The 50,482-nt window shown below is 71.8% G+C and carries 45 protein-coding genes and 1 pseudogene; 18 read left to right on the top strand and 28 right to left on the bottom strand.

The features are described from left to right. Nucleotides 1-199: 199 nt before the first annotated feature. Entirely contained in the window at nucleotides 200-1,084 is an 885-nt protein-coding gene (locus tag ACFE8Y_RS06315; RefSeq protein WP_375463541.1) for a YihY/virulence factor BrkB family protein, read from the bottom strand. 205 nt (nucleotides 1,085-1,289) lie between these two features. Between ACFE8Y_RS06315 and ACFE8Y_RS06320 the strand changes: the two genes are divergently transcribed. From ACFE8Y_RS06320 to ACFE8Y_RS06330, 3 genes are all read left to right on the top strand, one after another. Beyond that, a complete protein-coding gene (locus ACFE8Y_RS06320; protein WP_375463542.1) occupies nucleotides 1,290-2,168 on the top strand; it encodes a DMT family transporter in 879 nt (292 codons plus the stop codon). Between the two features lie 107 nt (nucleotides 2,169-2,275). Continuing rightward, complete coding sequence (locus tag ACFE8Y_RS06325) at nucleotides 2,276-3,958, top strand: acyl-CoA dehydrogenase family protein (RefSeq protein WP_375463543.1); 1,683 nt, start codon at nucleotides 2,276-2,278, stop codon at nucleotides 3,956-3,958. Nucleotides 3,959-4,557: 599 nt separating this feature from the next. Then, the gene (locus tag ACFE8Y_RS06330; protein ID WP_375463544.1) at nucleotides 4,558-5,106 is read left to right on the top strand and encodes an HNH endonuclease; all 549 of its coding nucleotides are present in this window, start codon (nucleotides 4,558-4,560) and stop codon (nucleotides 5,104-5,106) included. 295 nt (nucleotides 5,107-5,401) lie between these two features. Here the strand turns inward: ACFE8Y_RS06330 and atzF are convergent, their stop codons facing one another. The 6 genes from atzF to ACFE8Y_RS06360 all read right to left on the bottom strand — a co-directional run bounded on the left by atzF (nucleotide 5,402) and on the right by ACFE8Y_RS06360 (nucleotide 11,797). After that, nucleotides 5,402-7,201 carry an allophanate hydrolase gene (gene atzF / locus ACFE8Y_RS06335; protein ID WP_375463545.1) on the bottom strand — a complete coding sequence of 600 codons (1,800 nt, stop codon included), beginning with the start codon at nucleotides 7,199-7,201 and terminating at the stop codon, nucleotides 5,402-5,404. Between the two features lie 132 nt (nucleotides 7,202-7,333). Next, nucleotides 7,334-8,149: an alpha/beta hydrolase gene (locus ACFE8Y_RS06340; RefSeq protein WP_375463546.1), complete on the bottom strand. Its 816-nt coding sequence runs from the start codon at nucleotides 8,147-8,149 to the stop codon at nucleotides 7,334-7,336. Continuing rightward, nucleotides 8,142-9,059 (bottom strand): polysaccharide deacetylase family protein, encoded by a 918-nt coding sequence (locus tag ACFE8Y_RS06345; RefSeq protein ID WP_375463547.1) that lies wholly within the window; start codon nucleotides 9,057-9,059, stop codon nucleotides 8,142-8,144. Before ACFE8Y_RS06345 ends, ACFE8Y_RS06340 begins: the two co-directional genes overlap by 8 nt. Beyond that, entirely contained in the window at nucleotides 9,056-9,835 is a 780-nt protein-coding gene (locus tag ACFE8Y_RS06350) for an ABC transporter ATP-binding protein (RefSeq protein WP_375463548.1), read from the bottom strand. The genes ACFE8Y_RS06345 and ACFE8Y_RS06350 overlap by 4 nt, the downstream gene beginning before the upstream one ends. A gap of 5 nt (nucleotides 9,836-9,840) precedes the next feature. Beyond that, entirely contained in the window at nucleotides 9,841-10,824 is a 984-nt protein-coding gene (locus tag ACFE8Y_RS06355; protein ID WP_375463549.1) for an ABC transporter permease, read from the bottom strand. 28 nt (nucleotides 10,825-10,852) lie between these two features. Next, nucleotides 10,853-11,797: an ABC transporter substrate-binding protein gene (locus ACFE8Y_RS06360; protein ID WP_375463550.1), complete on the bottom strand. Its 945-nt coding sequence runs from the start codon at nucleotides 11,795-11,797 to the stop codon at nucleotides 10,853-10,855. 257 nt (nucleotides 11,798-12,054) lie between these two features. On the opposite strand from ACFE8Y_RS06360, the pseudogene ACFE8Y_RS06365 reads away from it, so the two are divergent. After that, nucleotides 12,055-12,465: pseudogene (locus ACFE8Y_RS06365) on the top strand (LysR substrate-binding domain-containing protein); the annotation flags it as partial. Between the two features lie 1,332 nt (nucleotides 12,466-13,797). On the opposite strand, the gene ACFE8Y_RS06370 reads toward ACFE8Y_RS06365, so the two are convergent. The 4 genes from ACFE8Y_RS06370 to ACFE8Y_RS06385 form a co-directional block, all read right to left on the bottom strand. Next, nucleotides 13,798-14,094 (bottom strand): hypothetical protein, encoded by a 297-nt coding sequence (locus ACFE8Y_RS06370; protein WP_375463551.1) that lies wholly within the window; start codon nucleotides 14,092-14,094, stop codon nucleotides 13,798-13,800. A gap of 82 nt (nucleotides 14,095-14,176) precedes the next feature. Beyond that, nucleotides 14,177-15,529, bottom strand: coding sequence for an acetyl-CoA carboxylase biotin carboxylase subunit (gene accC, locus ACFE8Y_RS06375; protein WP_375463552.1), 1,353 nt, complete (start codon nucleotides 15,527-15,529; stop codon nucleotides 14,177-14,179). Nucleotides 15,530-15,631: 102 nt separating this feature from the next. Further along, nucleotides 15,632-16,099 (bottom strand): acetyl-CoA carboxylase biotin carboxyl carrier protein, encoded by a 468-nt coding sequence (gene accB / locus ACFE8Y_RS06380; protein WP_375463553.1) that lies wholly within the window; start codon nucleotides 16,097-16,099, stop codon nucleotides 15,632-15,634. A gap of 104 nt (nucleotides 16,100-16,203) precedes the next feature. Then, nucleotides 16,204-16,977, bottom strand: a complete 774-nt coding sequence (locus ACFE8Y_RS06385) for a DsbA family protein (protein WP_375463554.1) — start codon at nucleotides 16,975-16,977, stop codon at nucleotides 16,204-16,206. Between the two features lie 130 nt (nucleotides 16,978-17,107). Between ACFE8Y_RS06385 and ACFE8Y_RS06390 the strand changes: the two genes are divergently transcribed. The 3 genes from ACFE8Y_RS06390 (at nucleotide 17,108) to ACFE8Y_RS06400 (ending at nucleotide 20,106) form a co-directional block, all read left to right on the top strand. Then, the gene (locus ACFE8Y_RS06390; protein WP_375463555.1) at nucleotides 17,108-17,764 is read left to right on the top strand and encodes a DUF1345 domain-containing protein; all 657 of its coding nucleotides are present in this window, start codon (nucleotides 17,108-17,110) and stop codon (nucleotides 17,762-17,764) included. Nucleotides 17,765-18,070: 306 nt separating this feature from the next. Then, nucleotides 18,071-18,652, top strand: coding sequence for a PH domain-containing protein (locus ACFE8Y_RS06395; protein WP_375463556.1), 582 nt, complete (start codon nucleotides 18,071-18,073; stop codon nucleotides 18,650-18,652). 296 nt (nucleotides 18,653-18,948) lie between these two features. Continuing rightward, nucleotides 18,949-20,106 (top strand): pyridoxal phosphate-dependent aminotransferase, encoded by a 1,158-nt coding sequence (locus ACFE8Y_RS06400; RefSeq protein ID WP_375463557.1) that lies wholly within the window; start codon nucleotides 18,949-18,951, stop codon nucleotides 20,104-20,106. A 965-nt stretch (nucleotides 20,107-21,071) separates the two neighbouring features. Here ACFE8Y_RS06400 and ACFE8Y_RS06405 read toward each other — a convergent pair. The 3 genes from ACFE8Y_RS06405 to ACFE8Y_RS06415 all read right to left on the bottom strand — a co-directional run bounded on the left by ACFE8Y_RS06405 (nucleotide 21,072) and on the right by ACFE8Y_RS06415 (nucleotide 25,799). After that, nucleotides 21,072-21,281: a DUF2314 domain-containing protein gene (locus tag ACFE8Y_RS06405; protein WP_375463558.1), complete on the bottom strand. Its 210-nt coding sequence runs from the start codon at nucleotides 21,279-21,281 to the stop codon at nucleotides 21,072-21,074. 63 nt (nucleotides 21,282-21,344) lie between these two features. Beyond that, the gene (locus ACFE8Y_RS06410) at nucleotides 21,345-22,589 is read right to left on the bottom strand and encodes a methyl-accepting chemotaxis protein (protein ID WP_375463559.1); all 1,245 of its coding nucleotides are present in this window, start codon (nucleotides 22,587-22,589) and stop codon (nucleotides 21,345-21,347) included. A gap of 336 nt (nucleotides 22,590-22,925) precedes the next feature. After that, nucleotides 22,926-25,799, bottom strand: a complete 2,874-nt coding sequence (locus tag ACFE8Y_RS06415) for an Rne/Rng family ribonuclease (RefSeq protein ID WP_375463560.1) — start codon at nucleotides 25,797-25,799, stop codon at nucleotides 22,926-22,928. A 708-nt stretch (nucleotides 25,800-26,507) separates the two neighbouring features. Between ACFE8Y_RS06415 and ACFE8Y_RS06420 the strand changes: the two genes are divergently transcribed. The 3 genes from ACFE8Y_RS06420 to ACFE8Y_RS06430 all read left to right on the top strand — a co-directional run bounded on the left by ACFE8Y_RS06420 (nucleotide 26,508) and on the right by ACFE8Y_RS06430 (nucleotide 29,731). Next, nucleotides 26,508-27,125, top strand: coding sequence for a ParB-like protein (locus tag ACFE8Y_RS06420; protein ID WP_375463561.1), 618 nt, complete (start codon nucleotides 26,508-26,510; stop codon nucleotides 27,123-27,125). A gap of 475 nt (nucleotides 27,126-27,600) precedes the next feature. Further along, nucleotides 27,601-28,542, top strand: coding sequence for a penicillin-insensitive murein endopeptidase (mepA, locus tag ACFE8Y_RS06425; RefSeq protein ID WP_375463562.1), 942 nt, complete (start codon nucleotides 27,601-27,603; stop codon nucleotides 28,540-28,542). A gap of 88 nt (nucleotides 28,543-28,630) precedes the next feature. Further along, nucleotides 28,631-29,731, top strand: coding sequence for a methyltransferase domain-containing protein (locus tag ACFE8Y_RS06430; protein ID WP_375463563.1), 1,101 nt, complete (start codon nucleotides 28,631-28,633; stop codon nucleotides 29,729-29,731). 27 nt (nucleotides 29,732-29,758) lie between these two features. On the opposite strand, the gene msrA is transcribed toward ACFE8Y_RS06430, so the two are convergent. Both msrA and ACFE8Y_RS06440 read right to left on the bottom strand, forming a co-directional pair. Continuing rightward, a complete protein-coding gene (gene msrA / locus ACFE8Y_RS06435; RefSeq protein WP_375463564.1) occupies nucleotides 29,759-30,415 on the bottom strand; it encodes a peptide-methionine (S)-S-oxide reductase MsrA in 657 nt (218 codons plus the stop codon). A gap of 96 nt (nucleotides 30,416-30,511) precedes the next feature. Then, complete coding sequence (locus ACFE8Y_RS06440; protein ID WP_375463565.1) at nucleotides 30,512-30,832, bottom strand: PetM family of cytochrome b6f complex subunit 7; 321 nt, start codon at nucleotides 30,830-30,832, stop codon at nucleotides 30,512-30,514. Nucleotides 30,833-30,964: 132 nt separating this feature from the next. On the opposite strand from ACFE8Y_RS06440, the gene ACFE8Y_RS06445 reads away from it, so the two are divergent. Together ACFE8Y_RS06445 and ACFE8Y_RS06450 are read left to right on the top strand one after the other, a co-directional pair. Further along, entirely contained in the window at nucleotides 30,965-31,645 is a 681-nt protein-coding gene (locus ACFE8Y_RS06445; protein ID WP_375463566.1) for an HAD family hydrolase, read from the top strand. 384 nt (nucleotides 31,646-32,029) lie between these two features. Beyond that, the gene (locus tag ACFE8Y_RS06450) at nucleotides 32,030-32,353 is read left to right on the top strand and encodes a hypothetical protein (RefSeq protein WP_375463567.1); all 324 of its coding nucleotides are present in this window, start codon (nucleotides 32,030-32,032) and stop codon (nucleotides 32,351-32,353) included. 369 nt (nucleotides 32,354-32,722) lie between these two features. Here the strand turns inward: ACFE8Y_RS06450 and ACFE8Y_RS06455 are convergent, their stop codons facing one another. From ACFE8Y_RS06455 to argH, 3 genes are all read right to left on the bottom strand, one after another. Next, on the bottom strand, nucleotides 32,723-33,400 hold the full coding sequence (locus ACFE8Y_RS06455) for an invasion associated locus b family protein (RefSeq protein WP_375463568.1): 678 nt from the start codon (nucleotides 33,398-33,400) through the stop codon (nucleotides 32,723-32,725). Nucleotides 33,401-33,540: 140 nt separating this feature from the next. Then, complete coding sequence (locus tag ACFE8Y_RS06460; RefSeq protein ID WP_375463569.1) at nucleotides 33,541-33,834, bottom strand: hypothetical protein; 294 nt, start codon at nucleotides 33,832-33,834, stop codon at nucleotides 33,541-33,543. A gap of 124 nt (nucleotides 33,835-33,958) precedes the next feature. Then, complete coding sequence (argH, locus tag ACFE8Y_RS06465; RefSeq protein WP_375463570.1) at nucleotides 33,959-35,350, bottom strand: argininosuccinate lyase; 1,392 nt, start codon at nucleotides 35,348-35,350, stop codon at nucleotides 33,959-33,961. Nucleotides 35,351-35,404: 54 nt separating this feature from the next. On the opposite strand from argH, the gene ACFE8Y_RS06470 reads away from it, so the two are divergent. Next, nucleotides 35,405-36,046, top strand: coding sequence for a TlpA family protein disulfide reductase (locus ACFE8Y_RS06470; protein WP_375463571.1), 642 nt, complete (start codon nucleotides 35,405-35,407; stop codon nucleotides 36,044-36,046). 67 nt (nucleotides 36,047-36,113) lie between these two features. Here ACFE8Y_RS06470 and ACFE8Y_RS06475 read toward each other — a convergent pair whose 3' ends face one another. Further along, on the bottom strand, nucleotides 36,114-37,439 hold the full coding sequence (locus ACFE8Y_RS06475) for an MFS transporter (RefSeq protein ID WP_375463572.1): 1,326 nt from the start codon (nucleotides 37,437-37,439) through the stop codon (nucleotides 36,114-36,116). Between the two features lie 152 nt (nucleotides 37,440-37,591). On the opposite strand from ACFE8Y_RS06475, the gene nhaA reads away from it, so the two are divergent. After that, entirely contained in the window at nucleotides 37,592-38,770 is a 1,179-nt protein-coding gene (nhaA, locus tag ACFE8Y_RS06480; RefSeq protein ID WP_375463584.1) for a Na+/H+ antiporter NhaA, read from the top strand. Between the two features lie 258 nt (nucleotides 38,771-39,028). Next, complete coding sequence (locus ACFE8Y_RS06485; RefSeq protein ID WP_375463573.1) at nucleotides 39,029-39,187, top strand: hypothetical protein; 159 nt, start codon at nucleotides 39,029-39,031, stop codon at nucleotides 39,185-39,187. Between the two features lie 24 nt (nucleotides 39,188-39,211). On the opposite strand, the gene ACFE8Y_RS06490 is transcribed toward ACFE8Y_RS06485, so the two are convergent. The 5 genes from ACFE8Y_RS06490 to ACFE8Y_RS06510 all read right to left on the bottom strand — a co-directional run bounded on the left by ACFE8Y_RS06490 (nucleotide 39,212) and on the right by ACFE8Y_RS06510 (nucleotide 45,785). Then, a complete protein-coding gene (locus ACFE8Y_RS06490; RefSeq protein WP_375463574.1) occupies nucleotides 39,212-40,138 on the bottom strand; it encodes a metallophosphoesterase family protein in 927 nt (308 codons plus the stop codon). Nucleotides 40,139-40,339: 201 nt separating this feature from the next. Further along, nucleotides 40,340-41,968 carry an ABC transporter ATP-binding protein gene (locus ACFE8Y_RS06495; RefSeq protein WP_375463575.1) on the bottom strand — a complete coding sequence of 543 codons (1,629 nt, stop codon included), beginning with the start codon at nucleotides 41,966-41,968 and terminating at the stop codon, nucleotides 40,340-40,342. Next, a complete protein-coding gene (locus ACFE8Y_RS06500) occupies nucleotides 41,965-42,852 on the bottom strand; it encodes an ABC transporter permease (protein ID WP_375463576.1) in 888 nt (295 codons plus the stop codon). The genes ACFE8Y_RS06495 and ACFE8Y_RS06500 overlap by 4 nt, the downstream gene beginning before the upstream one ends. A gap of 250 nt (nucleotides 42,853-43,102) precedes the next feature. Further along, on the bottom strand, nucleotides 43,103-44,044 hold the full coding sequence (locus tag ACFE8Y_RS06505) for an ABC transporter permease (RefSeq protein WP_375463577.1): 942 nt from the start codon (nucleotides 44,042-44,044) through the stop codon (nucleotides 43,103-43,105). Between the two features lie 160 nt (nucleotides 44,045-44,204). After that, nucleotides 44,205-45,785, bottom strand: coding sequence for an ABC transporter substrate-binding protein (locus ACFE8Y_RS06510; protein WP_375463578.1), 1,581 nt, complete (start codon nucleotides 45,783-45,785; stop codon nucleotides 44,205-44,207). A gap of 188 nt (nucleotides 45,786-45,973) precedes the next feature. Between ACFE8Y_RS06510 and ACFE8Y_RS06515 the strand changes: the two genes are divergently transcribed. Continuing rightward, a complete protein-coding gene (locus ACFE8Y_RS06515) occupies nucleotides 45,974-46,663 on the top strand; it encodes a PspA/IM30 family protein (RefSeq protein ID WP_375463579.1) in 690 nt (229 codons plus the stop codon). A 42-nt stretch (nucleotides 46,664-46,705) separates the two neighbouring features. Next, nucleotides 46,706-46,978 (top strand): YiaA/YiaB family inner membrane protein, encoded by a 273-nt coding sequence (locus ACFE8Y_RS06520; RefSeq protein WP_375463580.1) that lies wholly within the window; start codon nucleotides 46,706-46,708, stop codon nucleotides 46,976-46,978. A gap of 376 nt (nucleotides 46,979-47,354) precedes the next feature. On the opposite strand, the gene ACFE8Y_RS06525 is transcribed toward ACFE8Y_RS06520, so the two are convergent. From ACFE8Y_RS06525 to ACFE8Y_RS06535, 3 genes are all read right to left on the bottom strand, one after another. Next, nucleotides 47,355-47,999 carry a pyridoxamine 5'-phosphate oxidase family protein gene (locus ACFE8Y_RS06525; protein WP_375463581.1) on the bottom strand — a complete coding sequence of 215 codons (645 nt, stop codon included), beginning with the start codon at nucleotides 47,997-47,999 and terminating at the stop codon, nucleotides 47,355-47,357. A 113-nt stretch (nucleotides 48,000-48,112) separates the two neighbouring features. After that, nucleotides 48,113-48,739, bottom strand: a complete 627-nt coding sequence (locus ACFE8Y_RS06530; RefSeq protein WP_375463585.1) for an NAD(P)-dependent oxidoreductase — start codon at nucleotides 48,737-48,739, stop codon at nucleotides 48,113-48,115. Beyond that, nucleotides 48,733-49,440 carry a glutathione S-transferase family protein gene (locus tag ACFE8Y_RS06535; RefSeq protein ID WP_375463582.1) on the bottom strand — a complete coding sequence of 236 codons (708 nt, stop codon included), beginning with the start codon at nucleotides 49,438-49,440 and terminating at the stop codon, nucleotides 48,733-48,735. Before ACFE8Y_RS06535 ends, ACFE8Y_RS06530 begins: the two co-directional genes overlap by 7 nt. Before the next feature lie 73 nt (nucleotides 49,441-49,513). Here ACFE8Y_RS06535 and ACFE8Y_RS06540 point away from each other — a divergent pair, with 73 nt between their 5' ends. Next, nucleotides 49,514-50,092, top strand: coding sequence for a TetR/AcrR family transcriptional regulator (locus ACFE8Y_RS06540; RefSeq protein ID WP_375463583.1), 579 nt, complete (start codon nucleotides 49,514-49,516; stop codon nucleotides 50,090-50,092). Nucleotides 50,093-50,482 lie beyond the last annotated feature (390 nt).

The raw sequence follows: 50,482 nt of genomic DNA on the forward strand, positions 1-50,482 counted from the left end.
TGCACACGAGACAGATGGGGGCGGCCAGCGGAGGACCTCAAACAGGCTCTTAGCCCGACACGATCGCCGCGGGTCCTGCTCCGCGAGAAAACGGCCCGACCCCCTGGAGCGGGGAGCGGGCCGGATCAAGCTGCGGATCGCATAGAGTCCCGGGCCGAGCCCGGGACGCGGAACTTGGCTCCCGGCGCCGAGGCCGGCCTCAGGCCGCGCTCGCCCGCGCTTGGCGGGCCTGCATCCGCGCCCTGAGCCGGTGGCGGCGGGCGGCGATCACCGTGCCGTTGACCTCGCCGCCGAACAGGAACATCGCCGCGAGCCAGTACAGGAACACGAGGAACACCATCGCGGTGGCCAAGCCCCCGTAGGTCGAGGCGTAGGCGTTCGAGAAGCGGTCGAGGTAGAACCCGAAGCCTAAGCCCGCGAAGAACCACAGCAGCAGCGTCACGCCGATGCCGGGCAGCACCGCGAGGAACGAGCGCCGGCCGGCCGCCACGAACTTGTGGGCGATGATCAGCACGGCGGCGAGCAGGAACGCGGTGATGCCGATCCGGCCGATCGCCACGGTGAGGCTCAAGGGTTCGAGGCCCGGCGCCACGAGGACGACGTTGCGCCAGATCAGCGGCCCGAGCACCACGAGCAGGGCGAAGGCGAGCATCGCGAAGGCGCCGCAGACGACGTAGCCGATCGATTCGAGCCGCGTCAGCCACCACGGCCGCATCTCGCGCAGGCCGTAGGCGCGGTTGAGCCCGACCCGCAGGCTCTCGACGCCGGACGAGGAGAAGTACAGGGCGAGCACGGCCCCCACCGTCAGCACGCCGCCGCGCTGCTCGGTGAGCACCCGGTGGACCTCGCCGACGATCGGCTTGGCGACCTCCCGCGGCCACGCGTCGAAGATCAGCACGCCGGCCTCGTCGGCCAGCGACTTGGTTCCCAGCAGGCCCGCGAGCGCCGCGAGCAGGATCAGGAACGGGAACAGCGAGGTCAGGGTCGAGAGCGCGATGTGGCTCGCGATCGCCCATCCGTCGTGGGAGACGAAGCGCTGCGCGGCGATGCCGGCGACTTCCAGGCTGGTGCGGAGGCGTCTCACGACCGGTGATGGTTTCCGAAAGCTCGAACTCGATCCGGATACGTGACGGTCCGGGTCCGCCCGTCAACGCGCGCGGGCCGATCGCCCGGCGTTCGCGCGGGCAGTGACGCCTTCGGGCAACGCGGGACACGGCGGATCGACGCATGGGCGCCCTGCCGCTTTCCCGGTTGTCACGGGCGCGTCCGCGTGCTGCCTGCGCGCCACCATGCCCGCCGCCCTCGCCAGACGCCTGATCCCCAGCCTGTTCGTCCTGATCTGGTCGACCGGCTTCATCGCGGCGCGCTACGTGGCGCCCTACGCCGAGCCCCTGCCCTTCGTGGCCGTGCGCGTTCTCGGCGTCGCCCTGGTGCTCGCGGTCATCGCGCTGGGCGTCGGGGTCTCATGGCCGCGGACGCGGGCCGGCTGGCGCGACGCGCTGGTGGCCGGCGTGCTGATGCAGGGGCTCTACATCGTCGGCGTGTTCTGGGCGGTGCATCGCGGCCTGCCCGCGGGGATCGCGGCGCTGGTCGGCAGCCTGCAGCCGCTGCTGACGGCGATGCTGGCGGGCCCGGTGCTCGGCGAGGTCGTGAGCCGGCGGCGCTGGCTCGGCATCGGGCTCGGCTTCCTCGGCGCCGGCCTCGTGCTCGCCCCGAAGATCGGCGCCGCGGGCGCGGCCGGCATCCCGCCGGTGGCGCTGGCCGCGTGCCTTGGCGCCATCGCCGCGATCACGCTGGGCACCCTCTGGCAGAAGCGCACGGGGGCCGAGGCGGACCTGCTCGCCACGGCGACGCTCCAGTTCGTCGGCGCCTGCGGGATCGCGGTGCCGCTGGCGCTCGTCTTCGGCGGCGGGCTGTCCGTGCCGCTGCTGCTGCCGGTCTGGCTCGGGATGGCGTGGTCGGTGCTGGTGAGCTCGGTGGCCGGCATCCTGCTGCTGCTGGTGCTGATCCGCCGCGGCGCGGTGGCGGGCGTGTCCGCGCTGCTGTTCCTGGTGCCGCCGGTCTCGGCGGGGCTCGCCTACCTGATGTTCGGCGAGGCGCTGACGCCGGTGCAGATCGCCGGCATGGCGGTCGCGGCGGTCGGCGTCGCGGTGGCGAGCCGGGGCTGACGGGCTTCACGTTGAATTGCAACCGGCGCGATAAAGAATTTGCTTCGCCGGACCCGACCTGACCTATATTGCCGATCACCGGAACCGTTCAGACGAGAGTGCCCGCCATGTCCGCCTCGCCCGCCTTCCAGTCCGAACCCCAGGACATCGTCGCCCTGACGCAGGCCGCGGCCGAGACCGCCAGGAAGCTCGTCGCCGAGGCGACCCGCCGCGTCCGCACCCGCGTGCTCGGGCCCGACGGCAAGGTCGACGCGGGCAAGTTGGAGGCCGAGCAGCATGCCGCCCACGGGCTCGCTTGGCTCGCGACCTACGGCGAGGCCGTGCGCGAGCTCGGCGCCTACGCCGCGGCCCTGCGCGAAGCGGGCCGCCTCGGCGAGACCGAGACGCTGCTCGTGAAGATCGGCGCGGGCGAGTACCTCGACCAGATGCTCTCGGGGCTCCCGATGAGCCAGGGCGAGATGGTGCGCCCGACGGGGTCGCTCGGGCTGTCGGCCCGCGAGGTGCAGCAGTTCCGCTCCGAGGCCGTCGAGGCGCTGATCGCCGACGGCAACACGCCGGAGAACCGCGCCGCCCTGGTCGGCAAGATCCGCGAGGGCGGCGGCGCGGCCACCATCGGCGATTCCGGCCTCGACGAGGACATGGAGGCGATCCGTTCCGAGATGCGCCGCTTCGGCAAGGCCGAGGTCGTGGCCCAGGCGCACGAATGGCACCTGAACAACGACTACATCCCGATGGAGATCGTCACCAAGATGGCCGAGCTCGGCGTCTTCGGCCTGACCATCCCCGAGGAATACGGCGGCATGGGCCTGCCGAAGATCTCGATGTGCGTGGTCTCCGAGGAGTTGTCGCGGGCCTACATCGGCGTCGGCTCGCTCGGCACCCGCTCGGAGATCGCCGCCGAGCTGATCCTGTGCGGCGGCACCGAAGAGCAGAAGAGCCGCTTCCTGCCCGGCATCGCCTCCGGCGACATCCTGCCGACCGCCGTGTTCACCGAGCCGAACACCGGCTCGGACCTCGCCAGCCTGCGCACCAGGGCGGTGCGGGACGGCGACATGTGGCGGATCTCGGGCAACAAGACCTGGATCACGCACCCCGTGCGCGCCGACATCATGACGGTGCTCGTGCGCACCAAGCCCGAGGAGAAGGGCCACCGCGGCCTGTCGATGCTGATCGCGGAGAAGCCCCGCGGCACCGACGCGGAGCCCTTCCCGGTCGCCGGCCTCAGCGGCGGCGAGATCGAGGTGCTCGGCTACCGCGGCATGAAGGAGTACGAGCTCGCCTTCGAGGATTTTTCCGTCCCCGCCGCCAACCTGCTGGGCGAGATCGAGGGCAAGGGCTTCGCCCAACTGATGCAGACCTTCGAGTCGGCCCGCATCCAGACGGCGGCGCGTGCCGTCGGCGTCGCGCAATCGGCCCTCGACCTGGGGCTGCGCTACGCCGAGGACCGGGTGCAGTTCGGAAAACCCCTGATCAGCTTCCCCCGCGTCGCCGACAAGCTCGCGATGATGGCGGTGGAGATCAACATCGCCCGCCAGCTCACCTACTTCTCGGCCCGCGAGAAGGACGCGGGCAAGCGCTGCGACCTCGAGGCCGGCATGGCCAAGCTCCTCGGCGCCCGCGTCGCGTGGGCGGCGGCCGACAACGCCCTCCAGATCCACGGGGGCAACGGCTTCGCCCTGGAATACGCGATCAGCCGCGTGCTGTGCGACGCCCGCATCCTCTCGATCTTCGAGGGCGCGGCCGAGATCCAGGCCCAGGTGATCGCGCGGCGGCTGCTCGAGGCGGCGTGAGGGATAGGGCGCGGGCGCCCTCTTTCGTTCCAGGCCTTCCGCGCGGAGCCCTCCCCCTTTAGCGGGGGAGGGTGGCCCTCGCGTGAGCGAGGGTCGGGAGAGGGGAACGCCCTTTCCGGAAGCGTCGCCCCCTCACCCGACTTAGCTCGCGGGCCAGCCTCTCCCGCAGAGGGGAGAGGGACGCGCGGACCGGGTTGCCTTCCGCTTCGCGGTATATCTCCAGAGAGGCCTCGTCGCGACAGTGGGAGTCCACACGAACCCGTCCCCGCTCCACCCGCCTGTGGGTGCGGCGCCGGGTGCGGCGGGGTGGAGCTTCACAAGGCTGTCACCCTGCTATTAGACTAAGCCCCGATGGAGAGGGCCTTTTCGTCACCACGCGAAGGGCTGGGACCGACCGGGATGCGTCCCGGCCCCCGCCGCGAGCCGGATGTGTCCGCCCGAGCCGGGCGCCCGATGCGCTTGGCGAGCCGCGCGTTCCGCCAGCCTTCGCCGCACCGCAGCCGCACGGCCGTCCATCGCTCCGTCGATCCTGTGTTCGGAACAGCACGTTCGAGCCCGCTCGCGCGTTGTCCCGCATGGCTTTCCGAAGAGTCGCGCCGATGATGGACCTCCAGACCCTCGTCCTCAACGCCGATTACCGGCCGCTCTCCTACAACCCGCTCTCCCTGTGGTGCTGGAAGGATGCCTTCACCGCCCTGTTCCTCGACCGCGTGACGCTCGTGGCGAATTACGACGTCGAGGCGCGCAGCCCGAGCCGGTCGCTCAAGGTGCCGAGCGTGGTGGCGCTGAAGAACTACGTCACGCTGGCCCGCAGCCCGGCGTTCACCCGCTACAACATCTACCTGCGCGACGGCTTCTCCTGCCAGTATTGCGGCCTGCGCCTGCCGGCGGGGGGCCTGACCTTCGACCACGTCAACCCGCGCTCGCGCGGCGGGCTTTCGACCTGGGAGAACGTCGTGGCCGCCTGCAGCCCGTGCAACCTGCGCAAGGCCAACCGCACCCCGCGCGAGGCCGAGATGCCGCTGCTGAACGAGCCGCGCCGGCCGACCCGCTACGAGCTGCACCACCGCCAGCCGGAGTTCGACCACCGGGATTACCACCACACGTGGCTCGACTACCTGTACTGGGACAGCGAGCTGGAGACCTGATCCGGCGTTTCGTCACGGGCCACGGCCTCCGCGCCGTCAGTCCGGGACCGCGTGGTGAACCCGGAATTCGACATCGTCTCACACGGTCTCCGGCCGATTGGTCCGGGAGATCGCTTCCGCGCTCTTCCCTCTCCCCTCTGCGGGAGAGGGTGGCCCGCGAGCTAAGTCGGGTGAGGGGAGCAACGTTTCCGTAAAGGGCGCTCCCCTCACTCGACCCTCGCGTGAGCCGAGGGCCACCCTCCCCCGCAGAGGGGGAGGGAGAACGCACGACCGACCTGATCGGCCGGAGACCGTATCACTCCGCATCCCGCGCCAGGAACCCGCGCCACCCTCCGAACCGCGAGATCTCCTCGGCCCCCGCGATTCCCGCCGCCTCGACCAGAAAACCCTTCGGGCTCGTGCCGTCGGCGAGCCGCAGCGTGCCGATGCCCAGCGGCGCGGGGATCGCCGCGACGAAGCCGCCGAAGGCGGCCGGCGGCAGCGCCCACACCTCGGTCTCGATCGCCGCGCCGGTGCCGGCCGCGACCCGCAGCAGTCCCGGCCGCTGCAGCGGACCGCCGGGCAGTGCGTAGAGGGCGTAGTCCGGCGCGGTCGGCACGCTGCGCAGGAAGCGGGCGCCGAGGCCGGTCAGCTCGCCGTTCAGCGGCAGTCCCGACAGGTGGGCGCCGACGACGGCGAGCTCGATCTCGCCAGCCGAGGCCCCCGGGGATGCCGCGGGGGGCGCGGGAACCGGCTCCCGGCTCGCCCCGATCGGGACGCCCGCTGCCGCATGGAGGCGCGCGCCGATGGCCGCGAGCACCCCGTCGCGGCCGCGCGGGGCGATCAGCGTGAGGCCGGAGGGAAAGCCGTCGCCGCGGAAGCGGCCGGGGACGGCGAGCGCGCACCAGTCGAGCAGGTTGACGAAGTTGGTGTAGGTGCCGAGCTCGCTGTTCGGACCGATCGGGTCGGCCTCGAGATCGGCAAGGGTGCGCGGGCGCGGATAGGTCGGCACGGCGAGCACGTCGACCGCGTCCCAGATCCCGTCCGCGACCCGGCGCAATTCGGCCAGGCGGTAGAGGCCGGCGAAGGCGTCGGCCGCCGTGAACGCTGCGGCGCCCGCGATGACGGTCCGCGTCGTCGGATGCAGGGCCTCGGGGGTGTCCTCGATCACCCGGCGGATCGCCTGGTAGCGCTCGGCCACCCACGGGCCGGTATAGAGCAGGCCCGCCGTCTCGAACAGCGGCGCGAAGTCGATCGCCGCCGCCGCACCGACGATGCCTTCGAGGTCCGCGAGGCCCGCGTCGAACGCGGCCTCGGCCAAGCCGTCCCCGCCGAAGCGGCGGGCCGCAGCGTCCGGCGCGCCGAGGCGAAGCCCCGGCGGGATCGCGGCGGGCGCGGCGGGCAGCGGCAGGTCGCGCGACCACGGATCGGCGGGGTCGTAATGAGCCATGACGCGGAACGCCGCGTCGGCGTCGGCCACCGTGCCGGCGAAGACCGAGAGGGTGTCGAGCGTCCGGCAGGCCGGCACGAGGCCGTGCGACGAGAGGCTGCCGAGCGAGGGCTTCAGCCCGACGACGTTGTTCAGCGCCGCCGGTACGCGGCCCGAGCCCGCCGTATCGGTGCCGACGGCGAAGGCGACGAGGCCGCGCGCCACGGCGACCGCCGACCCGCTGCTGGAGCCGCCGGGGACGTAGGCCGGATCGATCGCGTTCCGCGGCGCCGGGTAGGGCGTGCGCACGCCGACGAGCCCGGTGGCGAACTGGTCGAGGTTGGTCTTGCCGATCAGGATCGCGCCCGCCGCCAGCAGCCGGGCGACGGCGCGGGCGGTCTCGGTCGCCGTGTAGGCGAAGGCCGGGCAGGCGGCGGTCGTCGGCAGGCCCGCAACGTCGATGTTGTCCTTGACCGCGAACGGCACGCCCCAGAGCGGCTTTTTCGGATCGAAGGCGCCGAGGGCGTCCAGCGCCGCGTGCGCGGCCGCCTCCGGCACGAGGGTGAGGAAGATGCCGGGATCGTCGGCCGCCGCGATCCGGCGGTAGACCTTGGAGATCGTCGCGCGCGGATCGACGCCGGAGGCGTAGGCCGCGTGCAGGGCGGGGATCGTCGGGAACGGCGGCATGGACGGCTCCTCGATGTCACGGCGTTTCGGAGGCGCGCACCGTGCTGGGGCGTCGTCCCCTGTGCATCACCGCGCCGTCCCGGGCTCTGCTGCGCAGCCACGGGATGACGATGGCGGAGTGATGACGGGTGGCTACAGCCCGGCGAGGCGCGCGGCCTCCCGCGCGATCGCGCCGTCGGGGCTGATCAGCGCGTCCAGCACGGTGAAGTGGTTCGTGCCCGGCAGCGCCATCAGCGGGCCGGCGAGCCCGGCCGCCGCGCGGACGGCGTGGTAGGCGGCCGATTGCCGGCAGAGCTCCGGCAACTCGTCGGCGCCGTAGATGATCGCCGCGGGCGGGCCGCCTGCCCCGACGTGGCGGATCGGCGAGAGCGCCGCGATCTCGCCCGCCGTCAGGTGCAGGGCGTCGTTCAGGGCGGTGCCGGCGATCGGCGCGAGGTCGAACACGCCGCTGATCGCCAGGACCGCGTCGGCCTCGTCCTGCGCCAGCGCGGCGAGGTGGCCGCCGGCCGACCAGCCGGAGACGACGAGGCGGCGCTCCCCGGCCTCCGCGCGCAGCAGGCGGAGCGCCGCCCGGGTCTCGTCGGCGATTCCCGTGAGGCTCGCCTCGGGCGCGAGCGTGTAGCCGATCAGCGCCACGTCGAGGCCGAGCGCCAGCGGCCCCTCGGCCATGCAGGAGAAGCCGTCCCGGCCGTTGCGCTGCCAGTAGCCGCCGTGGAGGAAGGCGAAGAGCGGCGCGCTCGGCTGCCCGCTGCGGAACAGGTCGATCCGCTGGCGCTCGCCCGGGCCGTAGGCGAGGTCCAGCGCCTCGGGGTGGCCCTCCCGGAACCGGGCGCTGCGGGCGCGCCACCCGGCAACGATCTCGGCGCTGCCGGCGACCGCGCCGGAATTGTCGTAGGCCCGGCTGAGCGCCGCGCGGTCGAGGGTCCGCCAGTCGTGGGGCTCAGGCATCGTCGCCGGTTCCGAGATACCAATCGAGCAGGTCGCCGCCCTGCATGAAGACGATGCCGGGCCGTGCCAGCAGCGCGTCGAGGAGGCGCTCCAGCATTCCGATGCGGTGGGGCACGCCGGTGATGTAGGGGTGGATGGCAAACCCCATCACCTTGGCGCCGCCGAGCGGGCCGTCGCCCGCCGCCTCCGCCGCGAGCCGGTCGAGGTTGGCCAGCGCCCGCGCCACGAACTCGTCGGCGCGGTGGTGCTGGATGGCCAGCATCGGGATGTCGTTCAACTCGACCGAGTAGGGCAGCGCGACGAGCGGCCCGTGCTGCGTGGCGATCCGGCACGGCCGGTCGTCGACGACGAAGTCGCCGACGTAGTCCAGGCCGGCGGCCCTGAGGTGGTCGGGGGTGTCCAGCGTCTCGGTCAGGCCCGGCCCGAGCCAGCCGCGGGGCGGCGCGCCGGTGAAGCGGGTGATCGCCGCGACCGTCTGCGCGATCATCAGTGGCTGGTCCTCGGTGCGGTGCGTCGGCACCTGCTCGAAGCCGTGGGCCATGAACTCCCAGCCGGCGTCCCGCGCCGCGCCCGCCACCCGCGGATAGGCCGCGCAGACCGAGCCGTTGATCGACAGGGTCGGGCGGATGCCGCGCCGCGCGAACGCGTCGAGGACGCGCCAGAAGCCGACCCGCATCCCGTACTCGTGCCACGCCCAGTTCGGCAGGTCCGGCAGCAGGGAGGCGGCGGTCGGCGGCACCAGGATCTGGCGCGGCATGGGCAGGTCGATCAGCCAGTGCTCGACGTTGACCACCGGCCACACCGCGACGTGCTTGGCCCCGGGCAGCGCGAGCCGGGGCCGGTCGATCGCGGCGCGGTAGGCGAGGCGGTTCTCGGGCCGGCGGGGATCGTCGCGGGAGACGGGATTCATGCGGCCTTCGGGGCGTGGTGGCTGTGGAGCTGGGCCGAGAGCATCCGGCGCACGTCGTTGAAGGCGGGGCTCGACACGTCGCGGCGCCGGGGCAGGTCGATGGTGTGGACCGCCTCGATCCGGCCGGGCCCCGGCGACATCATCACGATGCGGTCGGCGAGGAAGATCGCCTCCTCGATGGCGTGGGTGACGAACAGCACGGTGAGCCCGGTGCGGCTCCAGAGATCCAGGAGCTCGTCCTGCAACCGCTCGCGGGTCATGGCGTCGAGGGCGCCGAACGGCTCGTCCATCAGCACCACCTCGGCGTCGTTGGCCAGCACCCGGGCGATGGCGACGCGCTGCTTCATGCCCCCCGAGAGCTGGTGCGGGTAGGCGTCAGCGAACGTCTGCAAGCCGACGAGGTCGATGTAGCGCTCCGCCGTCGCGCGCGCCTCCGCGGCCGGGCGGCCCCGCGACTTCGGCCCGAAGCCGATGTTGTCGCGCACCGAGAGCCACGGGAACAGGCCGTAATCCTGGAACACCATGCCGCGGCTCGGCCCGGGGCCGGGGATCGGCTTGCCCCACATCAGCGCCTGACCGCCGGTCGCCGCCTCGAAGCCGGCCACGATCCGCAGCAGGGTGGACTTGCCGCAGCCCGAGGCGCCGAGCAGGCAGACGAACTCGCCGCGGGACACGGTGAGGTTGGCGCCGCGCAGGGCCTCGATGGCGCGCCCCTGCGCCGCGTAGGTCTTCGCGACGTTGCGCACGTCGAGGATCGGCAGGCCAGGATCAGCCATCGGATTCAGCCATGGGCGGGACTCCACGCGAGCAGGCGGCGGCCGATCTCCATGACGATCCGGTCGGAGACGAAGCCGGCGACGCCGATCACCACCATGCCGCAGATCACGATCTCGGTGCGCGAGAGCTGGCGCGCCTCCATGATGATCGCGCCGAGCCCCGTCTGCACGCCGGTCATCTCGCCGACGACGATCACCACCCAGGCGAAGCCGAGGCCGAGGCGAAGGCCGGTGAAGATCGAGGGGAGGGCGGCCGGCAGCACCACGCGGGCAAACTGCGCCGTCCCGGTGCAGCCGAGCATGGCGGCGGCCTCGAACAGGCGCGGCTCGACCGAGCGCACGCCGAAGATCGTGTTGACGAGGATCGGGTAGAACGCGCCGAGGAACACGAGGAAGTAGGCCGAGCGCGGCCCTAGGCCGAACAGGATCATGGCGAGCGGCAGCCACGCGGTGACGGGCACCGGGCGCAGGATCTGGAAGGTCGGATCGAGCAGCGCGCGCATCAGCGGCACGCGGCCGATCAGCAGGCCGAGCGGCAGGGCGGCCGCGACGGCCAGCGCGAAGCCGCCGAAGACGCGGGCGAGCGAGGCGGCGAGGTGCGTCCACAGGGTGCCGCTGAAGGCGTCGTCGTTGATCCCGCCGAGGGCGAGGTCGCGCATCTCGGTCCAGACCTCGGCCGGCGGCGGGATCAGGCTGTAGGGTTTTCCGACGGTCGCGAGGTGCCAGATGAGGGCGAGCGCCGCCGGGATGACGAGGGCGAACGCCGGAGCTTGCAGGCGCTTGGCAGCTTGCAGGCGCTTGGCCAGCGCCGAGCCTCCCCCGCGACCGGTCGGGCCGCGGGTTCCCTCTCCCGTGCCGGAGAGGGTGAGGGACGTGCCCTCTGCGGACGGACCTGATCCCTCACCCCGACCCTCTCCCGCACGGGAGAGGGGGAGCGTCGCGTCGCCCGGAGCGATCAGGGCGGTCTTCGTCGCTGCCGTCGCGCTCATGGCCGGCCTCCCGTCCCTCGGAGCGCCGTCAGGCGCCGCGCATCGCGTCGACGAACTTCGTGTCGATGAAGCCCGCCTCCGGCAACCGCTTGATCTGCTTCAGGGCCAGCATGTGCCCGGCATAGGCGTTGGCCTGCCGCACCTCCTCGGCCCCGAGCTTCCACTTCAGCTCGACGTTCGGCGCGGAGACCTCCAGCGCCTCGCGCTTCTGGCCGAGCTTGGACACCGCCATGGCGATCATGGCGTCGCGGTCCCTGGCCGCGAACTCGGTGCCCTTGCGGTGGATCTCCAGCATGGTGCGCACGAGGTCGGGCTTCTCGGCGATGGTGTCGCGGTGGACGCCGAACACCATGTTGAGCGCGCCCATCTCGGTGCCGTAGGGGTACTCGACGAGCTGGCCGACGCCGGTGGAGAGGCTGACGCCGGGACCGGGCTCGGCGCCGACGTAGGCGTCGATGTCGCCGCGCGCGAGCGCGATGTGCATCTCGGAGAACGAGATGCGCACCGGCTCGACGTCGCGCACGCTCATCCCCTCCATGCGCAGGCGCTCGAGAACGAAGACCTCCTGCGTGCTGCCGGGCCAGATCGCGACGCGCTTGCCCCTCAGGTCCTTGATCGCGTGGAGGTCCGAGCCCTTCTTCGAGATGATCGCCATGCCGCCGTTGCAGGTCGAGGCGATGACCACCAGCGGCTCGCCCGCCGCAGCCCCGAGGGTGGCGGCGGCGATGCCGAAGGTGCCGAAATCCACCGACTTGGTGACGACGGCGTTCTTGCACTCGGTCGGGCTCTCGAAGGGCACCACCTCGACCCGGGTGCCGGCCGGGGTGAAGCGCTCGTAGAAGTACGGCGCGATCGAGTGGATCAGCTTGAGCGAGCCCATCCGGATCGTCGTCGGCGTCTCGGCGCGGGCGACGAAGGGGGCGGAGACGAGCCCGGCGCCGAGGCCGGCGAGGAGGGTGCGGCGGGCGATCATCGTGGCGGCTCCGGGAGGGATGTCGGGCGGATCGAAGGCTAGGCCGATCCGGCGTTGCGAACGAGTGCTCTTTCAGGATGCAGGTGTTGCGATTTCGGCAACGGACCGGCTGGAGCTCCGCGGAGCCGTGCAGGACTCGTGCCTTGCCCGGCGCGCGCCTTGTCCGGCGCGCGCCTCGCCGCCGGGGGCCGCCCGTGAAGCACACCCGCACGCCGGCCTGCGTCGCCGAGGTCGCCCGCCGCGGGTCGATCCGGCGGGCGGGCGACCTCCACGTCCTGTATTCCTGCCGCCAGCCGCTCTGCGCGCTGATGCGCGCCGCGCACCCGCTGGCGCGGGAGGCCGGCCCCGTGCGGCTGCGCGACTGCCTCGCCCACCCGCTGGCGCTGCCGGACCGGTCGCTGGCCATCCGCCGCCACCTCGAACGGGCACTGGCGCGGCGCGGCGTGCCGCTCGGGCCGGCGGTCGAGTCGGGCTCGCTCGAGTTCCTGCGCAACCTCGTGCTGCGCGAGGGTATCGTGAGCCTCCAGGTGCCGAGCGGCATCCCGGACGACCCGTGGCTGGCGAGCCGCCCGATCGACCCGCGCGACCTCGATCCGATGGTGATGATCCTGGGTCAGTTGCGCGGGCGGATGCTCCCGGTCGCGGCGGCGAAGGTCGCCGACCAGCTCAGAAGGCCTGCACCGGCGCCACCCGGCCGCCGCGGACGCCCGACGCGATTTGAGCGCGGCGGCGGGAGCGAAACGGCACCGATCCGCATTCTCCTCAAGCGATGCGCGCGGCACGGGATGGGCGGGATGACGACCGATCGACGCCTCATCCATGCCAGCAGCAACGGCGATCGCTGGTGGCTCTGCCGCGGCGACGATCCCGCCGACGTGGCGATCCTCCACGAGCCGAACGCGCCCTCGGGCGGCCGTGCCTCGCGGGTGTCGGTCGGCGCCTTCCTGCGCGCAGGCGCAGGCGGCCCCGAGCATCAGGCGCTCCTGCACCTGATCGGCTCCCTCATCGCGGACGCTTCACCGCCGTCGCCGCCGCCGGCCCCCGAGCCGGGCGCGGCGGCGGCCGAACCCACGCCGGGCGAGGCGCTCGCGTAGCGGATGGTGCGATTTTCACGCATTCGGACGGGTCGATGCTCGCAGCGCGCAACATCGTGAGTTGAGGCGCGGGTCCCCTCTAGCGTTCGGGAGAGGGACAGGGTGAGGGATGAGAAGTGTCCGGATAAGTCGCATCCCTCCCCCCAACCCTCCCTCCTGGGCTAGCGGCTTCACACGTCTACCCGTCTGGCCTGGAGCCTGGCGCCTCGCTGTCCGGACGTCGGGTTCGCCGAGGCGCGGGGCCTCGATGTCGAAGCCCTTGGTCTTCAGGGTGCCGACCCCCTGCTCGATGCACCGGCGCCGACGCCGGAACGCCACCCGGGCGCGGGCATCGGCCAAGCCCTCGACCGCATGGGGGGTGACGCGCCGCCAAGGGACCCCGCCGGCGGCCGGCGGATCGCCCTCGCGCACGGCGACGGCCTGGACCGTCACGGGGGCGGGCAGGCCTTCGCGCGGTCCGGTTCTTCGGGCGGGCGCACACGACCCCCCCACGAAGTTCACGACGGGGAAGCAGAGGCCGCGCCAAAGCGCAAACCGAGATGTGGGAATACGGGAGACCCCTGGGAGAGGCCCGGCTGCACCCCGTCGTGCAGCCGGGAAGCGAGAGGCGAAGCCGAAGCGACGGTGAGGGGGCGCCAACGGAAGGGTCTCGTCCGGGTTGGCCCCCTCACCCTCGGCTGCCGCCTTGGCCCACGGCGATGGGGTCGTCGCGGCCCTCTCCCCGCAAGCGGGGCGAGGGGATGTGCAGCCACCGACGCGGCAAGCGCCGAGATGTGTGAAATCGCGGGGCCGGCATTGGACGGGCGAACCCGTGCCCTCGCCGCGCGCGGCCACGAAAAAGGCCGGCCCCGATCCCGGAGCCGGCCTTGTCGTCCACGGGGACGAGAACGGTGGGACGCGCCGGCCTCAGCGGGCCGGGCCGCCGGCGGTGCCGCCCGCGTTCGGGGCCATCTTGTTGGTCTGATCGGAATTGCCGCCCTTGGCGGAATCGGTCGCGCCGGTGCCCGGTGCGCCGGCCGGACTGCCGACGCTGCCGGTGGTCGCCGCGCCGCCGGCGCCCGGGGGCGTGTCGAGCGGGCCGCCGCTGGTCTGTCCGGACTGGGGCACCGTCCGCGAGGGCTGGCTGGCGTTGCCGGAATCCTGCGCCAGGACGGGGGAGACGGCAAGGAGCGTTCCGGCGAGGGCGAGGGCGGCGTAGCGCATGAGATGACGTTTCCGTATAGCTGAGGATTATGCCGGGGAACGTGCGAATACAGGTTCCGTTCCTCCCCGGCGGGCGCACGGCTCACTCGGCCAGCCCGCCGGCCTCCAGGAAACGCTCGAGCCAGTGGATGTCGTAGAGCCCGTTCTGCACGTCGGCGTTGCGCACCAGGGTGCGGAACAGGGGCAGGGTGGTGTCGAGGCCGTCGATCACGAATTCGTCGAGCGCCCGGCGCAGGCGCATCAGGCACTCGTTGCGGGTGCGGCCGTGGACGATGAGCTTGCCGATCAGCGAGTCGTAGTGCGGCGGCACCCGGTAGCCCTGGAAGGCGGCCGAATCGACGCGGACCCCCAAGCCCCCCGGCGGGTGGTAGTAGGTGATCAGGCCGGGCGAGGGCCGGAAGGTCGCCGGGTGCTCGGCGTTGATCCGGCACTCGATGGCGTGGCCCTCGACCCGGATGTCGCCCTGCGCCACCGACAGGGCGCCGCCGGCCGCCACCCGGATCTGCTCGATCACGAGGTCGATGCCGGTGATCATCTCGGTGACCGGGTGCTCCACCTGGATGCGCGTGTTCATCTCGATGAAGTAGAACCGCCCGTCCTCGTACAGGAACTCGACGGTGCCGGCGCCGAGGTAGCGGAGGTTCTTCATCGCGTCGGCGCAGATGCCGCCGATCTCGGCCCGCATGGCGTCGTTCAGCGCCGGCGAGCCGCCCTCCTCCCAGACCTTCTGGTGGCGGCGCTGGAGCGAGCAGTCGCGCTCGGCCAGGTGCACCGCGTGGCCCTGGCCGTCGCCGAGCACCTGGACCTCGATGTGGCGCGGGTTGGTGAGGTACTTCTCCAGGTAGACCGCGTCGTCGCCGAAGGCGGCCTTGGCCTCGGAGCGGGCCATGCCGAGCGCTTGGCTCAGCTCGGATTCGGAGCGCGCCACCTTCATGCCGCGCCCGCCGCCGCCGGCCGCCGCCTTGACCAGCACCGGATAGCCGATCCCGGCCGCGACGCGCTTGGCCTCCTCCGGCTCCGCGATCCCGCCCTCCGAGCCCGGCACGCAGGGGATGCCGAGGCGCAGCGCCGTGCGCTTGGCCTCGATCTTGTCGCCCATGATCCGGATGTGCTCGGCCTTGGGGCCGATGAAGCCGATCTCGTGGTGGGCCAGCACCTCGGCAAAGTGCGCGTTCTCCGACAGGAAGCCGTAGCCGGGGTGGACCGCGTCGGCCCCGGTGATCTCGCAGGCGGCGATGATCGAGGGGATGTTGAGGTAGCTGTCGCGCGCGGCCGGCGGGCCGATGCAGACGCTCTCGTCGGCCAGCCGCACGTGCATCGCGTCGGCATCGGCCGTGGAGTGCACCGCGACGGTGGCGATCCCGAGTTCCTTGGCCGCCCGCAGGATGCGCAGCGCGATCTCGCCGCGGTTGGCGATCAGGATCTTGTCGAACATCGGCTAGGGCGCTCTTCGACGACGTGGACACCGGTTCGTCGCAAGAGAGCGCGACAAACAAAGATTCAGAGCCGCCGGCCTGATGCGGTCAGGCCGGCGGCTCTAATCGATCGCGAGCAGGGCTTCGCCGTACTCGACCGGCTGCCCGTCCTCGACGAAGATCGCGGCGACGGTGCCGGCGCGCGGCGCGACGATCTCGTTGAAGGTCTTCATCGCCTCGATCAAGAGCAGCTTGTCGCCGGCCTCGACCCGGGCGCCGACCTCGACGAAGGCCTTGGCCTCGGGCGAGGGGCGGAGATACGCGGTGCCGACCATCGGCGAGGGCACGGCGCCGGGATGCGCCTTGCCGCGCTCGGGCGCCGCGCCGGGGCCGGGCGCGGGCGGCGCTGCGGCGACCGCCGGGGCCGCGGCGACCGGGGCAGCCACCTGCACGCTCACCGGCTCGATCCGGCGGACGACGCGGATGCGCAGGTCCCCCTTCTCGACCTCGATCTCGGACAGGCCGGTCTCGGTGACGAGGTTGGCGAGTTCGCGCACGAGCTCGGAATCGATCGGATCGTGCTTGGGCATCGTGGCCTGTCTTCTCGGGACGTTCTTCTCGGGCCGCTCGTCCCGGGGTCTGCCGTGCCGCGGGGACGGCCGTCAGACGAGGGTCCTCGGCCGCGGCGCGCGCCTCAGCAGGCGGCGTGGCCGCACTGGCGCACGTCGGCGATGGTCTTGCGGATCGGATCAACGCCGACGGCGCCGGGGATGATCTCGTCGCCGATGATGAAGGCGGGCGTGCCCGACAGGCCGAGCTTGTCGCCCAAGGACCGGTTCTCGGCAAGCGCGGCCTTCACCTCGGGCCCCTGTGCGTCCTTCTGGAGCCGGCCCACGTCGAGGCCCATCTCCTTGGCGACCTGGAGCGCCTTGGCGCCGTTCACCCGGCCCTTCGAATCGAGCAGCTTCTGGTGGTAGTCGAACAGCCTGTCGCCCTTGAGCTGCTGCTTGACCGCGATGGCGATCTGGCTCGCCTCCAGCGACTCGGGACCGAGCACGGGGAAGTCCTTGATGACGACGCGCAGCTTCGGATCGGCCTTGATCAGCGCCTGGACGTCGCCCAGCGCCTTGCGGCAGTAGCCGCAATTGTAGTCGAAGAACTCGATCATCGTGACGTCGCCCGCCGGGTTGCCCGCGACCACGTCGTGCGGGCTGTCGAGGAGCGCCTTCTGCGACTCCTTCAGCGCCGCCGCCTGGGCGAGGCGCTGGGTCTCCATCTGGCGCTTCTCGCCCTCGGCGATCGCCTCCTGCAGCACCTCGGGGTTCCTGACGAGGTAGTCCTTGACGATCGCCTCGATGCCGGCGCGCTGCGCGTCGGTGAAGGGGGAGGCCGGTGCCGTCTGCGCGAGCGCCGGCGCACCGAGCGCGAGCGTCAGGGCGAGGATCGGGAGGGATCGGGGGAAGGGCATGCGTCCTCGCTGGGCGGGCACGGCGGGCCGGCCGGCGCGTGACCGGTCGGTAGCGGCCGGGTTAGGCGTTTTCGCGGCGCCGGGTCAATCGTCGGCGCGTTCCGCCAGCACGTCCGCGTCGAGCGTTCCCATGATCAATCCCGTCCGCGCCTTCTGGCTGCGCCCGCGCCTCCTCGGCGCGATCGGCGTCGCCCTCGGCCTCGCCCTGATCCTGCCGAGCCCATCGACGGGCATGCGCCTGCTCACGGGCTGGTGCGCCGGCGTCATCGTCTACGCCGTCCTCATCGTGCGCCAGTCCACGGGCCAGTCGCGCGCGTCCTTGCGCCGGCAGGCCGCGCGCCTCGACGACAGCGCCGCGGTGATCTCGCTGTTCGCGCTGCTCGCCGCCGCCGCGAGCTTCGGGGCGGTGGGCGTGCTGGTGCTGGGCGGGCAGGCGACCGGCGCCGGCAAGGCCTACGACCTCGCGCTCGCAGGCGCGACGGTGCTCTGCACCTGGGTGTTCGTGCAACTCGTCTTCACGATCCACTACGCTCACGTCTATTACGGCGCGGGCGACGCGGGCGAGAGCCGCGGCGGCCTCGACTTCCACGGCGACGCGGAGCCCGACTTCTGGGACTTCCTGTACTTCACCGTCACCATCGGCACGGCGGCCGCGACCTCGGACACCAACATCACGAGCAAGCGCATGCGCCGGATCGCGACGGTGCAGACCGTCTACGCCTACCTGTTCAACACCGGCGTGCTGGCGCTCGCGGTGAACATGGCGGCCGGATTCGTGGGGCATTGAGGGGGGCGGGATCCGTTCGGACGAAGAAGATTGCAGCGGCTTCCGCCGGTCTGCCTCCGACCGCCGAGCGTCGCACTCCGCCTCGGCCTGCTCGTGCCGGCTGCACCTCTCGTCCGCGCCGAGCCGCCCTACGCCTGTCCGCGATGTCCCCGGATCGGATGCAGATCTCCTGAGCTTTCATGCGAGGGAGGGGAGAACGTGTCGCGCTGATCGGGCGTGCGCGGTCACGCTGTATAGCGGGTGGTGTTAGGCTGCACCGCGCGCCGCAATAGGACCACGGGACGGCATCACGGCGATGGAGGGTGGATGCGCCATCCAGAAGGTACGTTACCGGACCAGATTGCCACCCGTCTTCTCCGGGACGAGGCCGTAGCATGGTGGGGTCGGCCGGTTCAGGGGCTCAGGCTCACCGCACGTGATGGTTTCCTGATCCCGTTCAGTTGCCTATGGGGAGGCTTCGCGATCTTCTGGGAGGTCTCCGTTCTGCGAGGCGCCGGTCCATCGTTCTTCGCGCTGTTCGGAATCCCCTTCGTCCTGATCGGACTTTTCCTGATCTTTGGTCGCTTCCTCGTTGATGCGTGGTTGCGCCAACACACGATCTACGCGCTCACGGACCGTCGTGTGCTGATCGCGCGGTCGGGGCCTTGGCCAAGCTTCAGGGCAGTCAGCTTGGATCGGCTGCCCGAGGCAAGTCTGACTGAAAGCTCGAACGGCCGGGGAACCATCAGGTTCGGACCATCGGCGTCCGTCTTGGGAAGCATGAACGGCACGAACTTGGGAGGGGCCTGGATCGCGGCACTGGATTCGACGCCTCAGTTCCTGGGCATCGACGATGCCCAGCGTGTCTTTGCCGCTGTTCAGGAACGGTCCGTCGGGGGTACTCGATGAGAGGGCGCGTTCCGGCCACGGCAAGGCGGTTCCGCGATGCTAGCTTCCCAATGAGCCTTGAACGCTACGACTGGTTCCTCGAACCGTTTGCGGGCCGAGGAAGCATTCCTTTGCCGGCTCCGACGACGGCCTCCTGACGCCAGCCGCACGCAAGGCGAGGCCCGCCTTGACGACGGGTTCCTGTGTTACCCACCTGTGTCACCCGCGCGAGGCTCGAAGCTTGACTTCACCCGCGCGGACAGCCCGCTGATCGCGCTCGCTGCGCCCGTTCCCGCCCCAACCCGCGGTTCAATCCCATGATCCCCACCTCCCGCCGCGCCGCCGCGGTCGCGCCCTTCCTCGCCATGGACGTGATGACGGCCGCCGCCGCCAAGGCGCGGCGGGGCGAGGACGTGGTGCGGATGGAGGTCGGCCAGCCCTCCGCGCCCGCGCCGCGGGCGGTGATCGCGGCGGCGCACGCGGCGCTGGAACTCGGCCGCGTGCCCTACACCGAGGCGCTGGGGATGCCCGCTTTGCGCGCGCGCATCGCGCGGGATTACCACGAGCGCCACGGCGTCGCGGTGGCGCCGGAGCGCGTCGTGATCACCACCGGCTCCTCGGCGGGCTTCATCCTGGCGTTCCTGAGCCTGTTCGACGCGGGCGCCCGCGTCGGCGTGCCCCAGCCCGGCTACCCGGCCTACCGCAACATCCTGGCGGCGCTCGACCTCGTGCCCGTGCCGATGCGGCTCCGGGCCGCCGACCGCTTCGCCCCGACCGCCGACCTGCTGCGGGCCACGCACGCGGCGGGGCCGCTCGCGGGCGTGCTGGTGATGAGCCCGGCCAACCCGTCCGGCACGGTGATCGGCCCCGAGCCCCTGCGCGACCTCTGCGCGGCGGCCCGGTTGCTGGGTCTGCCCTTCATCTCGGACGAGATCTACCACGGCCTCAGCTACGGCGTGCCGACGACGACCGCGCTGCGGTTCGAGCCCGAGGCGATCGTGATCAACTCGTTCTCGAAGTACCACTGCATGACCGGCTGGCGGGTCGGCTGGATGGTGGTGCCCGACGCCCTCGTGCGGCCGATCGAGCGGCTGGCGCAGCACCTCTACATCGCGGCGCCCTACCTCTCGCAGGTCGCGGCGCTGGCCGCCCTCGACGCGACGGAAGAGCTCGACGCGGTGCGCGACGGCTACGCGAAAAACCGCGCGATCCTGCTCGACGCGTTCCCCGGCCTCGGGCTGGGGCGCACGCACCCGGTCGACGGCGCGTTCTACCTCTACGCGGATGTCTCCAACCTCACCGACGACGCCTCCGCCTTCTGCCGGCGGATGCTCGACGAGGCGGGCGTGGCGACAACCCCCGGCCTCGACTTCGACCAGGACCAGGGACACCACCACGTGCGGTTCTCGTTCGCCGGCTCCGAGGCCGCGTGCCGCGAGGCCGTGGCGCGGCTGCGCAACTGGCTGGGCTCGTAAACTGCGTCAAGGCAAGCACGGTGGGTAGTGTGTCAGTTTGAAATGTGGCTGGAACATCTGCGATGGGTGGGAAGCCGACTCTAATACACGTGGATCAATCTGGCATCTGATGTTAACTGCTGTAGGAAAGATGCCACGCTTGTATCGCTCGCCTCAGCTTTGCGGCGTCCCGTGTTCCCGGATGAGGCCAAGTTGGCCGTCGCCCTTTCGCGCCGGGGAAGAAGCGCCACCCGGTAATCCTCGGAGCAGTTCCCACGGCTCTGATCTCGCTAGGCTTGATGCTCCTGGGCACGAAAGTCTCATAGCCGAAGGGATCTTGAGCGGAACGGAAGAACTTGTGGGCTTCGGCAGCCGTAACCTTGGTTTTCTCGCCTTGATAATAACCGATGAAAACCGGCTCCTCGTCCGAAAGGACGAAGAAGACCGCGATAGATGCATTGGTATCCCGCCGTTGAAGCTCGCGAGCCCATTGAAACGTATGAGCGTGATCCGGAACAACGGGAACGCAGAACACGCCCCGGCGACCATCCCTGCACCTGGATGCCTTTAGACCACTCCGTCTGATAGCCCCACCGGCGCGGCTATCAGCTATATGTACGAAGCGGGCCATTGCACCCCTTAGGCGAGCATAGAAAAGACATTGTCAGCGGAAGGCCTCGTGCTTGCAACATCTGCTGCGGGTCGAGGCCGTGTGAGAACGCAGAAGCGTTGGAAGGCTCTTCCATCGAACGCTCTAAGCTGCGCCAAGACAGGCACCCGGAATGCGTCAGAACGGCGATCCGGCAGGCGTTCATGTCAGCCGCGTAGAGGATCGTTCTACGATTTCACAGGGTGCTTCCGTTTTCACACAGCGTGGGTCGGAAGCCGCCGGCAGCGCCGGATCGAAATTCAAACGGGGACACTGCCGGGCGGGGTTCCGCGCGCCGACGATGTGAGCCCGCGGGGAGCCGGAGCCGTGCGTCCCGTCACGCGCTGCAATCCATGCCGAGCTTGCGCAGGAACGCGTCCCGCGCGCGCGTGTCCGTCTCCTTGGCCAGCAGGACGCAGGCGGTGAAATTGCCCTTCAGCCTGCCGTCCTGCACGTACATCCAGTCGACGATGTCCGCGCGCGCGAAGTCGACCCTCTGGCCCTTCCGGACGTTGCCGACGAAGCGCGGGGTGTTACCGTGGGACAACGGGACCGGCGGCGTTCGATCCCGACGCGGCCGGTCCGGACCGGGTCCGACGCCGAGCCGCCCTCATGCGGCCTCGCCCTCCGCCGACAGCGCCGCGGCCTGGGCCGTACCGGTCGCGGCCTCGAAGGCCCGGAAGGCGACGGTGGCGGCGTCCCAGTCCTGGGTGCGCACGCCCGCACACAGCGCCTCGGCCTGCCGCCCGGCCTCGCCGAGGCCCGCGCGCACGGCCGTCGGCAGGATCGGGTCGGCGGTGACGGCCATCATCCCGGTCTGGGGCAGCGCGCCCACGAGGATCGAGGCCAGCCGGCGCTTCCAGGCGGCGCAATCGGCGGGCAGGCGGGCCAGCGCGAGGGTGAGGGGATCGCCGTCCTGCCGGTCGAGCAGCGCGCGGCTCATCGCCTCCAGCGCGTCGAGCTGGCCGATTGCGTCCTTGATCTCCCCGCGCGACTTCTCGGTGCCCGCGGCGATCCGGCCGACGCTGGAGGCGATCTCGCCGGTGGCGAGGATCTGCTGGTCCATGACCTCGGCCATGGCGCGCATCTCGGAGGCCGCCGCGGCCACCGCCGCGCTCTCCGCCTCGACTCGGGCGTTGGCCCGCTCCATCGCCTCGGAGCCGGCCGCGACCGCCGCGCGGCTCTGCACGACGACCGCGTGCATGGCCGACAATTCGCCTTGGAGCGCGGCGAGCCGCGCCCGGATCTCGTCGGTGGCCCGCGCCGTCTGGGCCGACAGCGCCTTGACCTCGCCGGCCACGACGGCGAAGCCCCGGCCCGCCTCGCCCGCGCGCGCCGCCTCGATGGTGGCGTTCAAGGCCAGCAGGTTGGTCTGCGCCGAGATCGAGGCGATGGCCGAGGCCATCGCCTCGATCCGCTTGGCGGCGGCCGAGAACCCGTCGAGGCGCCCGCCGATCTCGGCCGTGCCGGCCTGGATCTGCTCCATCCGCTCGCCGGCGCGGCGCATGTCGACGGCGCAGACCGCGATGCCCTCGCGGGCGCGCTCGGCGGTCTCGGCGGAGGTCTGCGACCGGGCGGCGATCTCGCTCGTTGAGGCGGCCAGCTCCTCGCTCGCGGCGGCGATGAGGCGGGCCTGATCCGCGACCTGGGCGGCATCGTGCGTGAGCCAGCCGATCGAGGTTCCCGCCTCGGAGGCTGCCGCCGACACGCGCCCCGGCAGCCGCAGGAACTCGCGGTCGGCGGGCGCGAGGGGGAGATCGGCAAGGGGATCGGGAGGGGGATCGGCGTGAGGCGCGACCGGCGCCGCCGCGACGACGGCGTCCGGGGATCGACGTCTGCGGAACGGGTTCAACATCGACGGCGCTCTCGATTTGAGACCGCACCCTGGCGAAGGAAAGGTCAACCCCCGGTTAAGAACCCGTCCATGGCGGGTCCTGAGCGGGCCTCGAGACCCGCGCGAACCGCTCGCGGCTTCCTCCTGCGAACACGTTCGCGTGAAGGGAAGGCCTTCGCGCCGGCGTCGCCCGCTCCCGTCGAGGCCTCGAACCTTCGCGGCACCGCATCCCCGGTGGATGGCGCGACGCGCTCCGGCGGCACCGCGCCGACCCGCCGCCCGATGCATGCGCACCGTGGTCGCGGGGCGGCCGCCGCACGCGGCCGCTGACGGGGAGGCCCCCCGCGGGGCGCGCGCTCAATCCCCCGTCAGCGCGGCCTTGGTGCGGGACCACCAGCCGGCGCGCTTGGGCCGGTCGGGGTCGGAGGGCTCGCTGAGGATGACGGCCACCGGCTCGGGGGCGCGCATCGGTTCCGATGGGCGGGCCTCAGTCGGCGCCTGGGCAGGCTCGAATGCCTCCACGGCTGCGGGTCCGTCGACCGGCAGCGCGACCGCGGTCTCGACGGGGGCGGAGGCCGCCTCGACCGCCTCGGCCACGGCCTCGGCGCTCACCGGCTCCTCCGGCGGCAGGATGGCGACCGGATCGTCGCCCGCCTCGGCACCCGGAGCCGGCTCGTCGCCCTCGCGGCCGCGCCCCTCGGCGCGGCCCCGGCCACCCCGGCGCCCGCGGCGGCGGCGGCGTCCGCCGGCATCCTCGTCCGCCTCGGGGGACGCCGCGACCACGACGGGCTCGGGGCCGGTCGCCGCATCGGCTTCGTCCGCCGCCGCGGGTTCGCCCTCGGTCCCCGCGTCGGCCTCCGCATCGCCCTCCGCGCCACCCTCGTGCTGGCCGTCCTCGGAGCGTCCGCCGCGGCGGCGACGGCGACGGCGGCGGCGCGGCTGGCCGTCGCCCTCCTCGGTCCGCTCGGTCCCTGCCTCGGCGCCGGGGCCGTCGACGGTCGCCTCGTCCCCGGCCTGCACGGCCTCACCCTCCGCCTCGTCTCCGGCCTCCTCGACGAAATCGTCCTCCTCGATCTCCGAGACCGGCGAGATCGCCGCGGCGCGGATGCCGGTGACCGGGCCTTCCGCCCGCTGGGCCGGCTCGCCGCGGTCGAGCTGGAACGCGGTGGTGGCGCCGAGCCGCTCGTCGGCAGCGATCTGGACGGTCACCCCGAAGCGCATCTCCAGCTCGTGCAGGTGCCCGCGCTTCTGGTTGAGGATGTACAGCGCGACCTCCGTGCGGGTGCGGAGGCACAGGTTGTGGGTCGCCGACTTGAGCAGCGCCTCCTCGATCGAGCGCAGGATGTGCAGCGCGACCGACGCGGTGGCGCGCACGAAGCCTGAGCCGCCGCAGTGGATGCACGGGATCGACGAGGATTCGAGCACGCCGGTGCGGATGCGCTGGCGGCTCATCTCCAGGAGGCCGAAGGGCGAGATCCGGCCGACCTGGATGCGGGCGCGGTCGTTCTTCAGGCAGTCGTTGAGCTTCTTCTCGACGGCGCGGTTGTTGCGCTTCTCTTCCATGTCGATGAAGTCGATCACCACGAGGCCGGCGAGATCGCGCAGGCGCAACTGGCGCGCGACCTCCTCGGCCGCCTCCATGTTGGTGCGCAAAGCCGTGTCCTCGATGTCGTGCTCGCGGGTCGAACGCCCCGAGTTCACGTCGATGGAGACCAGCGCCTCGGTGGGGTTGATGACGAGGTAGCCGCCGGACTTGAGCGTCACGTGGGTGGAGAACATCGCGTCGAGCTGCTGCTCGACCCCGTGGCGGGCGAAGATCGGCGTCGGGTCGCGGTAGGGCTGCACCACCTTGGCCTGCTGCGGCATCAGCATCCGCATGAAGTCGCGGGCCTCGCGGTAGGCGTCCTCGCCGGAGACCAGAACCTCGTCGAGGTCCTTGTTGTAGAGGTCGCGGATGGCGCGCTTGATCAGCGAGCCCTCCTCGTAGACGAGCGCCGGGGCAACCGACGACAGCGTCAGCTCGCGCACGCTCTCCCACAGGCGCATCAGGTACTCGAAGTCGCGCTTGATCTCGGGCATGGTGCGCGAGGCGCCGGCGGTGCGCAGGATCACGCCCATGCCGTCCGGCACCTCCAGCGCCTGCGCCGTTTCCTTCAGCCGCTTGCGGTCGGCGGCCGAGGTGATCTTGCGGGAAATCCCGCCGCCGCGGCCGGTGTTGGGCATCAGCACCGAGTAGCGGCCGGCGAGCGACAGGTAGGTGGTGAGCGCCGCGCCCTTGGTGCCGCGCTCCTCCTTGACCACCTGCACCAGGATGATCTGGCGGCGCTTGATCACCTCCTGGATCTTGTAGTGCCGGCGGTAGGTCCGCGGCCGCTCCGGGATCTCGGCGAGGGCGTCGCCGCTGCCGCCGACCTGGGCGATCCGCGGCTCGGCGTCGGGGTCCTCGTCGCCCTCGTCCGCCTCGTCCTCGTCCTCGTCGTCCGGCTCCGCGTCGTCCTCGTCCGGCTCATCCGCGTCGTCCTCATCGGACTCGGCATCCGCCTCCACGGCCCCGGCGACGGTCGGCGCCTCCGCGGCGGCGACCGCCTCCGGACGCGGCCCGGCCTCGGTTGCCGGCTCGGCGGCCGCCGCGTGCGGGACCGGCGCGGCGTCGGCCTGCGGCGCCTCAGGATCATGCGCCGGCGCGGCGTCGTGCGCGCCGTCCGCCTCGTGCGGCTCGGCGTCGGCGCCCTCGGCCATCGTCTCCGGCAGGGTGGCGGAGACGTCGCTGCCCGGCGCGATCGCCCCCTCCGGCGCGAGGTCCGCCTCCTGCGGCGCATCCTCCGCGCTCACCGTCTCGTCGGGCTTGGCCGCGGCGGTCTCGGCGCGGCGCCCGCGGACGCGGCGCCCGTTCGAGCGCGGCGCGGGACGGCGGCGCTCCTCGCGCTCGCGGTGCTCCTCGGCATCGCGGGCCTCGTCCTCCAGCAGCGCCTGCCGGTCGGCGAGCGGGATCTGGTAGTAGTCGGGGTGGATCTCGCTGAAGGCGAGGAAGCCGTGGCGGTTGCCGCCGTACTCGACGAAGGCGGCCTGGAGCGAGGGCTCCACGCGGATCACCTTGGCGAGGTAGATGTTGCCCCGAAGCTGGCGCCGGTTGGCGGCCTCGAAGTCGAATTCCTCAACCCTGGAACCGTGAACCGTGACGACCCGGGTCTCTTCCGGATGCATCGCGTCGATGAGCATCTTGTTGGCCATGACGAACTTTCGACATGGCGGCGGACGTCGCTCTCCTGGGCCCGTATCCCGGTGGAGCGCCCTCCGGCCTTGAGGCCGTCGGGGAGAGCGCTCGCGTCGGCCTCGAGGAGGCCGCGGGGGCTGAACTGAAGGGATTGCCGCCAACCGCCGCTCGGCGCGCGCGATCCGCGCGCCTGGGGTTGAACCTGGCCGGGACTCCGGATGGACCGGCGCCACGCGAAGCGCGCGCGCTGACGGCACGGGCAACGGCAATCGATGCTGCGCCTCCGTCCATCCTGCTTTCCGACCTCGCGATCTCGACCGACCTTCAAGGCCGGCCGCGAATTCCAAAACCTCGTGCGGCGGAGGACCCGCCGCGCCTGCCGACCCCGAGCGACCTGGAAAAACGTCCGAGGGCTGCCGTGGAGAGGGACCGCGCGCGGGCGACGCGTCCCGGTCCGAGAGGACTTCGACGCGGCCGCCGGTCGTGGGGCGACCTGCGGAGCCGAGCGCGGCTTGGCATCATTACAGATCGTCGCAGGGATTTGGCAAGGGACTTGGCAAGGGACTTGGAAGAACGGGATCTGGAAGAACGGACCCGGGAACGGGATGGGACGCGGCCGCACGCGGCCGGGGCGCGACGCACGACCTCAGGCGCCGGGAACGCTTTGCCCTGCGACAGGTTCGTGACAGATCGGTCAGGGGCGTCTCGACGGGCGAATCAGGACCATGACCAACCGCGAACCCGTGCTGGCACCCGTCCCGATCGCGGATCTGCGCCCGACGCAGATGACGGTGGGCCTGCGCGAGGTCGCGGAGAAGCGGCGGCGCTGGCGCGACGACGATGCCGGCAAGCGCGCGGCCTTCCTCGCGGCGCACATGGTGCCGACGCTGCTCGGGCCGAAGAAGCGCCACTACGTGATCGACCATCACCACCTCTGCCGCGCCCTGCTGGAGGAGGGCGTCGACAGCGTCCTCGTCACCGTGGTCGCCGACCTGCACGACCTCGACAAGGATGCGTTCTGGACGGTGTGCGACCACAGATCGTGGGTGCACCCCTACGATGCGGACGGGGTCCGCGCCGGATTCAAGGACATCCCCAGGACGATGGCCGATCTCGCCGACGATCCGTACCGCAGCTTGGCGGGCGAGCTGCGCCGGGCCGGGGGATTTGCCAAGGACACGACGCCCTTCAGCGAGTTCCTCTGGGCCGACTTCCTGCGGCGCCACGTCAAGGCCAAGCGCATCGAGAACGATTTTTCCGCCGCCCTCGAAGAGGCGTTGGCGCTGGCCAAGGCGCCGGAGGCCGGCTACCTGCCCGGCTGGTGCGGCCCGGTGGACCGGTGAGCGCGTGCCCGGAAGCCTGCGGCCTCCCTCGCGCCGATCCCCTCACGCCCGGAAAGTAGTCGTGCCGCAGGGCGCCGTCGTAGCGGCCGGTGCCGAGGCAGCACGTTCTGAAACCGGCGGCCCGATCCGCAGGGGCAGAGGTCCTCGCGGCCGAGCTTCTCCGCGAGTTCCACGTCGCCGTGGACGAACCGGCGCCCGCGCTTCACCCGCGTCTCGGACGGGAAGGATCTACGGCGCTTGGCCATCACCTCGAAAGGAGGGATGATCGTCGGGTCTGCGTGCCATGGCGGCCTCCTCTCGTCGATCGCGACGCCCGCCTCTCGCACGGGGCGGCCCAGGAGCCAAGACCCGAGCGCAGGATCGGCCGCGCAAGACGGGAGCCGCGTTCGCGAGGCCCGGTGCGCCGTAGTCGCGGTGGAAAGGCGCCGCGGCCTGCCCCTCGACGGGCGCCCGCCCGCCGGGATAGCGTCGCCGGATGCCAAGACACCCGCGCCCCGCCCCCGTCGCTTCCCTGATCGGCCTCCTCGCGGGGCTCCTCGTCGCGTCGGCGGCGCGGGGGCAGGACCGGGGCAGCCTCGACCCGAAACCCCTGCCGCCGCTGGAAAATCCGGACGCGCCCTCGACGCCGGCCAAGGCCCTGTTCGGGCGGGTCACGACGCCCGCGGCGGGGCCGGTCCACGCCTACGGGTCCTACGCCAAGGGCTGCTTCTCCGGCGGCGAGGCGCTGCCGGTCGACGGGGCGACGTGGCAGGTGATGCGGCTGTCGCGCAACCGGAACTGGGGCACGCCCGACCTCGTCGACTTCCTGGAGCGGCTCGCCGCCCAGGCGCCGCGGGCCGGCTGGCCGGGCCTCCTCGTCGGGGACATGTCGCAGCCCCGCGGCGGCCCGATGATCACCGGCCACGCCTCGCACCAGCTCGGCCTCGACGCCGACGTCTGGCTCACCCCGATGCCGGACCGGCGCATGAGCCGCCTGGAGCGGGAGGAGACCTCGGCCACCGACGTGGTGCGGCCCGACCGCCTCGACGTCGATCCCGCGGCCTGGACGCCGGGGCACCTCGGGCTGATCCGGCTGACCGCCGAGCAGCCGGAGGTGGCGCGCCTCTTCGTCAACCCGGCGATCAAGCGGGCGCTCTGCCGGGAGGCCGGGGGCGATCGCGGCTGGCTGCGGAAGGTGCGCCCGATGTACGGGCACAACTACCACTACCACATCCGACTCGGCTGCCCCGACGGCCAAGCGTCCTGCGGCGACCAAGCGCCCCCGCCCCCCGGCGACGGCTGCGGCGAGGAGCTGGCCTACTGGTTCAGCGACGCGATCCTCCACCCCAGGCCGCCGAAGGTGAAGCCGAAGCCGAACCCGCCGATGACGATGGCGGCGCTGCCGGCCGCGTGCCGGACGGTGTTGAGGGCGCGTTGAGGCCAGCCGACAGGCAGCAGGCTCTCATGCCCGGGGATGAGCGTTCGGCCTCCATCCGCGGCGGAGCGCGGTACAGACGTCCATCGTCATGAAGCTCCACACCCTGCTGCGCCTCATACGCCGGAGCGATCCGGAGCAGTTCGTTCCCGGCTTCGACGCGGCGTTCTACAGGAACCGATACGGCGATGTCGCAGCATCCGGGCTGTCGCCGTCGGAGCACTACCTCAAGATCGGTCGGGCCGAGCAACGCGATCCGAACGCGTTCTTCGACGCGAAGGGCTATCTTCGGGCCAATCCCGATGTCGCCGCGGCGGGTTTCGATCCGCTCTCCCACTTCCTCCTCCACGGGCTCGCGCAGAACTACGGCGGGTGGCAGCGGGAGCCGATCGATGCCTGCGTCCCCCATGCCTGCGTCCCCCATGAGGGGCCTGCCGAGCCGCCGGCCGTCGGTGGCCTCTCGCCCTGGATCGCGGACTTCACGCAGGTCGTTCACGACACGGTCACGGGGCTGGAGCAGGCGCTGACGGCCGATCCGCAGAACGAGGAGCTGCGGGCCCTGCTCGACTACTGGTGGTTCCACCGGAGGCGCTGGCTGATGACGTTCAGGATCATGAGCCCCTTCATCGCGCCCGACGCGAGCCTGATCGAGGTCGGCGGGGCGTCCAGCCTCTCGAGCTTCCTGTCCGACCGCGGCCTGCGCGTCGCCTGGACGTCCAACGACCTGCGCAACCCGATGACGGACGTGACGGACGCGAGCCACGACGTGGCGCTCTGCCTGGAGGTGATCGAGCACATCAAGGACCAGGACGGCAGCGGGCCCGTCGACATCTTCAACGGCTCGGGCGTGCGCTGCCTCGTCTCGGAGATGCACCGCATCCTGAAGCCCGGCGGGATCGCCGTCTGCACCACGCCGAACGGCTGCGCCTACAGCAGCATCGCCAAGGCGCTGAAGATGGAGCCGCCGATGTTCTTCCGGAAGCACGTCCGCGAGTTCACCCCCGACGAGCTTCGGGAAGCGTTCGAGGCGGTCGGCTTCGAGACGCTCTACCTGGAGACGCCGCCGGAGCCGTGGGGGCAGCGCGCGGACCTGGACATCGCCGCGGTCGCGGCGATGGTCCGGCGCGCCGGCGGCGCCACGCGGCACCGGGAGGACGACATCGTCGCCCTCTTCCGCAAGACCGCCGCGTGAGGACGCGCGGGCGGTGCCTCGGCTCCGCTACGCGGCGACGCCCGTCCCGATCGGGCACGCGACGCCGGTGCCGCCGAGCCCGCAATAACCGGCCGGGTTCTTGGCCAGGTACTGCTGGTGGTAGCCTTCGGCGAAGTAGAAGGTCTGGCCGGCCACGATCTCGGTGGTGACCTCCGGAAACCCCTTCGCCCGCAGGGCGCCGGCGTAGGCCGCGCGCACGGCCTTGGCGGTCGCCTCCTGGCCCGGATCGGTGAGGTAGATGCCGGAGCGGTACTGCGTGCCGACGTCGTTGCCCTGGCGCATGCCCTGCGTCGGGTCGTGGCTCTCGAAGAACGTCTTCAGCACCGCCTCCAGCGGCAGCGATGCGGGATCGAAGGCCACGAGCACCACCTCGTTGTGGCCGGTGCGGCCCGAGCAGACCTCCTCGTAGGTCGGGTTCGGGGTGTGGCCGCCGGCGTAGCCCACGGCCGTGACGAACACGCCCTCGGGCATCTGCCAGAACTTGCGCTCGGCGCCCCAGAAGCAGCCCAGGCCCAGCACGATCGTCTCGGTGCCTTCAGGGTAGGGGCCCTTGAGCGGGTGGCCGTTGACGAAGTGGGTCTCGGCCGTCGGCAGCGGATCGGGCCGGCCCGGCAGGGCGTCGGCGGCGGCGGGCATCTCGGCGCGCTTGCGGAACGGGAACATCGGGCATCCTTCGCGAGGGGGTGCCGCCTCATATGGGGTGCCCCGGCGCGTTCATGAAGCGGTTCGCCGCCGCGCGACGGGACCGTTGGTGCCGCGTCAGGACCGGGTGAGGAACCCGATCGGCTCGCGGGCGGGCTGGCCGAGCCAGAGCAGGGCCGCGCCGAGGCCGAGGCCGAGCAGCGCGGCGGGCGCGAGCGTCAGCGGCAGCACCAGGGCGCTCCACAGCCACGGCGCGGCGCCCTCGACGGTGCCCTGGAGGGCGCTCGCCCTGTCCTTGAACAGGGTGAAGAGCAACTCGCTCAAGGGCGTGATCCGCAGGCCGTTGTTGGCGACCGAGCGGGCGCCGTCGTAGACCAGCGCCACGAAGCCGGCAGCCAGCAGCAGGAAGCCGAGGAGGCGGGAGAGGAAGCGGAACATCGGGTCTCGAAGGCGCGCACGGCCGATCTTCGGTGAGTAGGAGGCCCGTTCGGGCAGCGCAAGCGGTTGCCGCCCGCGCCCGCCCCGTGCCAGAGGGACCGCGGCGGGCGGGAGCGCACGACGGCGGGCACGATGGACGAACCGGCCCCGGCGGCCCTGAAGCTCGTGATCTTCGATTGCGACGGCGTCCTCATCGACAGCGAGCCGCTGAGTCTGGCCTGCCTCACCGCCGGCCTCAACCGCATCGGCGTGCCGATCGATCAGGAGACGGTGCGGGCGCGCTTTGCCGGCACCTCCATGGCCTCGATCATGGCCCACGTCGCCCAGGACTACGGGGTTGCGGCGCCCGCGGGCTTCGTCGAGGCGGTCAAGACCGAGACGCTGCGCCTGTTCGATGCCGAGCTTCGCCCCATGGCCGGCGTCGCCGAGGCCGTGGCCGCGCTGCGCCTGCCGGCCTGCGTCGCGTCGAGCAGCGACCCGGTGCGGCTGCGCCACTCCCTCGGGCTGACCGGGCTCCTGCCGCTGTTCGACGGCCGGATCTTCTCCTCCGCCGAGGTGGCGCGCGGAAAGCCGTTTCCCGACCTGTTCCTCCACGCCGCCGCGCGGATGGGGGCGGTACCCGAAGCCTGCCTCGTCATCGAGGACAGCGTCCCCGGCGTCACCGCCGCGCGCGCGGCCGGCATGCGCGTCCTCGGCTTCACCGGCGGCGGCCACTGGGGCCACGACCCCTCCGGCGCCGACCTCGTGGCGGCGGGCGCCGGACGGGTGTTCTCGCAGTACCGCGCGCTGACCGCCCTGCTCGCCGGCCGGTAGGGCGAGAACGGTCTGCGTGGGCGGTGCGGCGGGCCGTCTTCCTTCCCGCAACGTCGGCAAGAACGAAAACGCCTTCCGTTGACGCGGCGCGGCAGCGCTCGCATCCTGAGAGCGTCGGGCGAGGACAAGCATCCCCGGCCGCGGTGATTTGAAGAGTGTCGCTTGCGCCGCGTCATCAAACGCTAAAGCACTGCGGGGATGCCAAGCCCCGCGGTCCTTCACGCGCAGGAGGACTGCCCATGACCGTCCGACCGACCCAGCCTCTCCCGAACCGCTGCGCCTCGCCGCGGCGCCGCGACCGCTGTCGACGTTGAGCCCGAGCCCGGCCCGACATCCACGCCGCCACACGGCCGGACCCGCGTCCGGTCACGGGAGAGCCTTGCCATGCCCCATCTTCACGCCGACCCCCTTCCTGCACAGAACGACCTCTTCGCCGACACCCTGGTCGCGCGCGCCCGCAACCGCCTGCACGCCGAGCCGGCGCCGACGCGGATCATCGAGATCGGCGAGGTTGCCGCCGGGATCGCCGTCCCCGAGCCCGGCGGCGTGCGGTTCTTCTCCTCGGCCCGCGACTTCGACAGCCTCGACGGCACCGTCTTCCGCAGCACCGAGCAGGCGGCCAAGGCCGCCCGCGACCGGTTCCGCGACCTCACCCGGCCGGTCGAGCGGCCGGGCCGACATGGGACGCAGAGGCTGCGGGCGGTCTGAGGCCGTCCGAACTTGGCGCGGGTCTCCTCTCCCGTTCGGGCTGGTAGATTCACACATTCTCCGGACGCAGTCGGAGGCGGCGCGGGCCCCCTGCCTGCGGGGCTTGCGGATTCACGCAATCCCGGCGCTTGACGCGTCAGGGGCCGCGCATCCCCTCGCCCCGCCTGCGGGGAGAGAGGACCCGCGCCTCATCCGATCGCGTCGTGAGATGTGTGCATCCGCCAGCCCGTTCGGGAGCGGAACAGGGTGAGGGACGAGAACTTACCGGAGGGTTCACGCCCCTCATCCCAACCTTCTCCCCCTGGGAGAAGGAGCCGCGCAGCGCTTCCCACGCGAAGGTCTTGAGCATCGAGACCGGAGCGATGAACCCTACTTGCACTCCTCGCGGGTGCGCTTGATCGCCTCGCCGAAGCCGGCGAGCGCGTACTCGTCGCTGGTCGGGTTGCCGCGGAGCGACGTGGTCTTGATCAGGAGCTTGGGCACCCGGCCGCTCATCTCGGAGACGACGCGAGCCTCCTCGGCCGGGTTCTGGAGCCACGCGTTGCCGTCCTTGACCACGAGGCCGTAGCGGGTCGGGCCGAGGTTGAGGGTGGGGTCGGTGGCCGCCGCGGCGGCCCCGGGCTTGGCCTGCGCGGCGGCGGGCTTCGAGGGGAAGCCCAGCATCACCGCCACCTCGTTCTGCACGTTCTCGGCCTTGCGCACGGTGACGAACAGGTAGGCGGTGTCGCGCTTGAGCGAACTCGGCGAGCGGGTCTGCGGCTGGGCGATGGCGTAGCACAGGCGGGTCCGGCCCTGGCCGCTGGCGAACACGTTCCAGTCGCCGAAGATCGCCACCGGCGTCGCCTGCTGCATGCCCGGCGGCGTCGCCGTCTTCCGCGTCCGCTCGCGCGGAGCCCTGCGGCGGCGGCTCGGGGCGGCCGGCGCGGCCTCCGGTGTCTCCTGGGCGAGGGCCGCGGTGGGCGCTAGGCCGGCTCCGCCGAGGACCGCGAGGCCCGGCGCGGCGAGGGCGAAGGCTCCGACCGGGAGCAGGCAGAGAAGGCGGCGCATCGTCGGTTCCCGAACGCTTGCCATGGACCCGGCCCGGGAGGCCGACGTGCTGGCTTGAGCTTGGCCGACCACCCTGCGGCGCCCGGCCCGGGAGTCATGAAGCTTGGGCGTCGGTTCGGCAAGCGTCGGCGCCGGGCGCCTCAGCCGGCATGCACCTCGACGGCGGCGGGCACGGCCATCGCCGCGATCGGCAGGGGTGCGGGCGCGTCGGGGGCCTCCGCGAAGACGATCGCGATGGATGCGCCCTGCGTCCTGGCCGCGTCCTCCCGCGCGCGGGGCGGGTCGTTGTAGGGGGTGTTGTAGCCCTTGCGCACCGCGGCCCAGTAGGCCTCGCGGGACAGGCCGCTGCCGACCAGGGCCGCGTCGATCATCGCGGCGGCGGTGGCGGCGAGCGCGGGCGTATCCTGGGATTCGGTCGAACTGTCGACGGGCATGCTGCGATCTCCGATGCGCTCGCGCCGGGTTGTAGCAAACGCCACTTAGCTAGACCGTGAACGCGCAGGCAACGGCTTTGGTTGCTCTGCACCATTTTTATGCGGTCTCCGCGAACGCCGGGCCTTAAGCGGGCGGCCCGCCGAGCCGCGCGATCCAGCCCTGTGCCTGCGCCCGGACGTTGGCGGGCGCGGTGCCGCCGTGGCTGGTGCGGCTCGCCACCGAGTTCTCGACGCCGAGCACCGCGTAGACAGCGTCGGTGATCCGCGGCTCGGCCTCCTGCATCTCGGAGAGCGACAGCGCCTCCAGCCCGACGCCCCTGGCGGACGCCGCGCCGACGAGGCGGCCGGTGACGTGGTGCGCCTGCCGGAACGGCAGGCCGAGTTCGCGCACCAGCCAGTCCGCCAAGTCCGTGGCGGTGCTGTAGCCGGAGCCCGCGGCTTTGCTGAGCACGTCCGTCACCGGTTCGAGGTCGCGGACCATGCCGGTCATCGCGGCGAGGCACAGGGAGAGCGCCTGGAGGGCGTCGAAGGTGCCCTCCTTGTCCTCCTGCATGTCCTTGGAATAGGCCAGCGGCAGGCCCTTCATCACCATCAGCAGGCCCGTCAGCGCGCCGACGATGCGGCCGGACTTGGCCCGCACCAGCTCGGCCGCGTCGGGGTTGCGCTTCTGCGGCATGATCGACGAGCCGGTGGTGTACCCGTCCGACAGTTTTACGAACCCGAACTGCGCCGAGGTCCAGATCACCAGCTCCTCGGCAAAGCGCGAGAGGTGGATCGCGCAGATCGAGGCGGCCGAGAGCGATTCCAGAGCGAAGTCGCGGTCGGCGACGGAATCGAGCGAGTTCGCGGTCGGCCGGTCGAAGCCGAGCGCTTCCGCCGTGGCGTGCCGGTCGATCGGGAACGAGGTGCCGGCGAGCGCCGCGGCGCCCAGCGGGCACTCGTTCAGCCGCGCGCGGGCGTCGCGGAACCGGCCGCGGTCGCGCGCCAGCATCTCGACGTAGGCGAGGCAGTGATGGCCGAAGGTGACGGGCTGGGCCGATTGCAGGTGGGTGAAGCCCGGCATCACGGTGGCGGCGTGCTGGAGCGCCGTCTCGGCCAGCGCCCGCTGCAGGTCGGCGGCCTGGGCGTCCAGCGAATCGAGGGTGTCGCGCACCCACAGCTTCATGTCGGTGGCGACCTGGTCGTTGCGCGAGCGCGCGGTGTGGAGCCGCCCGGCCGCCGGCCCGACGATCTCGGTGAGCCGGCTCTCCACCGCCATGTGAATGTCTTCCAACTCGCGCCGGAAGACGAACGCGCCGGACGCGATCTCGTCTCGCACGGCCTTGAGCCCGGCCTCGATCGCCGCCACGTCCGGCGCGGGCAGGATGCCGGCATCGCCCAGCATCGCCACGTGCGCCAGCGAGCCGCGGATGTCCTGGGGGGCAAGGCGCTTGTCGAATCCGATGGAGGCGTTGATCTCCTCCATGATCTCGGCGGGGCCGCTCGCGAAGCGCCCGCCCCACATCCGGTTGCTCATGCTCGTCCCGATCCTTCCGCCCGCCCCGAGGCACGCAACGATGATGCCCGGGCGATGATGAACCCCAAGCGCTTCGCGGGTGCCGCCGTCGGCGCCGGCCTCGTCACCGCGCTGGCCGCGGGGCTTGCCCTATACGGGACCGGCCTCGGAGGCGGCAACGGGGCCGACCCGTGCGCCGGCTCGGCCGCAGCGCTGGCCCGGGTCGATGCGGCCTCCCGCGGCGACGTCGCGGCGATGCAGGCGCCGGAGCGGGCCCGCCCCGCGCCGGAGCTCGCCTTCAGGGGGCCGGAGGGGGCGGAGGTGCGGCTCTCGGACTTCCGCGGCCGCCTCGTCCTCCTGAACCTGTGGGCGACGTGGTGCGCGCCCTGCAAGGCCGAGATGCCGGCGCTGGACCGCCTCGAAGGGCAACTCGGCGCGAAGGATTTCTCCGTCGTCGCGGTCAACCTCGACACGCGCAACCTCGACCGGCCGACCGCGTGGCTGCGGGACAACGGCATCGCGCGGCTTGCGGCCTACGCCGATCCCGGCGGGCGCGTGCTGCCCCTGGTCCAGCGCGACACCGGCTCGCCCGGCCTGCCGACGACGCTGCTCGTCGATCCGGCCGGCTGCACCATCGGCGTGATGAAGGGGCCGGCCGAATGGTCCGGCCCGGACGGGCTCAGGCTGATCCGCGCGGCGCTCGGACGGGCTTCGTGAGGATCGCGCGCCGACGGCGGCGGGCGCCGCGCCCGCGCCGCGCAGCCCGTCACGCCCAGGGGCCGGCTCACGCCTCGGAATCCGCGTCGAGGTCGTGCCCCCGGGTCTCCGGCATCAGCAGCGCTGCGATCGTGCCGACCACGCTGAAGGCCGCGAGGTAGTAGGCCGGCGCGAGGGTGTCGCCCGAGAGCGCGATCAGCTTGTTGACGACGTAGTTCGTGCTGCCGCCGAAGATCGAGACCGAGAAGGCGTAGACGATCGACAGCCCGGCGCTGCGCACGGTGCGCGGGAGGGATTCGGGGATCGCGACGATGATCGCCGCCGCGTTGACCGAGGAGAGCGCCGACAGCAGGAAGGTCACGGCGTAGACGGCCGGCGCCGTCGGCGCCCGCGCGAGCCACCAGAAGGCGGGTACGGCGAGCACCAGGATGAGCACCCGCGGCCAGATCAGGACCGGGCGCCGCCCGAACCGGTCCGCGAGCCAGCCGCCGAGCAGCGGGAACGCGATCGAGGCGAGCCCCAGCGCGATCGGCACGGCGGTGGAGACGGTCTCGGTGAGCCCGAGCGTCGCGCGGGCGTAGACCGGCATGTTGGTGCCGATCGCGTTCGACACCGTCGAGGCGGCGATGACGAGGAAGGTCAGCAGCAGCAGGCGCCCGTGCTCGCGCACCAGCCGGACGACCACGGCGCCGGTCGAGTGCGAGGCCGCCGGGTCCTGCGCCTCGCCCGCCGTCTCGGGCAGGTGGCTGCGGATGACGAGGCCGACCGGCACGACGCCGATGCCGAGCAGGAACATCACGCGCCAGCCCCATTCCGCCATCGCGGCCTCGCCCACGGCGAGCGTGAGCGCGGAGGCGATGAGGCCGGCAAACAGCGCGGCGCAGCCCTGGCTCGCGATCTGCCAGGAGGCCACGAAGCCGCGGTGCTCGGCGGGCGCCGCCTCCAGCAGGTAGGCGGTCGACGGCCCGACCTCGCCGCCGAGCGCCAAGCCCTGGATCAGGCGGCCGGCGATGACGATCCCTTGGGCCCATCCGCCGAGCGTCGCGGTGCCGGGGGTCAGCGCCAGCATCAGCATGCCGACGGCCATCAGGGCGATGGTGATGAGCATCGCGGGCTTGCGCCCCGCCCGGTCGGCGAAGGCGCCGATCAGCACCCCGCCGACCGGGCGCATGACGTAGCCGATGCCGAACAGCGCCAGCGAGGCGAGCAGGCTGTCGGTGGCGTTGCCGGAGGGAAAGAACGCCGCCCCGATCGGCACGGCGAAGAAGGCGTAGAGCGTGAAGTCGTAGAATTCGAGCGCGTTGCCGAGCACCACCGCCGCCACGGCCTTGCGTTCGAGGGCCGGGTGCGCCGGCGGGCCGATCGTGTCCGAAGTCGTTGCCGTCGCGGTCATCGCGGGTCCTTCCGTCGCGTCCCGCATAACGGGAGCGGGGCCGGATGGCTCCCCGCGGCGCGCCCGTGCGCCGGTTTTTCCAGTGCCTCCCGACCGCCTCGGTCGACCCGCCGGGATTGAACCCCCGCGAAAAGCCGGGCACCCCGCGCGGCATGGGAACCCCGCGCCCGCTCTCGGCCGTCCGCGACCTGCTCACCCGCGAGGCGGCGGGCGGGCTCGTGCTGATGGCGGCGGCCGCCGCCGCGCTGATCGTGGCCAACACCGGGCTCGCCGGAGCCTACGCGGACGCGCTCCACGCGAAGCTCGGGCCGATGAGCCTTCGGCACGCGATCAACGACGGCCTGATGGCGGTGTTCTTCCTGCTGGTCGGCCTGGAGATCAAGCGCGAGGTCCGCGACGGGCGCTTACGCACGTGGCCCGACCGGGCGCTGCCCGGCATCGCTGCGCTCGGCGGCATGGTGGTGCCGGCGCTGGTCTACCTCGCCCTCAACGCCGGCACCGGGACCGCGCGGGGCTGGGCGATCCCGGCCGCCACCGACATCGCCTTCGCGCTCGGCGTGCTGGCGCTGCTCGGCCGGCGCGTGCCGGTGTCCCTGAAGATCTTCCTCAGCGCGGTGGCGATCGTCGATGACCTCGGCGCGGTGATCGTCATCGCCCTGTTCTACACGGGCGGCCTCGACCTGCCGATGCTGGGCTGTGCCGCGCTCACCCTGGCGCTGCTCGCTGGGCTGAACCGCGCGGGCGTCGTGCGGCTCGCGCCCTACCTGCTCCTCGGCCTCGTCCTGTGGGTGTTCGTGCTGCGCTCCGGCATCCACGCCACGGTCGCCGGCGTGCTGCTCGCCCTGACGATCCCGATCCGGACCGGCCGGGCGCGGGCGACCTCGCCGCTCCACCGGCTGGAGCACGCGCTGAACCCCGTCGTCGCCTTCGCGATCGTGCCGGCCTTCGGCTTCGCCAACGCCGGCGTGCGCCTCGTCGGCCACCCGCCCGCCGCCCTCGTCGACCCGGTGACGCTGGGCGTCGCGCTCGGCCTCGTCCTCGGCAAGCCGCTCGGCGTGTTCGCGAGCCTGTGGCTGGCGATCCGGGCCGGGCTGGCGCGCCGCCCGCCCGGGGCGGCCTGGGGGCAGGTCTTCGGCGTCGCGGTGCTCTGCGGCATCGGCTTCACCATGAGCCTGTTCATCGGCGGCCTCGCCTTCGCCGACGCCGCGCACGAGACCGCGGTGAAGCTCGGCGTGCTCGCCGGCTCCCTCCTGTCCGGCCTCCTCGGCGCCGCGATCCTCCTGCGCGCCCGCGGGCCGGAGCGGCGGGCGGGCGCCGCGCCGGAGGGCTGAACGGCCCCGCGCCGGGACGAGCCCCGGCCCGCGCCGCGGCAATCCCGAAATCTCCCGCCGCGACGGCCGAACCCGAGGCCCGGCGCACCGGCATTCCGGTCGCGTCATTGCATTCAAAATACTTAGGTACCCGTCCCCGTCAGCCCCTTGCGCCGTCCGGCCGAAACGATAACGTCGCTGCTCGCCGCACCGTCCGAGAGCCGTATCGGACGAGGATGGACGGCGGACCGCAAGTCAGATCCAGCACAGGAGATTTCCATGTCAGAGATGATTCGCGTCAAGCCGACCCATGACGGCACCTACACTGTCTATCGCGGCTCGGTCGCCCTGATCTCCGGGCTCACGCGCCTCCAGGCCGAGCGCTACGAGGCCGGCATCGCCCGAAGCGAGCGCCCGGCACTCCTCGTCGGTGCCTGACGAAGGCCGCGCCCGGGGCGCCGCCTACCCCAGGGCGAGCGGGCCGAGGTCGGCCATGATCCCGTCCTCATCGAGCCCGCGCTGCGTCGCCGCGACGACGTGGCGGTTTTCGGCCCGCGAGAACGCGTAGAGGATGTAGGCGGCCCGGCGCGCGGGCAGCGGCCCGTGCGCGCCGGGCCGTGCCGAGGCCGAGGCGCCGCCGACGACCGGGATCGCCCGCCCGTCCGGTCCCGCCACGTGGGCGACGCTCGCCACATGGTTGTGGCCGTGCAGGACGAGCTCGGCGCCGACCCGCCCGAGCATCGCCGTGAACGCCGCCGCGTCCCGCAGGTCCCGCCCGGGTGCCGCGGCGCCGGGATGGGGCGGGTGGTGGATCATCACCACGCGGGCCGGCCGCGACGGGTCCGTCGCCAGCGTCCGCAGCAGCGATTCCGCGGCCGCGATCTGCCGCGGCCCGAGCCGGCCGGTGGCGACGAAGGGGATCGTCGGGATCGCGCTCGACAGCCCGACCAGGGCCAGCGGCCCCCGCCGCCGCAGGTAGGGAAACACGCCGCCGCGCCCGGCATCGTCCGCGGTCCAGGCGCCGCAGGCCGCGAGCAGTCCGTCGAGCGAGCCGCGCACGTAGGCGTCGTGGTTGCCCGGCACGAGGCTGACCGCGTCCGGCGGCCCCAGCGCCTCCAGGAAGATCCGGGCGGTGTCCCACTCGCTCGGCAGGCCGATGTTGCACAGATCCCCGGTGCAGGCGACGTGGTCGGGCGCCTGCGCGCGCAGGTCGGCGACCAGCGCGCCGAGCACCGCCATGTCGTGGCTGCGCGAGCGCCCCCGGCGCCAGTTGGCGTAGCCGGTCGCCCGCTTGCCGAGCAGGTGGCGCAGGCGCGGCCGGGGCAGCGGGCCGACATGCGGGTCCGTGAGGTGGGCAAGGCGGAAGGCGGGCGGCGCGGGATCGGACACGGGGTCCGCATCGCGGCTGGAACGCATCGCGTCAAGCGGTGCAGGCGAGGCTCATGGACGCCCCGTCCCGACGGGGCCATCGGCAGCTTCGGGCGCGGGAAGCGCGCTTTCGCCGAACCGGCGTCCACTTCGGCGAAAGAGCGCCCCAGCATGGTTGGCGCGTCTTCGAATCCTGATCGCGGGTGATGGCGGTCGGCCCGTTCAGGACGCCACGTCCAGTGCCTCCGCCCGCTTCAGGTTCGGCGCGGCGGCAAACAGCGCCCGCGTGTAGTCGTGCTTCGGGCTGGCAAACAGCATCGCGGTCGGGCCCTCCTCCACGATCTGCCCGTTCAGCATCACGATCAGCCGGTCGCACAGGCGTGCGGCCACGCGCAGGTCGTGGGTGATGAACAGGATCGCGAGGTTGAGCCGCTCGCGGATCTCTTCCAGCAATTCCAGCACCTGCCGCTGCACCGAGACGTCGAGCGCCGAGACCGCCTCGTCGGCGATGAGCAGGTCCGGCTCCATGGCGAGCGCCCGGGCGATGGCGATGCGCTGGCGCTGGCCGCCGGAGAACTCGTGCGGGTAGCGCACGAGCGCCCCCGCATCGAGGCCGACGAGCGCGATGAGTTTCTTCGCCCGCGCCAGGGCCGCGTCACGCGCCAGCCCGTAGTTCATCGGCCCCTCGACGATCGATTGCCCCACCGTGCGGCGCGGGTTGAGCGAGCGGTAGGGGTCCTGGAAGATCACCTGGATGCGGCGGCGATAGGGGTGCAGCGCGCGGTGCGGCAGGCGCGCGATGTCCTCGCCCGAAAGCCGCACGTGGCCGCTGGTCGGGTCGACGAACCGGGCGATGCAGCGGGCGAGCGTCGATTTGCCCGAGCCCGATTCGCCGACGATCCCCAGCGTCTCGCCGGGCTGGAGCGCGAGGCTGACGCCGTCGAGGGCGTGGACCGAGCGCCCGCCGCCGAACAGCCCGCGCCCGCCGTAGGTCTTCGTCAGGTCGCGCACCGCCAGCACCGGCGCGGTCGAGGGGGGGCGCGCTCGCGGCCGCGCCGGCTCGGCGCGGGGCACGGCGGCGATCAGCATGCGGGTGTAGGGGTCCTGCGGCCGGGTGAGCACGGCGTCGGCCGAGCCCTCCTCGACGACGCGGCCGCGCTGCATCACCACCACCCGGTCGGCGATCTCGGAGACGACGCCGAAATCGTGGGTGATGAACAGGATGCCGGCGTTGCGGCGCGCCTGGAGCTCGCGCATCAGCTTGAGGATCTGAGCCTGGGTGGTGACGTCGAGCGCCGTCGTCGGCTCGTCGGCGATGATGAGCGCGGGATCGTTGGCGAGCGCCATGGCGATCATCACCCGCTGGCGCTGGCCGCCGGAGAGCTGGTGCGGGTAGGCTTTTGCCAGCGTGTCCGGGTTCGGCAGGTGCACGTCGGCGAGCAGCGCCTGCACCCGCTCGCGCCGGGCTTGGCGCGGGAGTTTTTCCGTGTGCGCCTCAAGCATCTCGGCGAGCTGGTCGCCGACGCTGAGCACCGGGTTCAGCGCCGTCATCGGCTCCTGGAACACCATCGCCATGCGGCTGCCGCGCAGGCGCCGGAGGCGCGCCGCGCCGACCTTGAGCAGGTCCTCGCCCTCCAGCAGGATTTTTCCCGCGGACGGCTTGAGGATGGTCGGCAGCAGGCCCATCACGGCCCCGGCCGTCACCGACTTGCCCGAGCCCGACTCGCCGACGACGCAGACGATCTCGCCGGGTTGGACGGTGAGGCTGAGGTTCTCGATCGCGAAGGCGCGGTCGCCCCCGCCGGGCAGCGCCACCGAAAGGTTCTCGATCCGCAGCACCGGCTCGCTCATCGGCCGCCCCCAAAACTGCGGGCGGTGCGCGGGTCGAGGGCGTCGCGAAGCCCGTCGCCGATGATGTTGACCGCGAGGACGGTGGCGGCCACGCACAGGCCGGGGAACAGGATCACCCACGGCGCGATCTGGAAGCTGCTGCGCCCCTCGGCCATGATGTTGCCCCAGCTCGGCACCTCGGTGGGGATACCGGCGCCGAGGAAGCTCAGGATCGCCTCGGTGAGGATCGCGGAGGCCGCGACGTAGGTGCCCTGCACGATCAGCGGCGCGATGGTATTGGGCAGGACGTGCCGCAGCAGGAGCTTGGGCAGCCGTGTGCCGGCGCCGATCGCCGCCTCGACGTAGGGCTCGCTGCGCACCGAGAGCACGACGCCGCGCACCAGCCGCGCCACCCGCGGGATCTCGGGGATGGCGATCGCCACGATCACCGTGCCGATCCCGGCGCCCGACAGTGTGACGAGGGCGATGGCGAGCAGGATCGAGGGGATCGCCATGACCCCGTCCATGATCCGCATCACCACCGCGTCGAGGAGGCGGACGTAGCCGGCGACCAGCCCGATCGTGAGCCCGATCAGCACCGAGATCGCGGCCACCGCGAAGCCTATGCTGAGCGAGACGCGGGCGCCGAAGACCACCCGGCTCCACACGTCGCGGCCGAAGGCGTCGGTGCCGAGCCACGCGGCCTCCGAGGGCGGGCGCAGCCGCAGCCGCGGGCGCAGCAGGATCGGGTCGCCGGTCCAGAGATACGGTGCGGCCAGCGCCGCGAGCCCGACCACGAGCAGCACCGCGAGGCCCACGAGCACGCCGGGATGGCGCAGCATCGGGGGGAGGGCGAGGCGGCGCGCGGCGGGCGCGGCCGGCGGAGCGGTGTCGAGGGTGCTCATGGGAGGGGCCCTCGCTCGGGCCGGCTCGAAGAAAAGCCGGTTCCGCCCGTCCCCCTCTCCCCTCTGCGGGAGAGGGTGGCCCTCGCGTGAGCGAGGGTCGGGAGAGGGGAGCGACGGTGCCTGATACGTCGCTCCCCTCTCCCGACCCGCTGCGCGGGCCACCCTCCCCCGCAGAGGGGGGAGGGAGCGCGCGCAGCCGGAACCCTCCGGTCTTCCGGTCCATGGTCGCGGCAGGGAGCGTGGCGCACCGTCAATACCGGATCCTCGGGTCGAACAGCAGGTAGGACAGGTCGATGGAGAGGTTGATCAAGACGTAGAGGGCGGAGAACAGCAGGATCACGCCCTGGATCACCGGGTAGTCGCGCGCCAGCACCGCATCGACGGTCAACCGCCCGAGGCCGGGCAGGTTGAACACGCTCTCGGTCACCACCACGCCGCTGATGAGGAGCGCGATGCCGAGCCCGATCACCGAGATCACGGGGATCGCGGCGTTGCGAAGCGCATGGCGGCGCAGCACGCGGGCCTCGGTGACGCCCTTGGCCCGCGCCGTGCGGATGTAGTCCTCGCCGAGCACTTCCAGCACGCTCGATCGCGTCGTGCGGGCGATGAGCGCGATGTAGATCACCGACAGCGTCAGCGTCGGCAGGATCAGCCGCGTGAGGAACGGTCCGACGCCGTCCGCGATCGAGGTGTAGCCCTGCACCGGCAGGAGCCGCAGGTTCATCGCGAAGCCGAAGATCAGCAGGTAGCCGAGCACGAAGACCGGCACCGAGAAGCCGGCCACCGACAGCGCCATCACGGCCCGGTCGATCCAGGTGTCGTGCCGCCACGCGGCGAGCACGCCGAGCGGCACCGCCACCAGCACCGCGAACAGGATGGTGGTGCAGGCGAGCGCGAGCGTCGGCTCGACCCGGTCGAGGATCAGCGCGGCCACCGGCTTGTTCGAGATGATCGAGGTGCCGAGGTCGCCGTGCAACAGCCGCCAGATCCAGGTGCCGAACTGCTCCAGCATCGGCTGGTCGAGGCCGAGGCGCGCGCGGATCTGCGCGATCTGCTCCGGGCTCGCGGCGTCGCCCGCCAGGATCGCGGCGGGGTCTCCCGGTGCCAGCCGCAGCAGCAGGAACACGATCACCGCGACGACGCCCATCACGGGGAGCGTGGCGGCGAGCCGGCCGGCGAGGAAGCGTCCCATGCGGGTCTCCGGGGTTTCAGGTCTTCCCTCTCTCCTCTGCGGGAGAGGGTGGGCTTCGCGTCAGCGAAGGTCGGGTGAGGGGAGCGACGGTACCGGATACGGCGCTCCCCTCACCCGACTTAGCTCGCGGGCCACCCTCCCCCGCAGAGGGGGGAGGGAGCTACTTCTTCTCGATGTTCCAGAACACCGGCGCGGGCGCCTCCAGGATGCCCGAGAGCTTGGGGCTGGCCGCCAGCGGCGAGCGGAACTGGCCGGTGGGGTAGTACATCCCGATCTTGTAGGCGCGCTCCTGCACCGCCTTGGCGATCTCGGTCTGCTTGCCCGGGTCGGTCTCGAGGGCGTAGGCGTCGCGCATCCGCTCGATCTCCTCGTCCTTGGCCCAGCCGAACCAGCCGCCGACCTTGCCCTTGCCGTTGACGCCGACATTGGCCACCGGGTTGAGCATGTCGGCGTTGACCCAGGTGGTGTGGAAGATGTTCCAGCCGCCCTGCGCCACCGGATCCTGCTTGGCGCGGCGCCCGACGAGCGTCTGCCAGTCCATCGATTGCAGGTCGATCACCATGCCGATCTTGCGCAAGGCCTGCGCCGCCACGGGGCCGAGCGGCGCGACGATGGCCAGATCCGTCGGCTGCATCATCACGATCGGCTTGCCGTCGTAGCCGCCCTCCTTGAGGAGCTGCTTGGCGCGGGCGAGGTCGAGCTTGGGCGCGCCGGCATCGGTGGCGTTCGGGGTCTTGCACACGAACAGCGCGAGGCACGGCACCTCGTAGTCCGGGTCGCCGATCTGCGCGTCGAGGTAGTCGGTCTGGTTCAGCGCCAGCAGCGCGGCCTCGCGGACCTTCTCGTTGTCGAAGGGCGGGTTGAGCCAGTTCATCCGCAGCATGCCCGACATGCCGAGCGTGTTGTAGTTGATGATCTGGATGCCCGGGCTGCCCTTGAGGACGGTGAGGAAGTCGTGCGGCGGCTGCTCGACGTAGTCGATCTCGCCGTTGATCAGCGCGTTCACCGCGGTCTGGTAGTCGGGGATGTTGATCCACTCGACGCGATCGACCTTCACCACCTTGGCCCCCGAGGTCCAGCTCGGCGGCTCTTTCCGCGGCACGTAGTCGGGGTTCTTCTCGTAGACGACCTTCAGCCCGGGCTGGAACTCGGCCTTGACGAACCGGAACGGCCCGGAGCCGATCTCGTCGGGCACGTTGCGGTCGGCCGGCGTCTCGGCGATGCGCTTGGGCATCATGAACGGCACGTTCGAGGACGGCTTGCCGAGCGAGGTGAGCACGAGGCCGTAGGGCTGCTTCAGCACCAGCTTGAACGTCCTGTCGTCCACCGCGTCCAGCGAGGCGGTGTACTGCATGAGCTTCTGGCCCATGCCGTCGCGCTGGCCCCAGCGCTGGATCGAGGCGATGCAATCCTCCGACTTGACCGGCGCGCCGTCGTGGAACTTCAGGCCGTCGCGCAGCGTGAAGGTGTAGGTGAGCGTGTCGTCGCTGACCTTGTAGTCCTGCACCATCTGCGGCTGGACGTGGAACTCGGCGTCCGTGGCAAACAGCGTGTCGTAGATCATGTAGCCGTGGTTGCGCGCGATGTAGGCGGTGGTGATGATCGGGTCGGTGATGCGCAGGCCCGAATGCATCACCGCGCGGATCGTGACGGGCTTGGCCTGGGCCAACGCCTCCGTGCCGCCAAGCGCCGCCAGCAGGGCGAGCGCCGCCGGCCACCCGTAACCCAGTCCCCTACGCATCGCTTCGCTCCCTGACGCCCGGCCGCCGCGGCCGATGAATGCATGATGCGGGCCGCGCGTCACGCGCGGGCCGCGCTCGTCCGGCCCGTTCCCGCTATTTGTACGGCGTGCAAAAACACACTTGAACGTCGTTCAAACTCGTGAGACCTTCCGGTCGTGGACGACAGACATGCCGTGGGAGACAGCGCATGCTCAACGTGTTTCGCATCCTGGCCCGGGGGGCCGCGGCCCGCGCGGGCGAGGACCTGTTCGATCGCAACGCCCTGCTGATCCTCGACCAGCAGATCCGCGAGACGCGGGCGGCGCTGGAGCGCAGCCGCCGGGCGCTCGCCGTCGCGATCGCCGGCGACCGGGCCGAGGCGCGCCGGATCGACGAGCTCGAAGCCCGGGCCCGCGACCTTGAGGCGCGCGCGATCGCCGCGCTCAAGGGCGGACGGGAGGATCTCGCCGGGGAAGCGGCCGAGGCGATCGCCGAGCTGGAGGCCGAGCGCGACGCCGTGCGCGCCGCCCGCGCGCGCTTTTCAGCCGAAGTCGCACGCATCCGCGGCGCCGTCGCCGACGCGACGCGGCGGCAGGCGGAGCTGGAACGGGGGCGCCGGGTCGCGGCCGCGACGGAGGCCGCGCGCCGCCTCGGCGCCCGCACCGCGCCGTGCGAGGCGGCGACCCTGCGCGAGGCCGAGGCCACCCTGGCGCGCCTGCGCACCCTGCACGCGGAGGCCGCCGACACGGAGGCCGCCCTGGACGAGGCCGCGCCCGGGATCGGCATCGCCGAGCGCCTGGAACGCGAGGGCTTCGGCCCGAGCACGCGCCCGAGCGGCGGGGCGGTGCTCGACCGGCTGCGCCGCGAGGCGGGCCTTGCCCAGCAGCCCTCCGCCTGAGACCCCACGCACCCCATCACCCCGCACCCGAGAGGACCCGTCATGACCAACGAAACCACACAGCATTCCGGCGCCTGGGTCAGCTTCACCTACGCCTCGTTCATCGGCTCGGCCGCGATGGTCGCGCTCGGCATCCTGTTCATGCCGGTCGACATCTGGATGAAGGGCTACTTCGCCATGGGCATGGTCATGCTCGTGCAGTCCTGCATCACCGCGACGAAGACGGTGCGCGACGTGCACGAGGCCCGGCGCATGGTGAACCGCATCGAGGACGCCAAGACCGAGCGCCTGCTCATGTCGGTCGGCAAGGAGTGATACGGTTGCCGGCTGATCGGTTTGGTTGCGCGCGCTCCCTCCCCCCTCCGCGGGGGGAGGGGGGCCTCGGCTCACGCGAGGGTCGGGTGAGGGGAGCGCCGTACCCGGACAACGCGCTCCCCTCTCCCGACTGAGCTCGCGGGCCACCCTCTCCCGCAGAGGGAAGAGGGAAGGGCGCGCGGATGACGGGATGCGATGCCCCAGAGCCGATCGACCGAAGATCGTCTCGGGCGTGGCGTGCGCCATCGCCTCCCGGCCGTGATCGCGTCCGAGCCCTGAGCAGGCTTGCGTCGGCAGGCCAACGCAACTCTGCTCAGCTTCTTGTTTCGTCGCAGGTTTTTGTCGGAAAACCGCGGGGCACTTTTCCGAAACCTGCTTAGGCGCCGTCTTCGCCAGGATACGCCTCGATGGGAATCATCCCGCCGGCCTCGTCGACCCTTCGCGCATCGGGCGCCGGCAGCGCGCCCTCGAAGAGATCCAACCGCTTCCAGGCCGGGAAGGGCTGCCGCCCCCGCGGGTCGGGAACGTGGGGCGACGGTGTAGAGCCGGCGTTCCTGTGGATGTAGCGGCCGCAATTCACGAAGATCTGGCTCGTCGTCACGCGGACGACGTAGTCTGCCCCGGGATACAGGCCGAGAAGGGCGTGATCGTTCGACAGCTCGGCGCGACCCTGGACGCGCAGGCGGTGCGGTCGCTCGAAGTCGATGAAGAGCAGGCCGACCTGGGCGCTCTCGGCGATGTTTCCGAGCGTCAGGAACATGCCGTTGCCGTCGTAGTTCGGGAACACCAGTTCGCTCGGACCGGTGACGCGGACGAACCCGGGCGCCCCCCCTTTGTAGGAGACCGTGGGCCGGCCCTGCCCGTCCACGGTGCTGATGAAGACCATCGATACGCCTTGGATGAAGTCCCGGTCCCGCGCCTCGAAGGCCGGGTGGGCGAGGTCCTCCAGCCGGTCCGCCAGCTTGCGCGTTCCGTGCTCGTCCTGGAAGTGCCTGTGGGTCGACCCGAAGAATGCGCTCATCGCCCCTTGCTCGATTCGTTGACGCCACGCCTTCACCGAACGGCCCGTCCGGCCGCAGAGCCGCTCGACGTTCCATCGCGACCAGGGTTTACCGGGTTGACGAGGACGCCGCTTCAATAAGCGACCGAGAAGCGTTGTCGATGATGCTGCGGGCGTTCGATCTCGTCGAGCATGGCGACCGCGTAGTCTTCGAGCGAGATGCGGCTCTCGCCGTCGCCGTCCGTCAGGAGTTGGTCTGCGCCGACACGATAGGTGCCGGTGCGCTCGCCCGGAGCGAGCATGGCGGCCGGGCTCACGAACGCCCAATCGAGTTCGGTCTCACCGCGCAGTTGATCCAGGAAGTCCGCGGTGCGCAGCGCGCCGTCCTTCCACGCGGCGGGGAAGTCGGGCTGGTCGACCAGACGCTGGCCGGGCGCGATCTCGAGGGTGCCTGCGCCCCCCACGACCAGCAGGCGCTCGACCCCGGACCGCTTGACCGCCGCGATGATCGACCCCGCGCCCGTGCCGCTCGCGTCCGCGCCCGGGTTGAACGCGCTGATCACCGCGTCGTGTCCCGCAACCAGCGCGGCCAGCTCCGCAGGCTTGGTCGCATCGCCCCGCGCCGCCCCGAGCTTCGGATGCGTCGGCAGCTTGTCCGGGTTGCGGACGATCGCCGTGACCGCGTGCCCGCGGTCGAGGCTTTCCGACAGGATCCGGGTTCCGACCAAGCCGGTCGCGCCGATGATGGCGATTCTCACGATAGCATCTCCTCGGTCGATGGCGCGGTGTGCGGGGCACTGTCCGGCCGGGGCACTTGGTCTCTGAGCGATTGGCCGTCGATCCCTTCCGCCGCGAGCGCGGTCGCGACCGAGGCCCGTTGGACAAGCCTTTGCGCGAAGCGCGCGTAGCTCGGGTAGGTTGTCGGCATGTCGAGGCCGACGCCGTTCCCCCAACGGTAGAAGACCAGCAGGAACGGATCGACCGCGGTGAAGCCGTCACCGGTCGCGTGTGGACCTGTGAGCCTGTGCTCGATGACCTCGAAACACTCCGAGATCGTTGTCCTGGCCCTGGCCTTGATGCTCTCGAAGACCCTCGGCTCGTCGGAGAAGCGCTGCGGCCGCCACAATCCTCCGAAACCCTGTCCGTGCAAGGTGCCGGACAGCCAGTTCATCCACTCGCAAACCCGCACGCGGTCGAGGGCGGTCCTGCCCATCAGGTGCCGCTCCGGAGCCAGGTTCGCGATGGCGGTGGCGATCGCCGGAACCTCCGTGATCACCGCGCCGTCCAGGGCGAGCACGGGCACGCGCCGCTTCGGGTTGAGCCGGGCGAAGTCGTCGGTCAGGTTCGCGCCCTTCGCGACCGATGTCTCGATCGCGTCGAAGGGGGCACGGATTTCATGGAGCAGGACGTGCGGCGCGAGCGAGCAGGCTCCCGGGGAATACCAAAGCCTGATCTCGGACACGGGAGGACCCCTTGGTCAAATAGGTAGACTGATCTACCTAATCATTGAAACCGCCCTGTCAACCGGAGGGGAGATGCAGCAGAACGATGATGGGTCCCGCGGGCCCGCCGGGCGCGACCGCCTGTTGGCGACCGCACGCCGGTTGTTCACGCGCCACGGTGCGTCCAACGTCGGCATCAACGACGTGACCGCCGCCGCCGGCGTCGCCCGGATGACGCTCTACAACAACTTCCCCTCCAAGGACGCGCTGACCGCGGCGGTGTACGACGAGATGGCGCGGGCGGCCCTGCAGGCGCTCGGCGCGATGGAACGGTCCGGGCGCTCGGACGAAGAGACCATCCTGGGCGTCTTCGACCACTTCGACAGGCGCGGACAGGACGCCGACGCGCGCGGCTGTCCCTTCATCCACGCGAGCCTTCAGGCGGCGGACGCATCAGGTCCCGTCTACGCGATCGTGCAGGCCTACAAGCGCGGCCTGCGCGAGCACGTCCTCCACCTGCTCGACGCAGGCCGCCCGAACCGCGCCGAACTCGCCGACCAGATCGTCCTGCTGCTCGACGGCGCGGTCACCGAGGCTTACCTGAGAGGCGTGGCGGACCCGATGACCGCGGCGAAGCGCGCGGCGGAAACGCTGCTGCGCGCGCGCCCATGATCGCGCGAGGATCGTGTCTCAGTTTAAATCCTGACCCGGCACGACCGACTGCTTCCGACCCGCTGCGGACATTCCAGCTAAATTTCAAACTGATACGGTTTTCGGTTGATCGGATCAGGAGCGTCGCTCAGGCCCTCTTCCCTCTCCCGGAGAGGGTGGCCCGCGAGCTAAGTCGGGAGAGGGGAGCGACGATACCGGATGCGGCGCACCCCTCTCCCGACCCTCGCTCACGCGAGGGCCACCCTCCCCCGCAGAAGGGGGAGGGAGCACGCAACCGAACCGATCAACCGTGAAACCGTATAACACCCGCGCGAGACGGCGCTTGGATCGCGCGGGACGGCGCTTGCCTGCGCGGGTTCGGATCGCGAACGGCTGGGCTCCACGACGCGC

The sequence above is a fragment of the uncultured Methylobacterium sp. genome (assembly GCF_964242245.1).
Taxonomy (GTDB): Bacteria; Pseudomonadota; Alphaproteobacteria; order Rhizobiales; family Beijerinckiaceae; genus Methylobacterium.

Coding starts and splice junctions, on each gene's coding strand:
- ACFE8Y_RS06320 (WP_375463542.1), top strand. CDS start 1,290: ATGCCCGCCGCCCTCGCCAGACGCCTGATCCCCAGCCTGTTCGTCCTG.
- ACFE8Y_RS06325 (WP_375463543.1), top strand. CDS start 2,276: ATGTCCGCCTCGCCCGCCTTCCAGTCCGAACCCCAGGACATCGTCGCC.
- ACFE8Y_RS06330 (WP_375463544.1), top strand. CDS start 4,558: ATGATGGACCTCCAGACCCTCGTCCTCAACGCCGATTACCGGCCGCTC.
- atzF (WP_375463545.1), bottom strand. CDS start 7,201: ATGCCGCCGTTCCCGACGATCCCCGCCCTGCACGCGGCCTACGCCTCC.
- ACFE8Y_RS06340 (WP_375463546.1), bottom strand. CDS start 8,149: ATGCCTGAGCCCCACGACTGGCGGACCCTCGACCGCGCGGCGCTCAGC.
- ACFE8Y_RS06345 (WP_375463547.1), bottom strand. CDS start 9,059: ATGAATCCCGTCTCCCGCGACGATCCCCGCCGGCCCGAGAACCGCCTC.
- ACFE8Y_RS06350 (WP_375463548.1), bottom strand. CDS start 9,835: ATGGCTGATCCTGGCCTGCCGATCCTCGACGTGCGCAACGTCGCGAAG.
- ACFE8Y_RS06355 (WP_375463549.1), bottom strand. CDS start 10,824: ATGAGCGCGACGGCAGCGACGAAGACCGCCCTGATCGCTCCGGGCGAC.
- ACFE8Y_RS06360 (WP_375463550.1), bottom strand. CDS start 11,797: ATGATCGCCCGCCGCACCCTCCTCGCCGGCCTCGGCGCCGGGCTCGTC.
- ACFE8Y_RS06370 (WP_375463551.1), bottom strand. CDS start 14,094: ATGCGCTACGCCGCCCTCGCCCTCGCCGGAACGCTCCTTGCCGTCTCC.
- accC (WP_375463552.1), bottom strand. CDS start 15,529: ATGTTCGACAAGATCCTGATCGCCAACCGCGGCGAGATCGCGCTGCGC.
- accB (WP_375463553.1), bottom strand. CDS start 16,099: ATGCCCAAGCACGATCCGATCGATTCCGAGCTCGTGCGCGAACTCGCC.
- ACFE8Y_RS06385 (WP_375463554.1), bottom strand. CDS start 16,977: ATGCCCTTCCCCCGATCCCTCCCGATCCTCGCCCTGACGCTCGCGCTC.
- ACFE8Y_RS06390 (WP_375463555.1), top strand. CDS start 17,108: ATGATCAATCCCGTCCGCGCCTTCTGGCTGCGCCCGCGCCTCCTCGGC.
- ACFE8Y_RS06395 (WP_375463556.1), top strand. CDS start 18,071: ATGCGCCATCCAGAAGGTACGTTACCGGACCAGATTGCCACCCGTCTT.
- ACFE8Y_RS06400 (WP_375463557.1), top strand. CDS start 18,949: ATGATCCCCACCTCCCGCCGCGCCGCCGCGGTCGCGCCCTTCCTCGCC.
- ACFE8Y_RS06410 (WP_375463559.1), bottom strand. CDS start 22,589: ATGTTGAACCCGTTCCGCAGACGTCGATCCCCGGACGCCGTCGTCGCG.
- ACFE8Y_RS06415 (WP_375463560.1), bottom strand. CDS start 25,799: ATGGCCAACAAGATGCTCATCGACGCGATGCATCCGGAAGAGACCCGG.
- ACFE8Y_RS06420 (WP_375463561.1), top strand. CDS start 26,508: ATGACCAACCGCGAACCCGTGCTGGCACCCGTCCCGATCGCGGATCTG.
- mepA (WP_375463562.1), top strand. CDS start 27,601: ATGCCAAGACACCCGCGCCCCGCCCCCGTCGCTTCCCTGATCGGCCTC.
- ACFE8Y_RS06430 (WP_375463563.1), top strand. CDS start 28,631: ATGAAGCTCCACACCCTGCTGCGCCTCATACGCCGGAGCGATCCGGAG.
- msrA (WP_375463564.1), bottom strand. CDS start 30,415: ATGTTCCCGTTCCGCAAGCGCGCCGAGATGCCCGCCGCCGCCGACGCC.
- ACFE8Y_RS06440 (WP_375463565.1), bottom strand. CDS start 30,832: ATGTTCCGCTTCCTCTCCCGCCTCCTCGGCTTCCTGCTGCTGGCTGCC.
- ACFE8Y_RS06445 (WP_375463566.1), top strand. CDS start 30,965: ATGGACGAACCGGCCCCGGCGGCCCTGAAGCTCGTGATCTTCGATTGC.
- ACFE8Y_RS06450 (WP_375463567.1), top strand. CDS start 32,030: ATGCCCCATCTTCACGCCGACCCCCTTCCTGCACAGAACGACCTCTTC.
- ACFE8Y_RS06455 (WP_375463568.1), bottom strand. CDS start 33,400: ATGCGCCGCCTTCTCTGCCTGCTCCCGGTCGGAGCCTTCGCCCTCGCC.
- ACFE8Y_RS06460 (WP_375463569.1), bottom strand. CDS start 33,834: ATGCCCGTCGACAGTTCGACCGAATCCCAGGATACGCCCGCGCTCGCC.
- argH (WP_375463570.1), bottom strand. CDS start 35,350: ATGAGCAACCGGATGTGGGGCGGGCGCTTCGCGAGCGGCCCCGCCGAG.
- ACFE8Y_RS06470 (WP_375463571.1), top strand. CDS start 35,405: ATGATGAACCCCAAGCGCTTCGCGGGTGCCGCCGTCGGCGCCGGCCTC.
- ACFE8Y_RS06475 (WP_375463572.1), bottom strand. CDS start 37,439: ATGACCGCGACGGCAACGACTTCGGACACGATCGGCCCGCCGGCGCAC.
- nhaA (WP_375463584.1), top strand. CDS start 37,592: ATGGGAACCCCGCGCCCGCTCTCGGCCGTCCGCGACCTGCTCACCCGC.
- ACFE8Y_RS06485 (WP_375463573.1), top strand. CDS start 39,029: ATGTCAGAGATGATTCGCGTCAAGCCGACCCATGACGGCACCTACACT.
- ACFE8Y_RS06495 (WP_375463575.1), bottom strand. CDS start 41,968: ATGAGCGAGCCGGTGCTGCGGATCGAGAACCTTTCGGTGGCGCTGCCC.
- ACFE8Y_RS06500 (WP_375463576.1), bottom strand. CDS start 42,852: ATGAGCACCCTCGACACCGCTCCGCCGGCCGCGCCCGCCGCGCGCCGC.
- ACFE8Y_RS06505 (WP_375463577.1), bottom strand. CDS start 44,044: ATGGGACGCTTCCTCGCCGGCCGGCTCGCCGCCACGCTCCCCGTGATG.
- ACFE8Y_RS06510 (WP_375463578.1), bottom strand. CDS start 45,785: ATGCGTAGGGGACTGGGTTACGGGTGGCCGGCGGCGCTCGCCCTGCTG.
- ACFE8Y_RS06515 (WP_375463579.1), top strand. CDS start 45,974: ATGCTCAACGTGTTTCGCATCCTGGCCCGGGGGGCCGCGGCCCGCGCG.
- ACFE8Y_RS06520 (WP_375463580.1), top strand. CDS start 46,706: ATGACCAACGAAACCACACAGCATTCCGGCGCCTGGGTCAGCTTCACC.
- ACFE8Y_RS06525 (WP_375463581.1), bottom strand. CDS start 47,999: ATGAGCGCATTCTTCGGGTCGACCCACAGGCACTTCCAGGACGAGCAC.
- ACFE8Y_RS06540 (WP_375463583.1), top strand. CDS start 49,514: ATGCAGCAGAACGATGATGGGTCCCGCGGGCCCGCCGGGCGCGACCGC.